At 65.0% G+C, this 54,369-nt stretch carries 59 protein-coding genes (1 of these 59 running past the window's edge); 34 read left to right on the top strand and 25 right to left on the bottom strand.

Annotation, left to right across the window (positions count from 1 at the left end; genetic code table 11):
* A protein-coding gene (locus LB572_RS22420) for a bestrophin family protein (protein WP_224669242.1) crosses the window boundary here: on the bottom strand, window positions 1-489 show its 5' portion. 417 nt of this gene lie to the left of the window's left edge; the window shows 489 of its 906 coding nt (coding positions 1-489); the start codon lies at window positions 487-489; the stop codon falls past the left edge of the window.
* Window positions 490-645: 156 nt separating this feature from the next.
* Between LB572_RS22420 and LB572_RS22415 the strand changes: the two genes are divergently transcribed.
* A complete protein-coding gene (locus tag LB572_RS22415) occupies window positions 646-1,074 on the top strand; it encodes an ACT domain-containing protein (protein WP_224669241.1) in 429 nt (142 codons plus the stop codon).
* A gap of 298 nt (window positions 1,075-1,372) precedes the next feature.
* Here the strand turns inward: LB572_RS22415 and LB572_RS22410 are convergent, their stop codons facing one another.
* Window positions 1,373-2,407 carry an aspartate-semialdehyde dehydrogenase gene (locus tag LB572_RS22410; RefSeq protein WP_140805487.1) on the bottom strand — a complete coding sequence of 345 codons (1,035 nt, stop codon included), beginning with the start codon at window positions 2,405-2,407 and terminating at the stop codon, window positions 1,373-1,375.
* Between the two features lie 605 nt (window positions 2,408-3,012).
* On the opposite strand from LB572_RS22410, the gene LB572_RS22405 reads away from it, so the two are divergent.
* Entirely contained in the window at window positions 3,013-4,869 is a 1,857-nt protein-coding gene (locus tag LB572_RS22405) for a DEAD/DEAH box helicase (RefSeq protein ID WP_224669240.1), read from the top strand.
* Between the two features lie 138 nt (window positions 4,870-5,007).
* Here the strand turns inward: LB572_RS22405 and leuB are convergent, their stop codons facing one another.
* The 5 genes from leuB to leuD all read right to left on the bottom strand — a co-directional run bounded on the left by leuB (window position 5,008) and on the right by leuD (window position 9,024).
* Complete coding sequence (leuB, locus tag LB572_RS22400; protein WP_224669239.1) at window positions 5,008-6,111, bottom strand: 3-isopropylmalate dehydrogenase; 1,104 nt, start codon at window positions 6,109-6,111, stop codon at window positions 5,008-5,010.
* A gap of 265 nt (window positions 6,112-6,376) precedes the next feature.
* Window positions 6,377-6,727 (bottom strand): VOC family protein, encoded by a 351-nt coding sequence (locus LB572_RS22395; protein WP_224669238.1) that lies wholly within the window; start codon window positions 6,725-6,727, stop codon window positions 6,377-6,379.
* 12 nt (window positions 6,728-6,739) lie between these two features.
* Window positions 6,740-7,123, bottom strand: coding sequence for a RidA family protein (locus LB572_RS22390; RefSeq protein WP_224669237.1), 384 nt, complete (start codon window positions 7,121-7,123; stop codon window positions 6,740-6,742).
* Between the two features lie 273 nt (window positions 7,124-7,396).
* The gene (locus LB572_RS22385) at window positions 7,397-8,353 is read right to left on the bottom strand and encodes a hypothetical protein (protein WP_140805479.1); all 957 of its coding nucleotides are present in this window, start codon (window positions 8,351-8,353) and stop codon (window positions 7,397-7,399) included.
* Between the two features lie 65 nt (window positions 8,354-8,418).
* A complete protein-coding gene (gene leuD, locus LB572_RS22380) occupies window positions 8,419-9,024 on the bottom strand; it encodes a 3-isopropylmalate dehydratase small subunit (RefSeq protein ID WP_140805477.1) in 606 nt (201 codons plus the stop codon).
* Window positions 9,025-9,189: 165 nt separating this feature from the next.
* On the opposite strand from leuD, the gene LB572_RS22375 reads away from it, so the two are divergent.
* The 4 genes from LB572_RS22375 to LB572_RS22360 all read left to right on the top strand — a co-directional run bounded on the left by LB572_RS22375 (window position 9,190) and on the right by LB572_RS22360 (window position 10,989).
* Entirely contained in the window at window positions 9,190-9,615 is a 426-nt protein-coding gene (locus tag LB572_RS22375) for a GNAT family N-acetyltransferase (protein WP_224669236.1), read from the top strand.
* An 83-nt stretch (window positions 9,616-9,698) separates the two neighbouring features.
* Window positions 9,699-10,013 (top strand): ArsR/SmtB family transcription factor, encoded by a 315-nt coding sequence (locus tag LB572_RS22370; protein WP_210242039.1) that lies wholly within the window; start codon window positions 9,699-9,701, stop codon window positions 10,011-10,013.
* The gene (locus tag LB572_RS22365) at window positions 10,010-10,459 is read left to right on the top strand and encodes an SRPBCC family protein (RefSeq protein WP_224669235.1); all 450 of its coding nucleotides are present in this window, start codon (window positions 10,010-10,012) and stop codon (window positions 10,457-10,459) included. The genes LB572_RS22370 and LB572_RS22365 overlap by 4 nt, the downstream gene beginning before the upstream one ends.
* Before the next feature lie 44 nt (window positions 10,460-10,503).
* Complete coding sequence (locus LB572_RS22360) at window positions 10,504-10,989, top strand: SRPBCC family protein (protein ID WP_224669234.1); 486 nt, start codon at window positions 10,504-10,506, stop codon at window positions 10,987-10,989.
* Window positions 10,990-10,991: 2 nt separating this feature from the next.
* Here the strand turns inward: LB572_RS22360 and LB572_RS22355 are convergent, their stop codons facing one another.
* From LB572_RS22355 to LB572_RS22335, 5 genes are all read right to left on the bottom strand, one after another.
* On the bottom strand, window positions 10,992-11,900 hold the full coding sequence (locus tag LB572_RS22355) for a hypothetical protein (RefSeq protein WP_224669233.1): 909 nt from the start codon (window positions 11,898-11,900) through the stop codon (window positions 10,992-10,994).
* Between the two features lie 101 nt (window positions 11,901-12,001).
* The gene (locus LB572_RS22350; RefSeq protein WP_224669232.1) at window positions 12,002-13,168 is read right to left on the bottom strand and encodes an NAD(P)/FAD-dependent oxidoreductase; all 1,167 of its coding nucleotides are present in this window, start codon (window positions 13,166-13,168) and stop codon (window positions 12,002-12,004) included.
* A gap of 68 nt (window positions 13,169-13,236) precedes the next feature.
* Complete coding sequence (locus LB572_RS22345) at window positions 13,237-14,736, bottom strand: ATP-binding protein (protein WP_412033582.1); 1,500 nt, start codon at window positions 14,734-14,736, stop codon at window positions 13,237-13,239.
* A 59-nt stretch (window positions 14,737-14,795) separates the two neighbouring features.
* Entirely contained in the window at window positions 14,796-15,494 is a 699-nt protein-coding gene (locus LB572_RS22340; RefSeq protein ID WP_224669231.1) for a response regulator transcription factor, read from the bottom strand.
* A gap of 4 nt (window positions 15,495-15,498) precedes the next feature.
* Window positions 15,499-17,046 carry a DUF4173 domain-containing protein gene (locus LB572_RS22335; protein WP_224669230.1) on the bottom strand — a complete coding sequence of 516 codons (1,548 nt, stop codon included), beginning with the start codon at window positions 17,044-17,046 and terminating at the stop codon, window positions 15,499-15,501.
* 356 nt (window positions 17,047-17,402) lie between these two features.
* On the opposite strand from LB572_RS22335, the gene LB572_RS22330 reads away from it, so the two are divergent.
* Together LB572_RS22330 and LB572_RS22325 are read left to right on the top strand one after the other, a co-directional pair.
* Window positions 17,403-18,281 carry an HpcH/HpaI aldolase/citrate lyase family protein gene (locus LB572_RS22330; protein ID WP_224669229.1) on the top strand — a complete coding sequence of 293 codons (879 nt, stop codon included), beginning with the start codon at window positions 17,403-17,405 and terminating at the stop codon, window positions 18,279-18,281.
* Between the two features lie 63 nt (window positions 18,282-18,344).
* A complete protein-coding gene (locus tag LB572_RS22325) occupies window positions 18,345-18,551 on the top strand; it encodes a DUF1737 domain-containing protein (RefSeq protein WP_224669228.1) in 207 nt (68 codons plus the stop codon).
* Window positions 18,552-18,589: 38 nt separating this feature from the next.
* Here the strand turns inward: LB572_RS22325 and LB572_RS22320 are convergent, their stop codons facing one another.
* The 9 genes from LB572_RS22320 to LB572_RS22280 form a co-directional block, all read right to left on the bottom strand.
* Window positions 18,590-19,132 carry an NADPH-dependent FMN reductase gene (locus tag LB572_RS22320; protein WP_224669227.1) on the bottom strand — a complete coding sequence of 181 codons (543 nt, stop codon included), beginning with the start codon at window positions 19,130-19,132 and terminating at the stop codon, window positions 18,590-18,592.
* A 38-nt stretch (window positions 19,133-19,170) separates the two neighbouring features.
* Complete coding sequence (locus tag LB572_RS22315; RefSeq protein ID WP_140805454.1) at window positions 19,171-19,791, bottom strand: pyridoxamine 5'-phosphate oxidase family protein; 621 nt, start codon at window positions 19,789-19,791, stop codon at window positions 19,171-19,173.
* A 90-nt stretch (window positions 19,792-19,881) separates the two neighbouring features.
* Complete coding sequence (locus LB572_RS22310) at window positions 19,882-20,538, bottom strand: septation protein A (protein WP_224669226.1); 657 nt, start codon at window positions 20,536-20,538, stop codon at window positions 19,882-19,884.
* Between the two features lie 63 nt (window positions 20,539-20,601).
* A complete protein-coding gene (ftsY, locus tag LB572_RS22305) occupies window positions 20,602-22,308 on the bottom strand; it encodes a signal recognition particle-docking protein FtsY (RefSeq protein ID WP_224669225.1) in 1,707 nt (568 codons plus the stop codon).
* Between the two features lie 13 nt (window positions 22,309-22,321).
* The gene (gene mtaB, locus LB572_RS22300; RefSeq protein WP_224669224.1) at window positions 22,322-23,650 is read right to left on the bottom strand and encodes a tRNA (N(6)-L-threonylcarbamoyladenosine(37)-C(2))-methylthiotransferase MtaB; all 1,329 of its coding nucleotides are present in this window, start codon (window positions 23,648-23,650) and stop codon (window positions 22,322-22,324) included.
* The gene (gene dapF, locus LB572_RS22295) at window positions 23,650-24,534 is read right to left on the bottom strand and encodes a diaminopimelate epimerase (protein ID WP_224669223.1); all 885 of its coding nucleotides are present in this window, start codon (window positions 24,532-24,534) and stop codon (window positions 23,650-23,652) included. The genes mtaB and dapF overlap by 1 nt, the downstream gene beginning before the upstream one ends.
* Before the next feature lie 72 nt (window positions 24,535-24,606).
* Window positions 24,607-24,768 (bottom strand): DUF1328 family protein, encoded by a 162-nt coding sequence (locus tag LB572_RS22290; protein ID WP_224669222.1) that lies wholly within the window; start codon window positions 24,766-24,768, stop codon window positions 24,607-24,609.
* A 94-nt stretch (window positions 24,769-24,862) separates the two neighbouring features.
* Window positions 24,863-25,432, bottom strand: a complete 570-nt coding sequence (locus LB572_RS22285) for a hypothetical protein (RefSeq protein ID WP_140808140.1) — start codon at window positions 25,430-25,432, stop codon at window positions 24,863-24,865.
* Between the two features lie 70 nt (window positions 25,433-25,502).
* Window positions 25,503-26,516 (bottom strand): MBL fold metallo-hydrolase, encoded by a 1,014-nt coding sequence (locus tag LB572_RS22280; protein ID WP_224669221.1) that lies wholly within the window; start codon window positions 26,514-26,516, stop codon window positions 25,503-25,505.
* A 126-nt stretch (window positions 26,517-26,642) separates the two neighbouring features.
* On the opposite strand from LB572_RS22280, the gene LB572_RS22275 reads away from it, so the two are divergent.
* The 3 genes from LB572_RS22275 (at window position 26,643) to zapE (ending at window position 29,256) form a co-directional block, all read left to right on the top strand.
* Entirely contained in the window at window positions 26,643-27,080 is a 438-nt protein-coding gene (locus tag LB572_RS22275; RefSeq protein WP_224669220.1) for a VOC family protein, read from the top strand.
* A gap of 208 nt (window positions 27,081-27,288) precedes the next feature.
* The gene (locus LB572_RS22270; RefSeq protein ID WP_224669219.1) at window positions 27,289-27,870 is read left to right on the top strand and encodes a protease inhibitor Inh/omp19 family protein; all 582 of its coding nucleotides are present in this window, start codon (window positions 27,289-27,291) and stop codon (window positions 27,868-27,870) included.
* Window positions 27,871-28,056: 186 nt separating this feature from the next.
* Entirely contained in the window at window positions 28,057-29,256 is a 1,200-nt protein-coding gene (zapE, locus tag LB572_RS22265) for a cell division protein ZapE (RefSeq protein WP_224669218.1), read from the top strand.
* A 93-nt stretch (window positions 29,257-29,349) separates the two neighbouring features.
* Here zapE and LB572_RS22260 read toward each other — a convergent pair whose 3' ends face one another.
* The gene (locus tag LB572_RS22260) at window positions 29,350-29,784 is read right to left on the bottom strand and encodes a GNAT family N-acetyltransferase (protein ID WP_224669217.1); all 435 of its coding nucleotides are present in this window, start codon (window positions 29,782-29,784) and stop codon (window positions 29,350-29,352) included.
* A gap of 211 nt (window positions 29,785-29,995) precedes the next feature.
* On the opposite strand from LB572_RS22260, the gene mdh reads away from it, so the two are divergent.
* The 13 genes from mdh to lpdA all read left to right on the top strand — a co-directional run bounded on the left by mdh (window position 29,996) and on the right by lpdA (window position 42,613).
* Window positions 29,996-30,964 (top strand): malate dehydrogenase, encoded by a 969-nt coding sequence (gene mdh, locus LB572_RS22255; RefSeq protein WP_224669216.1) that lies wholly within the window; start codon window positions 29,996-29,998, stop codon window positions 30,962-30,964.
* Between the two features lie 17 nt (window positions 30,965-30,981).
* Window positions 30,982-32,175: an ADP-forming succinate--CoA ligase subunit beta gene (gene sucC / locus LB572_RS22250; protein ID WP_224669215.1), complete on the top strand. Its 1,194-nt coding sequence runs from the start codon at window positions 30,982-30,984 to the stop codon at window positions 32,173-32,175.
* Between the two features lie 4 nt (window positions 32,176-32,179).
* A complete protein-coding gene (locus tag LB572_RS22245; RefSeq protein ID WP_224669214.1) occupies window positions 32,180-32,551 on the top strand; it encodes a cupin domain-containing protein in 372 nt (123 codons plus the stop codon).
* 56 nt (window positions 32,552-32,607) lie between these two features.
* On the top strand, window positions 32,608-32,838 hold the full coding sequence (locus tag LB572_RS22240; RefSeq protein ID WP_140808126.1) for a hypothetical protein: 231 nt from the start codon (window positions 32,608-32,610) through the stop codon (window positions 32,836-32,838).
* Entirely contained in the window at window positions 32,828-33,247 is a 420-nt protein-coding gene (locus tag LB572_RS22235) for a PIN domain-containing protein (RefSeq protein ID WP_140808124.1), read from the top strand. The genes LB572_RS22240 and LB572_RS22235 overlap by 11 nt, the downstream gene beginning before the upstream one ends.
* A 3-nt stretch (window positions 33,248-33,250) precedes the next feature.
* Window positions 33,251-33,748: a DUF1579 family protein gene (locus tag LB572_RS22230; RefSeq protein ID WP_224669213.1), complete on the top strand. Its 498-nt coding sequence runs from the start codon at window positions 33,251-33,253 to the stop codon at window positions 33,746-33,748.
* Between the two features lie 12 nt (window positions 33,749-33,760).
* Window positions 33,761-34,663, top strand: a complete 903-nt coding sequence (sucD, locus tag LB572_RS22225) for a succinate--CoA ligase subunit alpha (RefSeq protein WP_224669212.1) — start codon at window positions 33,761-33,763, stop codon at window positions 34,661-34,663.
* A gap of 141 nt (window positions 34,664-34,804) precedes the next feature.
* The gene (locus tag LB572_RS22220) at window positions 34,805-37,792 is read left to right on the top strand and encodes a 2-oxoglutarate dehydrogenase E1 component (RefSeq protein WP_140808118.1); all 2,988 of its coding nucleotides are present in this window, start codon (window positions 34,805-34,807) and stop codon (window positions 37,790-37,792) included.
* A 61-nt stretch (window positions 37,793-37,853) separates the two neighbouring features.
* The gene (odhB, locus tag LB572_RS22215) at window positions 37,854-39,134 is read left to right on the top strand and encodes a 2-oxoglutarate dehydrogenase complex dihydrolipoyllysine-residue succinyltransferase (protein WP_140808116.1); all 1,281 of its coding nucleotides are present in this window, start codon (window positions 37,854-37,856) and stop codon (window positions 39,132-39,134) included.
* A gap of 61 nt (window positions 39,135-39,195) precedes the next feature.
* Window positions 39,196-39,924, top strand: a complete 729-nt coding sequence (locus LB572_RS22210) for a DUF4241 domain-containing protein (protein WP_140808147.1) — start codon at window positions 39,196-39,198, stop codon at window positions 39,922-39,924.
* Complete coding sequence (locus tag LB572_RS22205) at window positions 39,924-40,430, top strand: hypothetical protein (RefSeq protein ID WP_224669211.1); 507 nt, start codon at window positions 39,924-39,926, stop codon at window positions 40,428-40,430. The genes LB572_RS22210 and LB572_RS22205 overlap by 1 nt, the downstream gene beginning before the upstream one ends.
* Window positions 40,427-41,182, top strand: a complete 756-nt coding sequence (locus tag LB572_RS22200) for an SDR family oxidoreductase (RefSeq protein WP_224669210.1) — start codon at window positions 40,427-40,429, stop codon at window positions 41,180-41,182. The genes LB572_RS22205 and LB572_RS22200 overlap by 4 nt, the downstream gene beginning before the upstream one ends.
* A gap of 24 nt (window positions 41,183-41,206) precedes the next feature.
* Window positions 41,207-42,613: a dihydrolipoyl dehydrogenase gene (gene lpdA / locus LB572_RS22195; RefSeq protein WP_224669209.1), complete on the top strand. Its 1,407-nt coding sequence runs from the start codon at window positions 41,207-41,209 to the stop codon at window positions 42,611-42,613.
* Between the two features lie 676 nt (window positions 42,614-43,289).
* Here lpdA and LB572_RS22190 read toward each other — a convergent pair.
* Window positions 43,290-44,354, bottom strand: a complete 1,065-nt coding sequence (locus LB572_RS22190) for a TraB/GumN family protein (protein WP_224669208.1) — start codon at window positions 44,352-44,354, stop codon at window positions 43,290-43,292.
* Window positions 44,355-44,521: 167 nt separating this feature from the next.
* A complete protein-coding gene (locus LB572_RS22185; protein ID WP_224669207.1) occupies window positions 44,522-45,460 on the bottom strand; it encodes a tyrosine recombinase XerC in 939 nt (312 codons plus the stop codon).
* 98 nt (window positions 45,461-45,558) lie between these two features.
* Between LB572_RS22185 and rimM the strand changes: the two genes are divergently transcribed.
* Window positions 45,559-46,158, top strand: a complete 600-nt coding sequence (gene rimM, locus LB572_RS22180; RefSeq protein ID WP_224669206.1) for a ribosome maturation factor RimM — start codon at window positions 45,559-45,561, stop codon at window positions 46,156-46,158.
* Window positions 46,155-46,856, top strand: a complete 702-nt coding sequence (gene trmD, locus LB572_RS22175; protein ID WP_224669205.1) for a tRNA (guanosine(37)-N1)-methyltransferase TrmD — start codon at window positions 46,155-46,157, stop codon at window positions 46,854-46,856. Before rimM ends, trmD begins: the two co-directional genes overlap by 4 nt.
* Here the strand turns inward: trmD and LB572_RS22170 are convergent.
* Window positions 46,838-47,590, bottom strand: a complete 753-nt coding sequence (locus tag LB572_RS22170) for a sulfite exporter TauE/SafE family protein (RefSeq protein WP_224669204.1) — start codon at window positions 47,588-47,590, stop codon at window positions 46,838-46,840. The genes trmD and LB572_RS22170 overlap by 19 nt on opposite strands.
* A 345-nt stretch (window positions 47,591-47,935) precedes the next feature.
* Here LB572_RS22170 and rplS point away from each other — a divergent pair, with 345 nt between their 5' ends.
* The 8 genes from rplS to leuC all read left to right on the top strand — a co-directional run bounded on the left by rplS (window position 47,936) and on the right by leuC (window position 54,336).
* Window positions 47,936-48,457 (top strand): 50S ribosomal protein L19, encoded by a 522-nt coding sequence (gene rplS / locus LB572_RS22165; protein WP_140810401.1) that lies wholly within the window; start codon window positions 47,936-47,938, stop codon window positions 48,455-48,457.
* Window positions 48,458-48,614: 157 nt separating this feature from the next.
* Window positions 48,615-49,034, top strand: a complete 420-nt coding sequence (locus tag LB572_RS22160) for an organic hydroperoxide resistance protein (RefSeq protein ID WP_224669203.1) — start codon at window positions 48,615-48,617, stop codon at window positions 49,032-49,034.
* Window positions 49,031-49,531 carry a MarR family winged helix-turn-helix transcriptional regulator gene (locus LB572_RS22155; RefSeq protein WP_412033581.1) on the top strand — a complete coding sequence of 167 codons (501 nt, stop codon included), beginning with the start codon at window positions 49,031-49,033 and terminating at the stop codon, window positions 49,529-49,531. Before LB572_RS22160 ends, LB572_RS22155 begins: the two co-directional genes overlap by 4 nt.
* A gap of 274 nt (window positions 49,532-49,805) precedes the next feature.
* Window positions 49,806-50,603, top strand: coding sequence for a transporter substrate-binding domain-containing protein (locus LB572_RS22150; RefSeq protein WP_224669201.1), 798 nt, complete (start codon window positions 49,806-49,808; stop codon window positions 50,601-50,603).
* A 342-nt stretch (window positions 50,604-50,945) separates the two neighbouring features.
* Window positions 50,946-51,758 (top strand): amino acid ABC transporter permease, encoded by an 813-nt coding sequence (locus tag LB572_RS22145; RefSeq protein ID WP_224669200.1) that lies wholly within the window; start codon window positions 50,946-50,948, stop codon window positions 51,756-51,758.
* 120 nt (window positions 51,759-51,878) lie between these two features.
* Window positions 51,879-52,529 (top strand): class I SAM-dependent DNA methyltransferase, encoded by a 651-nt coding sequence (locus LB572_RS22140; RefSeq protein WP_224669199.1) that lies wholly within the window; start codon window positions 51,879-51,881, stop codon window positions 52,527-52,529.
* Between the two features lie 58 nt (window positions 52,530-52,587).
* A complete protein-coding gene (locus LB572_RS22135) occupies window positions 52,588-52,860 on the top strand; it encodes a hypothetical protein (protein WP_224669272.1) in 273 nt (90 codons plus the stop codon).
* Between the two features lie 66 nt (window positions 52,861-52,926).
* Complete coding sequence (gene leuC / locus LB572_RS22130) at window positions 52,927-54,336, top strand: 3-isopropylmalate dehydratase large subunit (RefSeq protein ID WP_224669198.1); 1,410 nt, start codon at window positions 52,927-52,929, stop codon at window positions 54,334-54,336.
* Window positions 54,337-54,369: the final 33 nt, after the last annotated feature.

Raw genomic sequence — 54,369 nt, 5'->3', positions numbered from 1 at the left:
GCCCATGCGGCGGACCATGTCGTCGGCCGGGTTGGTGCGCGCGGTGGCCTTGTCGACCTCGTCGCCGATGAAGGCGCGGGCGTCCTCTTTGCCGTCGATCCGGCGCAATTGCCCGCGCAGCAGATGGCAGAAGGCAAGCGCCTCCATCAACAGCGCGCGCTGCTCGGCGCGGTCACCGATCAGGCTGGTGGTGGCGCGCGCCAGGTTGCGGACCTCGAAGACCAGCGCGCCCCAGAGCTTGCGCGCCTCCCACCAGCGGTCATAGGCGGCGTTGTTGCGGAACGACAGATAAATCGACAGCGTCACGCCGACGAGCCCGAAGGGCGCGATGCTGAAGGCGCTGAGATCGAGCTGAAAGTGCCGCGCCAGGAGCAGGATGATCACCGAATAGATGGCAAAGCCAAAAATCTGCGGCAGGATGCGCGGCACCACCGAGCCGCGCATGATGAAGAACAGCTGCAGGAATGTCGGGCGCGGGCGGACGATCATCGGGCGAACCTTTGCTAACCGTTATGTCTCTACGGCGATAACGGACCTGCGGCTCGGCCGCCAGCGACATCGTCATGTCGTCCAGGCGCCGGACCGTTGACGTTTCGAGTGGGACTGTCGAGAACGTCGCACAGCGCCAGACGAAGGGGAGCAGACATGACCGGCGAAACGGACCTGCAAAAGCTGCTCGCATCGATGACGCCGCAACTGCTTGCCGGCACCTACGTCTTCGCCACGCTGGCCCCGGATGCGCCGACGCCGGCGGGGCTCGATCCCGTCATGCAGTTTCGCGAGCATGAAGGCCTGACGCTGATCGTGACGGAGGACGAGGCGAAGGCCGCCGGCCTCGCCGGCACGTTCCGCTGCCGGATGATCACGCTCGACGTCCATTCCTCGCTCGAAGCCGTCGGCTTCCTCGCCGCCATCACCGCGAAGCTGGCGGCGGCCGGCATGGGCGTCAACCCGGTTTCGGCCTTCTATCATGACCATCTGTTCGTGCCGGCGGAGCGGGCGGAGGAGGCGCTTGCGATCTTGCGGAAGCTGGCGGCGGAGAGCGGCGGCTTGGCTCAGCGCCCGAGCGCGTAAGATAGGCTCGACCTGAAGGGCAGGAGCGGTCTTCCCCTTCTCCCCTTGTGGGAGAAGGTGTCGCCGAAGGCGACGGATGAGGCGACGGATGAGGGGTGCTCCAGGGAAAACCAGCGCCTCACTCCGCTGGAACACCCCTCATCCGTCTCGGCGCTGCGCGCCGATCCACCTTCTCCCACAAGGGGAGAAGGCAAAGGCGCCCCGGCCAAAGGCCGAGCCCGCGACCGCGGGCCGCCGGTCGTCCGGCGCGCCCGCGCAGGGCCCGCCGCGGCAGCGGCGATACGGCCCGTGAGCGAGATTAAGCCGCCTTCTTCTTCGGCTGGATCAGGCCGCGCTCGACCAGGAGCTCGGCGATCTGCACGGCGTTCAGCGCCGCGCCCTTGCGCAAATTGTCGGAGACGACCCACATCGACAGGCCGTTGTCGATGGTCGAGTCCTCGCGGATGCGCGAGATGAAGGTGGCGTCCTCGCCGGCCGATTCCAGCGGCGTGATGTAGCCGCCATCCTCGCGCTTATCGAGCACCTGGCAGCCCGGCGCCTCGCGCAGGATGTCGCGCGCCTCGTCGGCGGTGATCGGCTTCTCGAACTCGATGTTGACCGCTTCCGAATGGCCGATGAACACCGGCACGCGCACGCAGGTCGCCGTCAGCTTGATCTTGGGATCGAGCATCTTCTTGGTTTCGGCGACCATCTTCCACTCTTCCTTGGTGGAGCCGTCGTCGAGGAAGACGTCGATATGCGGAATGACGTTGAAGGCGATGCGCTTGGTGAACTTCTTGACCTCGACGCCGTCGGCGACGAACACGGCGCGGGTCTGGGTAAAGAGCTCATCCATGCCTTCCTTGCCGGCGCCGGACACCGACTGGTAGGTGGCGACGACGACGCGCTTGATGGTGGCGACGTCATGCAGCGGCTTCAGCGCCACGACGAGCTGCGCGGTCGAGCAGTTCGGGTTGGCGATGATGTTCTTGCGGGTAAACAGCGAGATCGCGTCCGGATTCACTTCCGGCACGATCAGCGGCACGTCCTGGTCGTAGCGGAAGGCCGACGAATTATCGATGACCACGCAGCCCTGCTTGCCGATCTTGGGCGACCATTCCTTGGAGACATTGCCGCCGGCCGACATGACGCAGATGTCGGTGTCGGAGAAATCATACTGGTCGAGCGACTTGACCTTCAGCGTCTTGTCGCCGAACGACACTTCGGTGCCCTGGCTGCGCCGCGAGGCCAGCGCCACCACTTCGCTTACCGGAAAGCCGCGCTCTTCCAGTATGTTGAGCATTTCGCGGCCCACATTGCCCGTGGCGCCGACTACCGCAACCTTGAAACTCATCTGATATCTCCTGTCCCTCTCCGCTTGGTTGTTGGAGAAAACCCGCTGGCCTCATGCGGGTTTCGTCCCCCGGGCCGGACCCGGGAGAGGGTGGTTAGGCCAAGGGAATCACACCGTTTTGGTGGTGGTTTTCTTGGCCGTAGTTTTGCTGGAACCCAGAATCTTGCTGGAACGGACGGACGCGCCGAAGCGCCCGGCCCAATGGTTCGCATTGAGGCTGGGGGCATCGAATGCAAGGAGAGCCATCAAAAGGCCGCGCATCGAACAACGATCCCGTTCGACGCGGGCTTTTACGCGGTTTGGGAAAAGAGTCAATTGGCGCCGCTTTCCCTTCTCCCCTTGCGGGAGAAGGTGGCCGCGAAGCGGCCGGATGAGGAGTGCTCCAGGGAAAGCCGGCCTCTCACTCCGCTGGAACACCCCTCATCCGTCTCGGCGCTGGCGCGCCGATCCACCTCCTCCACAAGGGGAGAAGGGAAAGGCGGTGCCGCCTGCACTGTACAATGGCGGCCGCAAGAAGTACGAACGCGCAAATAGGCTTTGGCTTGGCGCAGTGCCGGCCTTGTGCTCCACGACGAGCACAGAACTCCGAATTCCGAAAGAACAAGATGTCCAGTTTCGAAACCATCGTGCCTGCGCTCGCAGAGGCGCTGCGAAATCGCGGCTATGTCGAGCTGACGCCGGTGCAGAAAGCGGTGCTGGAGCCTGAGCTCGGCGAAGCCGACGCGCTGGTTTCGGCGCAGACCGGCTCCGGCAAGACCGTCGCCTTCGGCCTTGCCGTGGCGCCGACGCTTCTGGGCGGCGCTGAGCGTTTCGCCGCCGCCGGCGCGCCGCTGGGGCTGGTGGTGGCGCCGACGCGCGAGCTGGCGCTGCAGGTGCGGCGCGAGCTCGAATGGCTCTACGAGCTGACCGGCGCGCAGATCGCCTCCTGCGTCGGTGGCATGGACATGCGCACCGAGCGGCGGGCGCTGGAACGCGGCGCCCATATCGTCGTCGGCACGCCCGGCCGGCTGCGCGACCACATCACGCGGCAATCGCTCGACATGTCGGCGATCAGGGCCGTGGTGCTGGACGAGGCCGACGAGATGCTCGATCTCGGTTTTCGCGAAGATCTCGAATTCATCCTCGACGCAGCACCCGCCGAGCGCCGCACGCTGATGTTCTCGGCCACCGTGCCACGCGCCATCGCCACGCTCGCGCAGGGCTATCAGCGCGATGCGGTGCGCATCTCGGCAACCGGCGAGGAAAAGCAGCATCTCGACATCGAATACCGGGCGCTGAACGTCGCCCAGGCGGACCGCGAGAACGCCATCATCAACGTGCTGCGCTACTATGAAGCGAAGAATGCCCTGGTGTTCTGCAACACGCGGGCGGCCGTCAATCACCTGACGGCGCGCTTCAACAACCGCAATTTCTCCGTGGTCGCGCTGTCCGGCGAGCTCAGCCAGAACGAGCGCAGCCATGCGCTGCAGGCGATGCGCGACGGCCGCGCCCGGGTCTGCATCGCCACGGACGTCGCGGCGCGCGGCATCGACCTGCCCAATCTCGATCTCGTCGTTCATGCCGATCTGCCGACCAATCCGGAGACGCTGCTGCATCGCAGTGGGCGCACGGGCCGCGCCGGACGAAAAGGCGTCAGCGCGCTGATCGTGCCGAACAATGCCCGCAGGCGCACCGAACGGCTCCTGCAGAACGCCAAGCTGACCGCGACCTGGGCAAGCCCGCCCTCGGCCGACGACGTGCTGCGCCGCGACGACGAGCGCATCCTTGCCGACCCGGCCTTCGACGAGCCGGTGCGCGAGGAAGAACGCGGCTTCATCGATGTGCTGCTGGAAAAGCATGGGGCCGAGCAGGTGGCCGCGGCCTTCGTGCGGCTCTGCCGCTCCAGCCGCTCGGCGCCGGAAGACCTGCTCGAGGTCGCGCCTTTCGCACCGTCGCGCGAAAAGTTCGCACGCAGCGACGAGGCCCCCAGCCGCCGCGACGATTTCGGCGACAGCGTCTGGTTCTCGCTGTCGGTGGGACGGCGGCAGAATGCCGAGCCGCGCTGGCTGATCCCGATGCTGTGCCGCACCGCGGGCATGTCCAAGCGCGAGATCGGCGCCATCAAGATGCAGCCGGAGGAAACCTTCGTGCAGATCGCCGCCGACTGGGCCGACCGGTTCGTCGCCGCGATCGGCCCCGACCGCAAGCTGCAGGGAAACATCGCGGTCAGGCGCATCGACGGCACGCCGGACCTGTCGCGCGCCGGCTACCAGGCGGCGAAACCGGAGAAGAAGCCGCATCGCGGCAAGGGCGCTTTCGACCCGAGCACTCCCAGATTCGAGAAGCGGGCGCCGGGCGAGCGTCCGCCTGCCGGGGCGCCGGACTCAACACCCTGGGCGAAAAAACCCGGCAAGGCGAAATTCGACAAGCCAAAGTTCGACAAGCCGCCAAAACACAAGACGCAGAAGAAGCGGCCAGCGTAGGATCGCGACGGAAGTTGTAAGCCGACCCGCGGTGAGGGCCGGGTAAATCGCCGACTTCGGAGATTGGCCGAGGCGTCCGAAGGCGCGGGGTGCGCAATTGCCACCGAGTCGAGACCGGCTACCTCGACGGTGCCGGGATCACCCCAGGAACTTGGCGATGATGGCGTCGCCCATTTCGGTGGTGCCGACTTCCTTCATGCCCGCGGAAAAAATGTCCTTGGTGCGCAGGCCGTCGTCGAGCACGGCGGCGATCGCCGCCTCGAGCTTGTCGGCTTCCGCCACCATGCCGAAGGAATAGCGCAGGCACATGGCGAAGGACGCGATCATGGCGATCGGGTTGGCGATGCCCTTGCCGGCGATGTCAGGCGCCGAGCCGTGCACCGGCTCGTAGAGCGCCTTGCGCTTCTTGGTCTTGGCATCCGGCGCGCCGAGCGAGGCCGACGGCAGCATGCCGATCGAGCCGGTGAGCATGGCGGCGATGTCGGAGAGCATGTCGCCGAACAGATTGTCGGTGACGATGACGTCGAACTGCTTCGGCCAGCGCACCAGCTGCATGCCGCCGGCGTCGGCCAGCATGTGGTCGAGCTTGACGTCGGCGTAGCGCGCCTTGTGCGTCTGGCTGACGACCTCGTTCCACAGCACGCCCGACTTCATGACGTTGCGCTTTTCCATCGAGGTGACCTGGTTGCGGCGCGTGCGCGCCAGCTCGAAGGCGACGCCCGAGATGCGCTCGATCTCGAACGTGTCGTAGACCTGGGTGTCGATGCCGCGCTTCTGGCCGTTGCCGAGATCGATGATCTGCTTCGGCTCGCCGAAATAGACGCCGCCGGTGAGCTCGCGCACGATCAAAATGTCGAGGCCCTCGACCACTTCCTGCTTGAGCGAGGAGGAGGCGGCCAGCGCCGGGTAGCAGATCGCGGGCCGTAGATTGGCGAACAGCTCCATGTCCTTGCGCAGGCGCAAAAGCCCAGCCTCGGGGCGCACCTCGTAAGGCACGGCATCCCATTTCGGCCCGCCGACGGCGCCGAACAGCACGGCATCCGAGGCAACAGCCTTCGCCATGTCGGCGTCGGAGATCGCCGCGCCATGCGCGTCATAGGCGCAGCCGCCGACAAGGCCTTCGTCGGTGGCGAAGCTGCTGCCGAGCTTGTCGTTCATGGCCTTGATCAGCTTCTTCACCTCGGCCATGGCCTCGGGGCCGATGCCGTCGCCGGCGAGCAGGAAGAGATTTTTCGAAGCCATGGAGAACCGTCCCGGGAGAGAAATTGAACCGGCGCCTTGCTAAACGCCAAGTGGGCCGTGCGCAAGGGGACGAGCGCCGAGATCCTTCACACCCCCCCTCTGGCCTGCCGGCCGTCTCCCCCGCAAGGGGGAGATTGGCAGCTTCCGCGCCGGCTCCTCCCCTGCAGCGTCGGCGATTGGCGAAAGCGACCGCGATATCTGATCTCCCTCGCAAGGGGGAGATGGCCGGCAGGCCAGAGGGGGTGCTGTCCCGCCAGCGTCTCGCCTACCGATGCGCCAGGATATTCACCAGCCTGCCGAAAGGATCGCGCACGTAGAAGCGCCGCACGCCCCAGGGCTCGTCGGCCGGGCCGTATTCGATGGCGAAGCCGGCGGTCTTCATACCAGCGAGCGTCGCGTCGACATCGTCGACCTCGATCGAAAGGTCCGGCACCGGGGTGTCCGATCCGCCCTCGGCCATGAAGCTCACCTGCACCCGCATGCTTTCATCGGAGCCGTAGGTGGCGATCCAGCCTTGATCCATGAGGATGTCGAGGCCAAGCACGTCCTGATAGAAGCGCTTCGCCGCCGCGATATCCCTGGTGGCGATGTTGGCTACGATACGCCGAACCGTCATCGCTGCGGCCCCCTATGCGGTGCGCCGCAGCGCGGTCACCTCGATCTCGATCTTCATCTCCGGCTTGTTGAGCTGGCACACGATCATCGTCGCCGCCGGGCGGATGTCGCCGAACGCCTCGCCGAGGATCGAGAAGACCACGTCAACATAGGCCTGGTCGGTGATGTAGTAGTGCGCCCGCACCACATCGGCCATGTCGAAGCCGCCGTCGGCGAGCGCCTTGGCGATGGTGGCGAGGCAATTGCGCGTCTGCGCCTCGACCGTTTCGGGGATGGTCATGGTGGCATAGTCGTAGCCGGTCGTGCCGGAGACGAAGCACCAGTCGCCCTGCACCACCGCGCGCGAATAGCCGGCGGTCTTCTCGAAGGGCGAGCCTGTGGAGATGAGCTTGCGCATGCGGGCCTCGCATTGGTTGTTTCGACCATTCTGAACCACGCGGACAATCCAGTCGTGAGCCAGACACCGCGACGCTGGCGGGACAGCGCCCCCCTCTGCCCTACCGGGCATCTCCCCCACGAGGGGGGGATCAGACGTCGCGTCGGCTTTCGCCAATCATCAGCGTCGTAGAATGAGCGGAGAGCCGAAACAGCCAATCTCCCCCCATGTGGGGGAGATGTCCGGCAGGACAGAGGGGGCGCGAAGGAACGCGGCCGAGCAACAGAGGCTCGGCTAATTCCCCGACCCTTGCGCGTCGTCATAGGCCTTCTTGATATCGGCCGGCCAGTCCTTCAGCGGCGGCCAGGCCTGCGGCTGGTCATTGTCGCCGCGGCGGGCGAAATAGACTTTCTGCTTGGCCGGGTCGATGGCCATGAAGCCGTCATTGCCGCCGCAGTCATGCGGCACGCAGCCGGTGGCGTAGAAGGCGCCCGATGCGATCTTTTCGGTGTCGCCGCCGCTCACCAGCAGGCTGGTCGCCATGTCGGGCATGTCGTCGCCGAGCAGCGCCTTGGCCGCCTTGTAGACCGCTTCGTTATGGAAGGCGTCGACGATGTAGCCGTATTTCGACGCATCGACGTCCTTCCAGTCGGTGCCGGGTTCGGGCGTGTAGGTCAGATCACCTGATGTCGTCAGCCCGTCGGTCGGCGACCACTGGAGCGCCGGCTTGGTTTCTCCCGGCAGCAGATAGGGCACGAAATAGATGGCGTCGTCGGAGACCGAAGCCGGTGGCGCGCCGCATTCGTCCTGCTCGACCGTCGTGGTCTGGATCGCGCCGTCCTTCGGCTTCCAGACGATGACCTTAGCCGGCCCGCATTGATTGCCGCCGTCGCCGACATCGACCAACGCGACGTTGACGTCGCCGATCTTGACGATCTTGTCGAAAGAGACGTCGTAATTGCTGGCGAGTTGCTTGCCATCATAGGACAGCACCTTCTCGCCGTCCTGCTCCGGCTGCGTGATGGTGAGCTGGCCGCCTTCGAAGGGGATGGGCGCCTGCTTGTCGTCATCCGACGCGGCCTGGTCGCCGGCCGATCCCTGGTCGGTCGCGCCTTGATCTGTCGCCGGCTGGTCGGACGCCGCGGGCGCCGGCTGCTTGGCCGGCGCGGTGGTCTGCGCATTGGCGCCGACCGTGGCGAGAAGGATTATTGCCGCCGAAACGCCGGCGGCGGCCAGAAGTGAGCGTGCCATGACTGTCCCTCCATTCAGCCGCGACGAACCCGGCCTGCGATGGCCGGGTTATGCTTTCGGGCCGCTCAGGCCCAGGGGCGCTGCTCGGCGTTCTTCTTCTCGAAGGACGCGATGGCGCCGGCCTTTTCCATGGTCAGCCCGATGTCGTCCAGACCGTTGAGCAGGCAGTGGCGCTTGAAGTCGTCGAGGTCGAAATTGACCACGCCGCCATCCGGCCCGCGGATCTCCTTGGCCTCCAGGTCGATCGACAGCGTCGCGTTGGAGCCGCGCGAGGCGTCGTCCATCAGCTTGTCGAGGTCTTCCGGGCTGACCGTGATCGGCAGGATGCCGTTCTTGAAGCAGTTGTTGTAGAAGATGTCGGCGAACGAGGTCGAGATCACGCAGCGTATGCCGAAATCGAGCAGCGCCCAGGGCGCATGCTCGCGGCTCGAGCCGCAGCCGAAATTGTCGCCGGCGACCAGGATCTGCGCCTTGCGGTAGGCAGGCTTGTTGAGCACGAAATCCGGGTTCTCCGAACCGTCCTCATTGTAGCGCATCTCGGCGAACAGGCCGGTGCCGAGCCCGGTGCGCTTGATCGTCTTGAGATAATCCTTCGGGATGATCATGTCGGTGTCGACATTGACGATCGGCATGGGCGCGGCGACGCCGGTGAGCTTGTTGAATTTATCCATGGTGCTTGCCCGTCTTCTTCTTGGCTTGCGGGGGAATTTGCGGGACGGTTTACACAAAGCCGGCGGCAAATGAAAGGCAACTGTTCGTGCACTGCCCTTGGGCCAAAGGCGGGCATGCCTCGAAAACGGCTTCGAAATCCTGGCCGGCCGGTGCAGTCTGCGGCCATGGCCGATTCTTCCAAAGTGCTTTACGCAAGCGAACCCTCGCTCGATGTCGCCGAGTTCCGCCGCGTGCTGGTCGAATCCGGCCTCGGCAAGGTAAGGCCGGTCGACGACGAGGCCCGGCTGCAAACCATGCTGGACAACGCCAATCTCGTGCTGACCGCGCGGCTCCACCGGCCGGACAGGCAACTGGTCGGCGTCGCGCGCGGCATGACCGACTTCTCCTGGGTCTGCTACATTTCCGACCTCGCCGTCTCCAAGACCGCGCAAGGGCTCGGCGTCGGCAAGGGCCTGATGGACGAGGCGCAGCGCGTGCTTGGACCCTCGGTCGCCGTCAGCCTGATCTCGATGCCCGACGCCGTCGGTTTTTATGAGCGCATCGGCATGATGCGCATGAGCGACGCCTTCTGGTTCTCCCGCAAAAGCTGAGAGGTCATTCACCGGCAAGTGATTGCCTGTCCCGCCGCACCGCTTGACATGCAACAAAATGGTTGCATATTAGAGCCATGAGCATGGATGCTGTCTTTCGCGCCTTGGCCGACCCGACCCGCCGGCAATTGCTGGACAGTCTGCATGCCCGGAACGGGCAGACGCTGAACGCGCTCTGCGAGCATATGGATATGACGCGCCAGGCGGTGACCAAGCATTTGGCGATCCTCGAGGAGGCCAACCTCGTCACCACCATGCGCCGGGGCCGCGAGAAGGAGCACTACCTCAACCCCGTTCCGATCAACGAGATCGCCGAGCGCTGGATCGGCAAGTTCGAGCGGGGACGGCTTGCTGCCCTCAGCGACCTGAAGCAACGTCTTGAAAGGGAAGAGCCGTGAGAGAGAACAGCTTTGTCTATGTCACCTATATCCGCACGACGCCTGAAAAGCTCTGGGAAGCGCTGACCGATCCGGAATTCAACCGGCAGTTCTTCCTCTGCTCCTATCAGGAGAGCGACTGGAAGGTCGGCTCGAGCTGGAAGCTGGTCTTCCCCGATGGGCGTGTCGCCGATTCGGGCGAGATTCTCGAGATCGACCCGCCGCGGCGCCTGGTCATCAAATGGCGCAACGAATGGATGCCCGAGGTCAAGGAGGACGGCTACACGCGTTGCACCTTCACTATCGAGCAGGACGGCGAATTGATGAAGCTCGCCGTCATCCACGAGGCGGACGGCCCGCACCGGCTGATCCCCAACGTCGCCAAGGGCTGGCCGCTGGTGCTGGCGAGCCTCAAGAGCCTGCTCGAAACCGGCAAGGGTTTCGAGCGCCCGCCGTCAAAGGGGTAAATATTCGTTTCGGATGCGAGACAACCCTTGGTGGAGATGAACTGGTGCTTCACTTGTCCTTGCCGCAAGCCATGGCGAATGCTGACACGGTCATGGCCTCGGCCGACCTCCCTGCTACGCCGGACGAGGTTGTCGCGGCGCTGGTCACCGGGGAGGTCGAACGCTGGTGGGGCTCCGCCGACACTTACCGGATGACAGGCTGGAACGCCGATCTTCGCATCGGTGGAAGCTGGAGCGTCACGGTGCGGGCCGCCGATGGCAGACGCCTGCCCGCTGGCGGAGAGTTTCTCGAGATCGAGATGCCGCGCCGGATCGTGCAGACGCGGCGCTACGACTGGGACCATCCGGCGCTCGGCCGCCACGAAACGATCGTGGCTTACCTGCTGGAGCCGATCGGCGATTGCACGCGGCTCACCATCTGCCACGGCGGATTCGCGGGTTTCCCGGACGCCGCGGCCGAACATGCCGAAGGCTGGGCGCGGGTGCTTGGATGGCTGCAGGGGTATTTGGGCGCGCGCAGCCCGATTTGAGGTCAGATGGAAATCAGGCGATCCTGGATCCCGCCCAGATAGGTTTTCCAGATATGGTCCGACAACTGGCGACGGTAGTCCGCATTTGTCGCGCGCGAGCGGTAAGACGCGCCGCCGACATGAAAAAGGACCTCGTCATATACCTCGTAGTCAGCGGTTTTCCCCCCGACGCTTACCGCGACGTGATTTAATCGGGCCATCTCGAATTCCCCGACGGGGTGCTTCGAATACAATACTGGCCAGTTGCCGCCTCCGGTGTCCATTCCAATGTCGAGCCGATTTCTGAAATCGAGCTTCGCATGCTCGACAGCAGCGAAATTGTAGAAGCACAGGCCGGCCCAGTAGTACCAGCAAGACTCGTCCTTGGCTTCCTTGTACAGATAGCTGGACCTGGCATGCCGCGGCATCCCGTAACCGATCTTTCGTCCGACGCGCTGCGCGATATCGATCGGTCCGACCGGGAAGCAATCGTGATCGATGAACCCGAACATGTCAGGTTTGAGGTGCTTGACGATGTTGTGGAAGATCCAGGTCTGGGAGACGCCATGTGATCTGGAAGGGTTCGTTTCGAAATTCCTGGGGAGCCTGAAGTACGCGACCCCGCGCTGCGCGCAGATTGCCTCGATCGAAGCCCGCGCATCCTGCTTCGGTGAATTGTCGATCACCACGAGCCTTGTGCCGGTCGGGAATGCCTGCCAGGCTTTGGTGAGCACGTCTACGATCCAAGGCGTGTTGAACGCGATGGTGAAGCAATAATTCCGCTCGGGTTTTCCGCTCAGATCCCTGGCGAACGCACGGCCTTTAGGCGCGGCGCTTCCCAAAAACTGACGATAGAGGATCTCGTGGCGAAGGCCCAAAAGCAATTGGACCCCGCTTGTGCGCCGAAAATTTTCGACAGCCTTTCTAAGCAATGTTTTCCCCGAGCGCCGATAGGCTCAGAGTAATATGACGCGGCCAGCAAGAAGCAACGGCTTTTGTCGGTTGGATCGCATATCGCCGACCAGTTTCCCGCTCAAATCACATTCAGTTCCCTGAACGCCCTTCCTGCCGCCACTCTCTCATATCCAAACGCCGTGCAGTCGATGGTCCGGTACCCGCCATGCATGATGAGCTCGGCGATCGACTTGCCGACCGCCGGCGCCTGCTGCAGGCCGTGGCCGGAGAAACCGTTGGCGAACAGGAAGTTCCCGACTTCCGGATGCGGTCCGATGACCCCGTTCTGGTCGAGCGTGTTGTAGTCGTAATGCCCGACCCAGGCGCGCGTCGGCTTGATCGCCTCGAAGGCCGGGATGCGGGTGGCCAAAGTCGGCCAGACCACCTCTTCGAACAGCGGCCAGTTGACGTCGAAATCCTTCGGATCGGGCGCGACATCGCCTTCTTCGGGCTCGGCGCCGCCGGTCAGGTAGACCGAGCCCTCCGGCCGCACATAGATGCCCGACGGATCGACCAGGAGCGGCATGTCGGCATATTTCTCGCGCGCCTCGAAGACGAAGACGTTGCGCTTGCGTGGCTCGACCGGCAGCGCCAGCCCGGCAAAAGCCGCCACCTTGCCGGCGTTCGGGCCGGCGGCGTTGACGACGATGCCGGCTTCCAGCGTCTCGCCATTGTCGAGCGAAACACCGGTAACGCGATTGCCGTCGCGCGAAATGCCGGTGGCGGAAGCCGCGATGAAATCGATCCTCTTGTCGCGCAAGGCCTTGCGGAACAGCGTCAGCAGCGCGTGCGCGTCGAACCAGCCCTCGCCGCTGCGGCCAAAGGCGCCTGCGGAAATATCTTCGACCGACAGCCATGGGAAGCGGCGCGCCAGCTGCCCGGCGTCCTCCAGCGCGATATCGGCGCCCTCGGCAACCTGCGTCTCGTGATTGGCCTTGAGGATCGGCAGGCCGGCCTCGCCGGCGAGGATAAGGTAGCCGCCCTCGCGGAAACCGATATCGGCGTCGGCGCCGAACGTCTCCTTCAGCCGGCGGAACAATTTTAGGGTGAACTGCGACAGGCGGATGTTTTCAGGAATGGAAAATTGCTGGCGGATCGAGGCCAGGGACAGGGTCGTCGCCGCGTGGGAAAACTGCGGATCGCGTTCGATCAGCGCGATCGAGCCGGTAAAGCCTTCCTCGCGCAAATAGTAGGCGACCGAGGATCCGACGATGGCTCCGCCGATGATGACGATGTCGTAGCGCATTTTTTCTCCGATCAAGAGCGATCCGGTGGAAGTGCCTGCCCGGAATGGCGTAGAAAACCATCGCGCGTTCACGCAACCGGCAAATCGATCTCGAAGCGCGTGCCGCGTTCGGAGTCAACCAGCCTGATCGTGCCATCATGCGCTTTCAGGAGGGCCAGCACGATGCCGAGCCCCATGCCGGTGCCGCCGGACTCGCGCCGCGTGGTGAAGAACGGCTCGAATATCCTGGCGCGGTTGGCGGCCGAGATCCCATCGCCATCGTCGCCGATCCGGACCGATGCGCGCTCACCATCGGCTGAGGCATGGATCGCCACCTGCCGGGCGCCGTGCCGCGCCGAATTGTCGATGAGGTTGGCGAGCACGATGCCGAGATTCTCAGCCGAGATGCCGAACCTGATATCGCCGCCGCCCTCAAGCCGCGCTTCCAGCCTGGTGTCGATCGGCAATGATGCCAACGCCGCATGAAGCGTCGCGCTTTCGCCACTCGGTTCCAGGTTTTCGGCGCGCGCCAGGTCGAGCAGCCGGCGCACCAGGAGATTGAGCCGCCCGGCATCGGTGACGATGTTGTTGGAGAAACGCTTGCGCTCGGCCTCGTCCATCGCGCCGCCGGAATCCCTGAGCAGCTCGGCCGCGCCCTGGATCGCCGTCAGCGGCGATTTCAGCTCATGCGAGACATGGGTGGCGAAGGTCTGGATAGAGTCGGAACGCGCCTGCAGCTTGGTCGCCATGTCGAGGAAAGCCGTCGACAGCGCCGCCATCTCGCGCGTGCCGTGATGGTCGAGCGGCCTGATCGCGTCGCGGTCGCCGGCGGCGATGCGCTTCGTCCGGTCGATCAGCGCATAGATCGGCCGGCTGACGGTGCGGATGAACACCAGCGCGATCAAGAGCGTGCCGCCGAGGATGGCGATGCCCGCCAACGTCACCTTGCCGCGCTCGCCATAGAGGTGCTTGACGATGTTGTTCGGCGTTCGCGACAGATAGACCACGCCGGCGACCCGGCCGTCGAGCTCGACCGGCATGGCGACGAAGACGCGCACCTTGGTGCCACGGCTCACCGAATAGAGCGGCGGCGTCGGCTGGTCGGGGATGCGCAGCCTGAGCGCGCTGGCATAGGCGCCGGAAAGCGCGGTCCGCACCTCCCCGATCTCGCCGAGCGACTGGCCGACCTCGTCGCCGCCGGCAATCACCACGCCGCGCGGATCGAGCAGCCGGAAGCCGGCGAGCGTCGTTTTCTGCGTCTCGTCGAGAACGCCGTCGAGCCGCGCGCCGATTGCGGCGAAGGCGGGATCGGGCGCGGCGGGGAGAGCCGCCGGTCGCGACGGCATGACATCGTCGGAGGCAAGGTCGAGGCGCGGCTCGATCGGATCGTACGGGTAATTGTTGTCCCTCGTCGGATCGGCCGATATCGGTGAACCCAGTTTTTCCTGGGGGATACCGGCGTCGCGCACCTGTTGGGCATAGACGGCGGCGACCACCGCGCCTTGCGCGATGAGCTCGCCCTCGGTCTGGCGGATCAGCTGGTTCTCATAGAGCCGGAAGAAGAACAGCCCGACCAGCGGGAGGGCCATGACGACGATCAGGATGGCGATGACGACGGTGGCGAGCCGCGGCCGCCACCTTTCCTTGCTCAACCACCGCATCGGCCGAGCCGAAAGCCGACGCCATGCACCGTCGCGATCGCATCCGCGCAGCCGACCGCCGCCAGCTTGGCCCGCACATTGCGGATATGGCTGTCGACCGTGCGTTCCGAGACATGGATGTTCGAGGCATAGGCATTGGCCATCACCGCGTCGCGGCCAAGCACGTGCTGCGGCCGGGCGAGGAAGCCTTTCAGGATCGCGAACTCGATCGCCGTCAAGGTGAGCGGCCTGCCGTCGAAGCTCGCTTCATGGCTTACCGGCACAAGCATGAGCTTGCCATGCGCGAATTCACGGTCGTCGGCTTCTTCTTCGACGACGGCCGGCCGCGCGCGGCGCAGGATGACATTGACGCGGGCGACCAGCTCGCGCGGGCTGAACGGCTTGGTCACATAGTCGTCGCCACCCATCTCCAGCCCGAGCACCCGGTCGATCTCCTCGTCGCGCGCGGACAGGAACAGCACCGGCACGTCGGATTTTTGCCTCAGCCTGCGGCAGACTTCCAGCCCGTCCATCTCCGGCATGCCGATGTCGAGCACGATGAGGTCGGGCGCGCCGCGCTCGACCGCCTGGAGTGCTGCGGCGCCGTCGGCGACGGCGGCCGTCTTCATGCCGGCCTTTTCCAACGCGAAGCAGATGATCTCGCGGATATGCGGGTCGTCGTCGGCGACGAGGATGTGGTGCGGCATGGAATCAGCGGCCCGGCGCGTAGGGTTCGGTGACGGCAGGATTAGCAAGCGGGCCGTGCTTGTCGAGAGCGCGCAGCAGCCGCCAGTCGCGAAAGCTCCAGGCGCGCCAGTCTTTCTGCTCCGTGCGGTAGTGGAATTCGGCCATCGCGTCGGGCCCGTCGCCGACCGCGCGATCGGGGAATGTTTTCTTCTGATGCTCGAAATAGCGCCCGAGAGCCGGCAAGGCGTTCGGACCGAGCGAGCGAGTATGCCAGATGTCGAGGGGGACGCCCTTTCCGGTCATTTCCAGGGAATGGTCGACATTGAAGTTGGCGATCATGGCTGCGAAGTTGACGAAGCAGCAGGCATAAAGCGTCGCCGATAATGTCACAAGATTGGCGGAGAGCAGCCATTCGCTGGATTTTTGCAGCGCGATGCGGGCGATGATGAGCGCCAGACCCACCGCCACCAGCCCCATCCAGATGAAGGCGGCGATGCGCAGATAGGTGAGCGCATAGATGCCGATATAGAGATCGAGCCGCAGCATCGAGGAGATCACCAGGGCGATGTTCTGCGCCACCCAGAGATAGACCAGCCCGCGGATCAGCGGATCCCGCGACGTCTCGCCGCCCGAGCGCAGCGCCACCAGCACGAAGCCGGCGGCAAGCAGCGCGGTGGCGACCAGCGGATAGGCGCCGCGATGCGCATAGGCCGCGTAAGTCATCCCGTCGGGTAGCGCGACGCCGGCCCAGAGATAGGCGGCGTCGAGCGCGGTCTGCACGGCAAACAGCGCGTTGAAGACGATCAGCGCGCGCAAGATGGCAGGCTTGCCGAAGAGGATATCCTCGGCGGATGTCCTGGCCGGTCTGGCCACAGGTGCGGCGGGCAGGACGCGCCTGATGCGCGAGACGAAGCGTGGCAGGCGCGGGCGCAGGAACGCCCAGACGCCGGCCAGCACGATCAGCCAGAAGACCAGCCGCGCGATCTCGATTTTCTCGATGAGCGCGTAGAGGTCGATCAGCGACAGCCAGTGCTCGATGATCGGATTGGCGGCGCCGAACAGCGCCAGGAAGACGACGCCCAGCGTCAAGGGCATGATCCAGACGACAATGGCCGTAAGCTGAAGCCGCCGCTGCCCGAGCTCGCGCGCCGCCTTGCGCCAGCGGAAGAAGTCGCGCGCGAAGCGGAAGGGCGCAGCAAGCAGGAACAGGCCGAGCTGGCGGGCTATTCGTTCCTTGCGCAGCCGTCCGGTCAGCGTCAGCGCGAAGATCGCAAGTGCCGCGATAGCGACCAGGACCGAAAGCGGACTGACATTTTCGACCAGCGGCAGCAGCGCCGCGAACAGCGCAGCTGGTTTGAGCCACACCCGGACGTCGTTCAGTGCGGTCGGATGCATGGCGACGACAGCCGCGGCAAGCACGATGGCGAAGATGAAGACGGTGATCCCGGCCGGCTGGCCATAGAAAAGAAAATCGGCCAGCGCCACCAGAGCGACCGCGGCGCCGACGCGGCGGCAGTAGCTCGGGACAGGCGATGTCTTCATCGCCGGAACCGTCATGGTCATCGTCGTCATCGCTGGGCCTTCCTGGCTGCTGCCGTGCCGCCGCATGCCGGCCGTGCTCCGAAGGGAAGCACTGTCGCCGTGACGCGCCGTCTTTGCGGCTCGACGAGCCACCAGCCTTCGTTGCGGAGCCGGCGCGGCAGCGACCATCGGAATGTGTGAGGCGTTTGCATGGCGGCTTTGTCGCCGGCCGGTGCGGAAAGCGCGCGGCGGATTGGAGGAGGTTTTCCGCAACGATTTGCAGATTTGGTGCAGGGAAGCCCGGCGCCGGCGTCCTCTTCCCTGCCGAGCACCTCCCCCTTGCGGCCTCTGAGGGGGAGATCAATCCGCGCCTTGCCTCGTCCGCCATCACCCTGCATAGATCGGCCATGACCGTCGAACCCCACCGCCCGCGCCGCTCGGTGCTTTACATTCCCGCCTCGAACGACAAGGCGCTCGCCAAGATCGGCTCGCTCACCTGCGACGCCGTCATCATCGACCTCGAGGACGCCATCCTGCCCGCCGACAAGAAGGCGGCGCGCGACAAGGTCGCCGGCATTCTCGCCGGGCGCGAGAAACGCCGCGAGATGGTGGTGCGCATCAACCCGCTGACCAGCGAATGGGGCGCCGACGATCTCCTGGCCGTGGCCAAGGCCGAGCCCGACGGCATTCTCCTGCCCAAGATCGGCACGCCGCGCGACATCCTCGAGGCCGGCGACCTGCTCGACGACAATTTCGCGCCGGACAGCGTGGAACTATGGGCGATGGTCGAGACGCCCAAGGCGCTGCTCAACATCGGCGCGATCGCCGAACTTGGCCGCGATCCGGCGTCGCGCCTCGCTTGTTTCGTTGCCGGAACGAATGATCTGGTGAAGGCGACCGGCATTCTGGCGACGCCCGACCGACGGTATCTGATGCCCTGGCTGATGCAGTTGGTGCTCGCGGCGCGGGCCGGCGGCCTCGACATCATCGACGGCGTCGCCAATGATTTTCGCGACCTCGATGCTTTTGCCGGCGAATGCACGGAAGCCGCCGCCATGGGTTTCGACGGCAAGTCGCTGATCCATCCCGCCCAGATCGAGCCGGCGAACCGCGCCTTTTCGCCGTCGCCCGAGAGGCTGGCCGCGGCCCGCGCGATCAGGGATGCGTTCGCGCGGCCCGAAAATGCCGGCAAGGGCGTGATTGCGATGGATGGCCGCATGGTCGAGCGGCTGCATCTGGCCGAAGCCGAGAAACTTCTGGCGAAGGCCGCGGTCATCGGCGCATGATGCGGCGGGCTCGAAACGATTTTTCAGGACCGGCTTTCCGCCCGGTCGCGACAGGATAGGCCAATGAAACTCTACCGCTTCCTCACCGGGCCGGACGACGCCACCTTCTGCCACAAGGTGACGGCAGCGCTGAACAAGGGCTGGCACCTGTTCGGCTCGCCGACCTATGCCTATGACAAGAAGACCAAGTCGATGCGCTGCGGCCAGGCCGTGGTGAAGGATGTCGAAGGCCAGGAATATATAGCTGATACCAAGCTGAGCGACTGGTAGGTTCCACTCGTCATCCTGGGGCGTAGCGACGCGCGGACCTAGGATGACGAGGCTGCCTGCGAGCGCATAAACTCCACGAAACCCCGCACCGCGTCGCGCATCGCCGGGCGGTTCGCAGTCAGGATCGCCTCCATCTCAGGCGGCTTCTTGCCCAGCAGCGCGATCTCCAGCGCCCTATCCTCATACATCGCGAACGACATCGTCCGCATGATCTCGGCAAGCGCCGCGCGCGCATAGAGCGAGCGGGACGAGGCATGCACCAGCATCGCCGGCTTGCCGACGGCGGCGTCGCGCGAGACCAGCCAGTCGAGCGCGTTCTTCATGCCGCCGGGCACGCCATGCGCATATTCCGGGCAGGAGACGATGACGCCGTCGGCGCGGGTCACCGCCTCGATCAGCCGAGCCGCTTGCGGCGGCGTGCGCTCGCCCTCGTCGTCGGGGTTGAAGATCGGCAAACGGCCGAGGCCGTCATAGACCTGGACGCGGCAGTCCGCAGGCACGTTGGCGGCCAAAGCGGCAAGCAGGGCCGAATTGGTCGAGGCGGCGCGCAGGCTGCCCGATATGGCGATGATGTCGATCAAGGGAGAGCCGGACGAAAGAGTTGAGTCGTCCGCGAAGCCTACCACATGGTCTGGCGGTAATCGTCGTCCAGCTCGCGGTCGATGTCGCCGGCGCTTTCGCTAAGCGCCAGCTGGTCGCGGATGATCTGGCCGAGCGTCGGCAGGGTCGCGCGGTCGTACCAGGTCTCCGGTTTCCACAGATCGGAGCGCATGAAGGCCTTGGCGCAATGCATGTAGGCGGCCTTGACCGTCACCACGATCACGCTCTGCGGCTCCCTGCCGTCGACGGCCAGGCGTTCGCGCAAGGTCGGGTCGACGGTGATGCGGGCATCGCCATTGACACGCAGCGTCTCGTTCATGCCGGGGATGAGGAAGAGCAGCCCGATCGACGGGTTGCGGATGATGTTTTCCAGCGTGTCCAACCGGTTGTTGCCGGGGCGGTCGGGAATGGCGATGGTGGCGTTGTCGAGGATGGCGGTGAAGCCGGGCCTGTCGCCCTTGGGTGTCACGTCGGCATTGCCGGCGCCGTCGGAGGAGCCGATCAGCACGAACGGGCTCTTGCCGATGAAGGAACGGCAATGGCCGTCGAGGCTTTTCAGTTCCTTGCGGATCGAGCCGTCGGTCGGCCGGGGCGTCTTGTAGATCGTCCTCAGCTCGTCATGCGTGGTGACGAATTCCATACTGCCCCCCTCTTGCTCCGGCGCAATTCCGGACGGACGTTGCGGCGAAGTCGCCGAACCCAACCGGCAGCCACTTTTCCTGGAATTGCCTTAATTCCCGGCCTTCTCTTCCTTGGCTTTATCCTCCAGCGAGTGGCGCATGATCAACGGCATCTGGCTGAAGGTGAACAGCAAGGTGATCGGGATCGTGCCCCAGACCTTGAAATATAGCCAGGTCGCTTCCGAGAAGTTGCGCCACATGACTTCGTTGAGCACGGCCAGGAAGAGGAAGAACAGCCCCCAGCGGAAGGTCAGCTTGCGCCAGCCTTCGGCGTCGAGCTGGAAGGCGGAATCGAAGACGTAGCCGAGCAGCGACCGGCCGAACAGCAGCCCGCCGAGCAGGGTTACGCCGAACAGCGAATTGATGATCGTCGGCTTCATGAAGGCGAAGGTCTTGTCCTGCAGGTAAAGCGCGAGCGCGCCGAAGACGAAGACGACGATGGCCGACACCAGCGGCATCAGCGGCAGGCTACGCGTCAGCAGCCAGGAGGCGCTGAGCGACAGCGCGGTGGCGACCATGAAGAAGGCGGTGGCGATCAGGATCGGCTCGCCGAGATGGGTGAGCACCGGGAATTTCTCGGCCAGCCACTCGCCGCGGATGGTGGTGAAGAAGAACACCAGGCCGGGACCGAGCTCGAGCAGGAATTTCAAGCGGGGATTGATCGGCTTGCGGCGTGGATCGGACGGGTCGCGCTCGATGATGTTCATAAAAACCCTTCTTGCGCATGATCTGGCCGAAAAGCAGGCGGCCTCCCAAGATCATGCCTTTGTTCAGGCGACGCCTGCGATCGCTCTCGCGAATTCGCTGGCGGAAAACGGTTCGAGGTCGTCGACCTGTTCGCCGACGCCGATGAAATAGACCGGCAGCCGGTGCTTGGCGGCGATCGCCACCAGAATACCGCCGCGCGCCGTGCCGTCCAGCTTGGTCATCACCAGGCCGTTGACGCCGGCGACGTTGCGGAAGATCTCGACCTGGTTCAGCGCGTTCTGGCCGGTGGTGGCGTCGACCGTCTGCAGCACCGTGTGCGGCGCCTCCGGATCGAGCTTGCCGAGCACACGCACGATCTTCTCCAGCTCGGCCATCAGCTCGGTCTTGTTCTGCAGGCGGCCGGCGGTGTCGATGATCAAAACGTCCGAGCCTGCCTCCTTGGCCTTCTCGAACGCGTCATAGGCGAGGCCCGCCGCATCGGCGCCGAGTTTCGAGGCGACGACCGGCGAATTCGTGCGCTCGCCCCAGATCTTCAGCTGCTCGATCGCGGCGGCGCGGAACGTGTCGCCGGCGGCCAGCATCACCTTGAGGCCGCCGTCGGTGAGTTTTGCCGCCAGTTTGCCGATGGTCGTGGTCTTGCCGGTGCCGTTGACGCCGACGACCAGGATGACATGCGGCTTGTGGCTGAGGTCGAGCTCGAGCGGCCTGGCGACCGGCGTCAGCACTTTCTCCACCTCCGCGGCCATCACGGCGCGGACTTCCGCATCGGAGACGTCGCGGCCGTAGCGGCTGGAAGCGAGCGAGTCGGTGACGCGCAGCGCCGTCTCCACGCCGAGATCGGCGCGGATCAGCACGTCCTCCAGGTCCTGCAGCGTCTCGTCGTCCAATTTGCGCTTGGTGAAGACGCCGGCAATGTTGCCGGAGAGCTCGCGCGAGGAGCGGGCGAGCCCGTCGCGCATGCGCTGGAACCAGGAGCGCCGCGGCGCCGGCTCCGGCGCCCTTACCGGCTCGGCCTTCTGCTCGACCTTTTTTGAAACCGTCACCTTGCCGGCGGCAGGGGTGGGGCTTGGCGGCGGCGGCACGGCCTCCGGCTCCGGTGCGATCTCGGCAAGGATCGGCTGCGGCTCGACCGGCGCTGGCTGTCGGATGGGAGGCGCGATTTCCGCGTCAGCTTCGGCGGATGGTTCTATAGAAGGCGTCGCCGCTGGCGGCACCTCGATCGGCGCAGGTGTCTCGGCGGGAACCTCGCTCGGCGGCGTCGGTACTTCTGCCGGTGCCGGCTCGGGCTGCGGTTCAGGGCGCGAAGGCTCGATGTCCGGTTGCGCCGGCGCGGGTGGGGGCACTTCCTGCGGAGCAGGTTCGGGCTCGGGTGAAGGCTCAGGTTGTGCCGGTGGCACTTCCTCCGGCGGCTCGGGTGTCTGAGGCGCCGGTTGCGGCTCTTCTTCCGGTTCAGGCTGCGGCAGCGGTTCAGGATCGGGGGGAACGATCGGCTCCGGCGCCGGCGGAATGGTCGGAACGGGCTCGGGCTTCGGCGCTTCGGGCGGCAGGGCGGGGGCAGGCTCAACAGCCGGCTCGCTCGCCGGCGTGGCCTCCGCCACCGGCTCCTGCTCGCGCGCCAGCGTTTCCGCCGACTCAGCCTGCCCGGCCTCGGGCTTCAGAGCCTCCAGCGCATCCCATTTGATCGGCGGCAGCGGGGCCGTCTCGTCGACGCGCTCCTCGACGACCTCTTTCTTGCCGAACGAAAATATCTTCTTGAAGAAACCAGCCATGCGTCTCGCAGTCTCAGGCGGCTTGCGCGGCAGAGGGCGCCGCCGCGATCAGTCGGGCGCCGTCATGGCCGGTGATCACGGCGTCGACGATCTCGCCGGGCGCGCCGGTGGCGATCGCGGCTAGCGTGAAACCTTCCGTGCGGCCGAGCCCGTCGCGCTCGATCAGGATCGACTGCCTTGTTCCGGCAAGCGACGACAAATGACGACGATAGGCGGCCTCGCCGGCGGCGCGCAATCTCGCGGCGCGCGCCTTCACCACCTCGCGGCGGACCTGCGGCATGCGCGCGGCGGGCGTGCCTTCGCGTGGCGAGAACGGGAAGATGTGGAGATGCGTCAGGCCGCATTCCTCGACGATCTTTTCCGAATTCTCGAACATCGCCTCGGTCTCGGTCGGGAAGCCGGCGATGATGTCGGCGCCGAAGACGATGCCGGGGCGCAGCTTGCGCACGTCCTCGCAGAAGCGGATCGACTGGTCGCGCAGGTGCCTTCGCTTCATGCGCTTCAGGATCATGTCGTCGCCAGATTGCAGCGACAGGTGCAGATGCGGCATCAGCTTCGGCTCGGTGGCGATGGCGTCGAGCAGGTCGTCGTCGGCCTCGATAGAATCGATGGAGGAGAGCCTGAGCCGCTTCACGTCGGGCACCTGGCGCAGGATCGTCTTCACCAGCTTGCCAAGCTTGGGGCTGCCCGGCAGGTCGGCGCCGAAGCTGGTCATGTCGACGCCGGTCAGCACGATCTCGGCGTAGCCGTTGCCCGCCAGCCGCTTGACCTGCTCGACCACGCCGCCCATCGGCACGGAGCGCGAGTTGCCGCGTCCGTAAGGGATGATGCAGAAGGTGCAGCGGTGGTCGCAGCCATTCTGCACCTGGACGAAGGCGCGCGCCCGGCCTTCGATGGCGTCGACCATGTGGCCTGCCGTCTCGCGCACCGAAAAGATGTCGTTGACGCGCGCCTTCTCGGTGTCGTTGACGCCGAAATCGGGCAGCGCGCGGTAGGAGTTGGCCTTGAGCTTCTCCTCATTGCCGAGCACGAGGTCGACCTCGTCCATGGCGGCGAAATTCTGCGGCTCGGTCTGCGCCGCGCAGCCGGTGACGATGATGCGGGCGGAAGGGTTCTCGCGGCGCGCCTTGCGGATCGCCTGCTTGGCCTGGCGCACCGCTTCGGCGGTGACGGCGCAGGTGTTGAAGATGACGGCGCCGCCGTGCAGCGCGCCCAGCCCGGCGCTCTCGGCCTCGCGGCGCATCACTTCCGATTCATAGGTGTTGAGGCGGCAGCCGAAGGTGACGACGTCGATGCCTTTGCCGATTGGAGCTTGGGCCGCGCCTTTTTCAAGGGCGGACATCAGGCGGCGCTTTCGGTGTCGCGGGCCCAGGCGCCAGTCGAGGGGTCGAAGCTGCCGGAAAACTCCCATTCGGCCGCGCCCGTCAGGATGACATGGTCGTCGTCGCGCCATTCGACATGCAGCGAGCCGCCGCCGGGCGTCATCAGCGAAACGCTGCGGCCGGTGCGCTTGGTGCGGGCGGCCGCGACCACGGCGGCGCAGGCGGCCGAGCCGCAGGCCTTGGTGAGGCCGGCGCCGCGCTCCCAGGTGCGGATGATCATGGTTTCAGGCGAGGTCACCTGGGCGATGGTGATGTTGGCGCGCTCGGGGAAGATCGGGTGGTTCTCGAGCAGCGGGCCGAAGCGGTCGAGCTCGTAGGACCAGACATCGTTGTCGACCCAGAAGATCGCGTGCGGATTGCCCATCGACACCGCCGAGGGCGAATGCAGCACCGGCGCGTCGATCGGGCCGATCTGCAGTTCGATCATGCGGGTATCGCGGAATTCCTCCGCCAGCGGGATTTCCTGCCAGCCGAAGCGCGGCTTGCCCATGTCGACCGAGATCAGGCCGTCGGCATGCTCCTGCGCATTCAGGATGCCGGCGCGGGTCTCGAAGGTGAAGCTCTTCTGGCCGGTCTCGGCGGCTAGAGCCTGGACAACGCAGCGGGTGCCGTTGCCGCAGGCCTGCGCGCTGGTGCCGTCGGAATTCAGGATGTCGATATAATAGGCGGTGCCCGGTGTGCGCGCATCATGGATCGCCATGACCTGGTCGAACTTGGTCGCCGCGTCGGCGTTGAGGGCGATCGCCGCCTCCGCCGTCACCTTGTCGGCACGACCGCGCATATCGGCAACGATGATCTCGTTGCCGATGCCGTTCATCTTGGCGAAGGGGGCGGTGCCTGCCATCTAACCGGTCATTCCAGTTCCATTTGGCCGCTATATGGCGGAAACGGCCCGGAATTACCAGTCCGGCGCGTCTTATGTGATGGCGAATACGCCGAGCACGATCAGCAGGAAGACGATCAGCACGATGCCGATGAGGACGCGCGCGCCGGTGGCGGCCGCGCCCGCCAGCGCCGGCATGCCAAGCAGGCTCGCGGCGGCGGCGACAATCAAAAGGATGATGATCCACTTGATCATGGAAAAACCTCGCAAATCGACAGTGTTTGCAGCGACTTAGGAACGCGGCCGCAGCCCTGTGGTTCCGTCGGTGCGAGGCTGATCCCGAAACGACCTACCCGGCGATCTCGAAGTCGGTCGTGAAAGGCGCCGTCTTTTGCGAGTTCTCGTCATGCATGAGGAAATCCGCGCGGTACTTGCCGGGCGGCAGCCCGTTCACGGAGACGTTCAGCTTGAAGAACATTTCGCGGTTGTGCGAGCGTGAGGCGAGCTGGACGCGGCCGAGCTTCTCGAAGCTACCCAGCTTCTCGCCGGACTGGGTGAGCACGGTGAGGTCGACATAAAGCGCGATCTGGTTGTTGCCCAACCCGTCCGAACCGTAGTCATAGCCGACCGGCTCCATATAGAGCACGATCTCTTCGCCCGGCTTGTAGATATGGTTCGGGCGCTCGCTGTAGACGCCGAATCCGCTGGCCGAGCTGATCTGCTTCACGTTCAGAACGGCAAGCGGCATTGCTTTCCACAGCGCTTCCTCCGCATCGCGGAATTTGGCGAGCGCGCCCGTCGCATCGTTCGACTGGAGGGCCTTCTCCGCCTCGGCGGCCTTGTCGGCGATCTCGCCCGCGGATGCGGCCGTGGCCGTCGTCAAGGTGAGCGCAGCCAGGGCGATCGCAAAAAGCTTCATCGTGGTTTCTCCCGGAGATTGCTTCGGTATCGTGGTTGAAAAAGCCGCCCGCAAACCCGACAAGGCATTGCTACACGATGATGTCGGGCACGTCCCATACTTCTCCCGGTCTCAGCGCGCGGAAACGCTCCGGCGGCAGGCCTTGCGCCTGCAGCGCCTCGGCCAGCTTTTGCGCCGGCTCCTCGACCGGTTCGTCGGTGAGATGGAATGTGCCCCAATGGCAGCCGGCGGCGTGAGCCGCATTGCACAGCTTCATGCCCTGAACGGCTTCCTCCGGGTTCTGGTGCTGCGGCGCCATGAACCAGCGTGGTTCATAGGCGCCGATCGGCAGGATGGCGAGGCGGAAGCCGCCATGCTTTTCAGCCATCAGCCGGTAGTTGATGCCGTCATGGAAGCCGGTGTCGCCGGCGAAATAGACGTTGCCGGGGGCCGTCTCGATGACGAAGCCCGCCCACAGCGCCATGCGGCGGTCGCGTCCGCCGCGCGCCGACCAGTGATGCGCGGGCTCGACATGGATGGCGGCCGCGCCGACGCCGAGCCTGTCGCCCCAATCATGCATGGCGAGCCGCATGCCGGGCGCCGCACGGCCGATGATGGCGTCGTTGCCGAGCGGCGCGACGACCAGCGGGTCGTGTCTCTCCTTCAGCCGCTTCAGCGTGGCGAGGTCGAGATGGTCGTAGTGATTGTGGCTGACCAGAACCAGATCGATCGGCGGCAGGTCGGCAAAGGCAATGCCTGGGGCATTGACCCTTCTCGGACCGGCGAAGGTGAAAGGCGAGGCACGCTCCGACCAGACCGGATCGGTGAGGATGTTCAGCCCGGCGGTCTGGATGAGCAGCGAGGCATGGCCGACCATGGTGAGTCGAAGCGTGCTGCCGTCTACCCGGTCTTCCGGTTTTGCCGGCGGATGGGGACTCGGAAAGGCGGCCGGCCATTTCGCCCGCCCGCCGCTGAACTGCCATCGGAGGAGATCGCTGAAGCGCCCGGGCGGCTTGCCGCCGGGATTGAAGAACAAGGCGCCATCGAAATGATCGCTGGGCGGGCCGCTGTAATAACGATTGGCGGTTCTTTTTGTCGCAGCCATTCTCTCTCCCGCCGGCTCGGTCCTTCCTGAGATAAGGAAGCGCCTGCCTGGCGCAAGCATTTTGCTGGCGAATGCCAACGGGCGAAGCCCGCTTCCTCTAGGATCGTTGGAAGGGGGACGACCGCCATGGCGTTGAAGCGAACCAAGACACCGTGGATGAAGGCCGAGGATTTCGGCCGTTCGCTGCCGCTTGGGGTCGGCGTCAACCTTCTGGTCACCGACATGGCGGCGATGGAGGCCTTCTGCCGCGACGTGCTCGGCGCGCGGATCATCTACGCCGACGAGGACTTCGCCGCGATCGAGCTGCTGGGCACGATCTTCATGCTGCATGCCGACCATTCCTATCTCGACAATCCGATGACGGGCGTCACCGCAGGCGCCGAGACGCGCGGGGCCGGGATCGAGCTGCGCCTTTACGGCGCCGATCCCGATGCGACCGAGAAAAAGGCGGCGGCGCTCGGCCACATCGTGCTGGCCGGCTCGATCGACAAGCCGCATGGCCTGCGCGAATGCTACATCGTCGGCCCCGACGGCTATGTATTCGTGCCGAGTACCCGGATTTAACATCGGTATTTCAGCAGCTTGAGCGGCCGCCTCCAGCGTCGCTCCAGCGCCGTCCGCCTGCTGCGATAATTTTGCAACAGCTGGCTCGAAAACCCTATTTTAACCATATCGGGTTGAAATTCTGCCACCTTCGCCATCTTGGTGGAGCAGAGATTACGCGGATGGCTCCCCCCGGCCGGATCCGACGGAGGTTTTGATGGATTTTTCGATGACCCGCCCCTTTTCGCGGCCTCACCTCTTTTCGAAGAGTGGCCTCTTTTCGAAGAGTGGCCTCGTGGCCGTATCGCTGGCCGTGCTGGTTGCGAGCGGCTGCTCGACCTCCCGCTTCTCGTCGATGGACGATCAGCAGCCCGCGCCGTTGACGCCGGCGCCCTCGGGCACGGTGACGCAGAATCAGCTGCCGCCGCCGGCAGCTCCCGGCGCCAATGATCCGTCGCAATTCCCGACCGCGCCGAAGAACACCCAGGTCGCCTCGCTGCCGCCGGACGGCGCGCCGCCCGCCGGCGCCACCGACCTCACCGCGGCCAGCGTCGCCGGCGTGTGGAACGTCAATGTCTCCGGGCAGAGCTGCAAGGTGGCGACGCCGCAGACCAAGTTCGGCGCCGGCTACCGCGCCGGTCCGCTGCACTGCCCGGCGCCGATCGACGGCATCAAGTCGTGGAACGTCGCTGGCAAGCAGCTGACGCTCTACGACGAAAACGGCGGCACGCTGGCCAGGCTCTATTCGTCGGGCGGCGAAAAGTTCGACGGCCAGACTTCCAGCGGGCAGCCGATCTCGCTTACAAGGTAGGGTATGCTGATATTCAGGTGAGGCCGGCCTGCGAATGCCGGCTTCCTGCGCTTCGAGTGCTCACGTACTTCAAGTACGCTCCGCTCCGGTTCTCGGAACCCACCCTTCTCGGCTTGGCCTGACCTGAATCTCAACATACCCTGGCGCCCCCTCAGAGCATTCTGCTCAAAGTAAATGACGTGAACCATGCATCTGCGCGACGGTATCCAGACCCATGCGACCGTCAGGCAGCGTTACGATCATCTCGTCCAGAGCGGCGCGGTCGAGCGCGATCCGGCGCAGGAGCGCATCGTCGCCGCCCTCGACCGGCTGACCGAAGAGATCTCGGCAAAAAGGCTGGCGCACAAATCGAGCGCGCTGGGCTGGCTGTTCGCGGCCAAGCGGCAGCCGCGCGAGCCGGTCAAGGGCCTCTACATCCATGGCGGCGTCGGTCGCGGCAAGACCATGCTGATGGACATTTTCTTCGAGCTGCTGCCGGTCCGGCGCAAGCGCCGCGTGCATTTCAACGACTTCATGGCCGATGTGCAGGATCGCATCCAAAGACACCGGCAGGCGCGCAAGGAAGGCACGGTCAAGGAAGACGACCCGATCCCGCCGGTGGCCCGGGCGCTCGCCGATGAAGCCTGGGTGCTGTGCTTCGACGAATTCTCCGTCACCGACATCGCCGACGCGATGATCCTGTCGCGGCTGTTCTCAGCGCTGTTCGCCAATGGCGTGGTGCTGGTCGCCACCTCCAACGTGGCGCCGGAGAACCTTTATCGCGACGGGCTGAACCGCCAGCTCTTCCTGCCGTTCATCTCGTTGCTCGAGCGCAATGCCCATGTGATGACGCTGGATGCCGAGAAGGACTACCGGCAGGAAAAGCTCAACCGCCAGCCGGTCTATGTCACGCCGGACGACGCCGCGGCCGAGCGCGCGCTGAACGACGCCTGGCAAGCGATAACCCAGGGCCAGCCGGCCGCCGAGGTGACGCTGACGCTGAAAGGCCGCCAGCTCGTCGTGCCGCGCGCCGTAGGCGATGCCGCGCGCTTTTCCTTTGCCGACCTTTGCGAAAAGCCGCTCGGCGCGCGCGACTATCTGGCGATCGCCGGCCGTTTCTCGACCGTGTTCATCGACCATGTGCCCGTGCTTGGCGAAGGCAAGCGCAACGAGGCCAAGCGCTTCATCCTGTTGATCGACACGCTCTACGACCACCATATGCGGCTGGTGATGAGCGCCGCGGCGCCGCCCGAACGGCTCTACACCGCCAGGCGCGGCACGGAAGTGTTCGAGTTCGAGCGCACCGCATCGCGGCTGGTCGAGATGCAGAGCCGCGACTGGCTGGACGATTGGGCGGCGCGGCGCGAGGAAGCGCAGCCCGCGGAGGCAAGGCAGGCGCAGGGGTAGAAGGGGACCTGTCCTGACCTTCGTCATTCCAGGTCTGCGCGCGTCGCTTCGCTCCCTGCTCCGCCCTGGAATGACGAAGCGGGGTGGCCTCGGCTAATCTCGAAGCCGGTACACATACATCACGAAATCCTCCGCCTTCCCATGTGGCTCCTTCCGGGCTTCGTAGAGCGCCCGTGCCGGTCCGTTGTCCGGCTCCGTCCCCACCCAGGCCTCCTCGCAGCCCTCCGCGCGGCCGATCTCGAACATGGCGTCGAGCATTTTGCGGGCGATGCCTTGCCGCTGGAAGGGCGGCGCGACGCCGATCTCGTCGATATAGAGCTCGCTCACCTTGTCCGGGTGGCGGTGCACGACGGCGGCGCATTGGCCGACCACGGTTTGGTCAACTATAGCCACGATCATGAAATGGCCGGGCGCGGCGAGATAGGCGGCGAGGCGGTCGGGCCGCACCGGCTCGTCGAACACATCGTCGGCCACGCGCATCACAAGGGCGTCATCGCCGGGATGAAGCCTTCTGATTTCGACGCTCATTGTGTAAATTCTCCTCAGTCGGCTCACAAACTTTGACGTTTACGTAATTCCCGATTCATCTAACCGATTGAAAACGTTAGGCCGAAAATAATCGTTTGAATTTCTCCCGGGCCGGAGTTATTCGGTGCGGCTAAATCTCGCGGTTTCCCGCATCCTTTCGGCCTCCCGGCCCCGTCACGACCTCGTCACAGACAAAGGAAAACATCCTCACATGGCACGCAACAAGATAGCGCTCATCGGCTCGGGCATGATCGGCGGCACGCTCGCCCATATGATCGGCCTCAAGGATCTCGGCGACGTGGTGCTGTTCGATATCGCCGAGGGTATTCCGCAGGGCAAGGGCCTCGACATCGCGCAGTCTTCCCCCGTCGACGGGTTCGACTCCAGGCTGACCGGCGTCAACGACTATGCCGGCATCGAGGGCGCGGATGTGTGCATCGTCACCGCCGGCGTGCCGCGCAAGCCGGGCATGAGCCGCGACGACCTTCTCGGCATCAACCTCAAGGTGATGGAACAGGTCGGCGCCGGCCTGAAGAAGTACGCGCCGAAGGCTTTCGTCATCTGCATCACCAACCCGCTCGACGCCATGGTCTGGGCGCTGCAGAAGTTCTCCGGCCTGGCGACCAGCCATGTCGTCGGCATGGCCGGCGTGCTGGACTCGTCGCGTTTCCGCTACTTCCTGGCCGAAGAGTTCAAGGTTTCGGTCGAGGACGTCACCGCCTTCGTGCTCGGCGGCCATGGCGACTCGATGGTTCCGATGATCCGCTATTCGACGGTCGCCGGCATTCCGCTGCCCGACCTCGTCAAGATGGGCTGGACCTCGAAGGAGAAGCTCGACCAGATCGTGCAGCGCACGCGCGATGGCGGCGCCGAGATCGTCGGCCTGCTCAAGACCGGCTCGGCCTATTACGCGCCGGCGGCCTCGGCGATTTCAATGGCCGAAGCCTATCTCAAGGACAAGAAGCGCGTGCTGCCTTGCGCCGCGCACCTCTCCGGCCAGTATGGCGTCAAGGGCACCTATGTCGGCGTCCCGGTGGTGATCGGCGCCGGCGGCGTCGAGCGCGTCATCGAGATCGATCTCTCCAAGGCCGAGCAGAAGATGTTCGATTCCTCGGTGGCGGCCGTTCAGGGCCTGACCGAGGCCTGCACCAAGATCGCCCCTCATCTCGCCGGCAAGTAATCGCGGAGACCAAGCGCATGAACATCCATGAGTATCAGGCCAAGGCGCTGCTGAAGACGTTCGGCGCGCCGGTCGCAAGCGGCGTTCCGGTGTTCAAGGCAAGCGAGGCGGCAGCCGCGGCACAAGCGCTGCCCGGCCCGCTCTATGTCGTGAAGAGCCAGATCCATGCCGGCGGCCGCGGCAAGGGCAAGTTCAAGGAACTCGGCCCCGACGCCAAGGGCGGTGTGCGGCTGGCGAAGTCGGCGGCCGAAGTGGTCGCCAACACCAACGAGATGCTCGGCCACACGCTGGTGACCAAGCAGACGGGCCCCGCCGGCAAGCAGGTCAACCGCCTTTATATCGAGGACGGCGCCGACATTGAGCGCGAGCTCTATCTGTCGATCCTTGTCGACCGCTCGGTCGGCCGCATCGCTTTCGTCGTCTCGACCGAGGGCGGCATGGACATCGAGACGGTCGCGCATGACACGCCGGAAAAGATCGTCACCGTCGCCATCGATCCGGAAAAGGGCGTGTCGGCGGATGACGTGAAGGCGCTCAACGCCGCGTTGAAGCTCGACGGCGATGCCGCCAAGGACGGCGGCACGCTGTTCCCGATCCTCTACAAGGCTTTCGTCGAGAAGGACATGAGCCTGCTCGAGGTCAATCCGCTGATCGTCATGAAGGACGGCCATCTGCGCGTGCTCGACGCGAAAGTGTCGTTCGACAACAACGCGCTGTTCCGCCACCCGGACGTGATGGAACTGCGCGACACCACCGAAGAGGACGAGAAGGAGATCGAGGCGTCGAAATACGACCTCGCCTATGTCGCGCTCGACGGCAATATCGGCTGCATGGTCAACGGCGCGGGGCTGGCCATGGCGACGATGGACATCATCAAGCTCTACGGTGCTGAGCCGGCTAACTTCCTCGACGTCGGCGGCGGCGCCTCCAAGGAAAAGGTCACGGCGGCGTTCAAGATCATCACCAAGGATCCGGCGGTCGAAGGCATCCTGATCAACATCTTCGGCGGCATCATGAAATGCGACGTCATCGCCGAGGGCGTGATCGCCGCGGTCAAGGAAGTGGGGCTGAAGGTGCCGCTGGTGGTGCGCCTGGAAGGCACCAATGCCGAGCTCGGCAAGAAGATCATCAACGACAGCGGTTTGAATGTCGTCTCGGCCGACGATCTGGACGACGCGGCAAAGAAGATCGTCAAGGCGGTGAAGGGCTAAGCGGATGCCTCCGCGCAAGATAAACCTGGTCGAGGCGGCGGATCGGACGATCACCAAGGTCTTCGATCCGCATATCGCCGGCGACGTCAATAATGCCCAAGCCAAGGTCGCCAAGTTCGGCGAGGTTTTCGACTGGCATGCGCATGACAATGAGGACGAGGCTTTCCTCGTGCTGCGCGGCAGGATCGTCATCGATTTCCGCGACGGGCCGGTCGAGCTCGGCGAGGGCGATTTCATCGTCGTGCCGCGCGGCGTCGAGCATCGGCCGCGCTCGCTGACGAAGGAGCCGGTGGTGCTGATGTTCGAGCCGGCGACGACCTTGAACACCGGCAACGCCAAAAGCGATCACACCGTCACCGATCTGAAGCGGCTGTAACTTGCGATGGTCACACAGTTACACATATACTGTGTGAACTTTGCAGGAGAAGAGACATGAAGAATATCACCCTGGCCGTCGAGGAAGCGATTCTGGAGCAGGTCAAGCTCACGGCCGCCGAACAGCGGACGACGGTCAACGGTATGGTGCGTGAGTTTTTTGCCGAGGTGGCAGCGAGGCGCCAGGCAAAGGACGAGGCGCGGCAGGCGCTTCTGCGGCTTGCGCGCGAGGCGGCGGGAGATATGGGCAGCAAGACTTGGAACCGGGAAGCTCTCTATGATCGCTGAGTGTTTCCTCGACACAAACGTCCTCGTTTATGCGGCCATCGGGCACAAATCCGAACGCGCCAAGTATGAACGTGCCGTGGAGTTGATTGCCAAGGAAGACTACTCGACCTCTGCGCAGGTGCTGCAGGAGTTTTACGTGAACGTGACCAAACGAGCCGATGTCGTGCTGGCGCCGACCAAGGCGGCCGAATGGGTCGCCGCGATCTCCATGAAGCCTTGCCAGGATTTGGACAGCGCGGTCGTCATGCGCGGCATCGAGAACGCACAGCGGTATCGGATTTCCTACTGGGACGGCGCAATCATCGCCGCCGCCGAGCGGCTTGGCGTCAAAAAGCTGTACACCGAAGATCTCAGCCACGGGCAGACCTATGGTTCGGTGATCGCCATCAACCCTTTCCGCATGCATTGAGCCATGAACGCGTCGCCCTTTTCCTCCCTCTCGGACGGTCATCAGCGCCTGCAGGCGCTGGTCGGCGCGTGGCGCGGCGAGGAGCAAGTCTCGGAGACGCAATGGGCCGATGCCGGCACGGCGACTTCGGAAGTTCAGGCTGAGGCGCAGTTCGGCGGGCTGTTCGTGGCGCAGCGCTATCGCCAGCGCCGCGACGGCACGGTCTCGTTCGGTGCGCACAATGTGTTCGGCTTCGACCAGCAGAACAAAGTCGTCACCATGCATCAGTTCGACTCGATGGGGTTCGTGCCGATGTCACCGGCCACCGGCACCTGGAACGGCAGCGAGCTTACGCTCGAACGATCGTCGCCGCGCGGCGCCGCTCGCGTGACCTATGGTTTTGACGGCACTGATACCTACCGCATGAAACTTCACTTCAAGCCTGCCGGCAGCGATGGCTGGCAAGACATGGTGAGCGGGCTTTACCGGCGCGTTTCGCCTTCCACGATCAACGGGTTTTAGAAAAGGGCCGCGATGTCCATTCTCATCGACAAGAATACAAAGGTGCTGGTGCAGGGTCTGACCGGCAAGACCGGCACGTTCCACACCGAGCAGGCGCTGGCCTATCACGGCACCAAGATGGTAGGCGGCATCCATCCCAAGAAGGGTGGCGAGACCTGGACCGGTTCCAAGGGCGAGACCCTGCCGATCTTCGCCACCGTGGCCGAGGGCAAGGCAAGGACCGGCGCCAACGCCTCGGTCATCTATGTGCCGCCGGCGGGCGCCGGCGAGGCCATCATCGAGGCGATCGAGGCAGAGATCCCGCTGATCGTCTGCATCACCGAGGGCATCCCGGTGATGGACATGGTCAAGGTCAAGGCGCGGCTCGACCGCTCGACCTCGCGGCTGATCGGTCCGAACTGCCCGGGCGTGCTGACGCCCGACGAATGCAAGATCGGCATCATGCCCGGCAACATCTTCCGCAAGGGCTCGGTCGGCGTTGTTTCCCGCTCGGGAACACTTACCTATGAGGCAGTCTTCCAGACCACCAATGTCGGCCTCGGCCAGACCACGGCTGTGGGCATCGGCGGCGATCCGGTCAAGGGCACCGAGTTCATCGATGTGCTCGAGATGTTCCTCGCCGACGACGAGACCAAGTCGATCATCATGATCGGCGAGATCGGCGGCTCGGCCGAGGAAGACGCCGCGCAGTTCCTCAAGGACGAAGCCAAGCGCGGCCGCAAGAAACCGATGGCGGGCTTCATCGCCGGGCGCACCGCGCCGGCCGGCCGCACCATGGGCCATGCGGGCGCGGTGATCTCCGGCGGCAAGGGCGGCGCGGAAGACAAGATCGCGGCTATGGAATCGGCCGGCATCAAGGTCTCGCCGTCGCCGGCGCGGCTGGGCACGACGCTGGTCGAAGCGATCAAGGGTTAAGGCAGTAGTGAGTAGGCAGTAGTCAGTAGTGAAAAAGGGACGAACGGGTGAGTAGCAGCTGAGCGGGATTTATCTTTCTACTCACTACTGACCACTCACTACTCCCTAAAAAGGAGACGGAGCCAGGCTCCGCAGACGAAAATGGCAAGACAAGATCAGGCCAACGACCAATTCTCGCTCACCTCATTTCTCTATGGCGGCAATGCCGACTATATCGACGCGCTCTATGCCGCCTATGAGGACAATCCGGCCTCGGTCGATCCGGAGTGGCAGGATTTCTTCGCGGCGCTGAAGGACGATGCGGGCGATGTCCGCAAGAACGCCAAGGGCGCCTCCTGGGCGAAGCCTTCCTGGCCGCTGCAGGCCAATGGCGAACTGGTCTCGGCGCTCGACGGCAATTGGGGCCTGGTCGAAAAGGCGATCGAAAAGAAGGTGAAGGAGAAGGCGGTCGTCAACGGAGCCGTGCTTTCCGACGCCGACGTGCACCAGGCGACACGCGATTCCGTGCGCGCCATCATGATGATCCGCGCCTATCGCATGCGCGGCCATCTGCACGCCAACCTCGATCCGCTCGGCATCGCCAAGCCGCTCGAGGACTACAACGAGCTGTCGCCGGAAAATTACGGCTTCACCGAAGCCGATTACGACCGGCCGATCTTCCTCGACAATGTGCTGGGTCTGGAATTCGGCACCGTACGGCAGATGCTGGACATCCTGACCCGCACCTATTGCTCGACGCTCGGCGTCGAGTTCATGCACATCTCCGATCCCGAAGAGAAGGCCTGGATCCAGGCGCGCATCGAAGGCGCCGACAAGGAGATCACCTTCACCGCCACGGGCAAGAAGGCGATACTGTCGAAGCTGATCGAGGCCGAGGGCTTCGAGCAGTTTATCGACGTCAAGTACAAGGGCACCAAGCGCTTCGGCCTCGACGGCAGTGAATCGCTGATCCCGGCGCTGGAGCAGATCGTCAAGCGCGGCGGCCAGCTCGGCCTCAAGGAAATCGTGCTCGGCATGGCGCATCGCGGCCGCCTCAACGTGCTTTCCCAGGTGATGGCGAAGCCGCACCGCGCTATCTTCCACGAATTCAAGGGCGGCTCGGCCGCTCCCGACGAGGTCGAGGGATCAGGCGACGTGAAGTATCACCTCGGCGCTTCGTCGGACCGCGAGTTCGACGGCAACAAGGTGCATCTGTCGCTGACGGCCAACCCCTCGCACCTGGAAATCGTCGACCCCGTCGTGATGGGCAAGGCGCGCGCCAAGCAGGACCAGCTCGCCGGCCGCGAACGCGGCGAGGTCGTGCCGCTGTCGGAGCGCGCCAAGGTGATGCCGCTGTTGCTGCATGGCGACGCCGCCTTTGCCGGCCAGGGCGTCATCGCGGAGATCCTCGGCCTGTCGGGCCTGCGCGGCCACCGCGTCGCCGGCACGCTGCACGTCATCATCAACAACCAGATCGGCTTCACCACCAATCCGCGTTTCTCGCGCTCCTCGCCCTATCCGTCGGATGTGGCCAAGATGATCGAAGCGCCGATCTTCCACGTCAACGGCGACGATCCGGAAGCGGTGGTGCATGCCGCCAAGGTCGCGACCGAGTTCCGCATGAAGTTCCACAAGCCGGTGGTGGTGGACATGTTCTGCTACCGCCGCTTCGGCCACAATGAGGGCGACGAGCCCGCTTTCACCCAGCCGATCATGTACCGCAACATCCGCACCCATAAGACGGTGGTGCAGGTCTATGCCGACCGGCTGATCGCCGAAGGCCACGTCACCCAGGCCGAGGTCGACAAGATGCGGGCCGACTGGCGCGCGCATCTGGAAGCCGAATGGGAAGTCGGCCAGCACTACAAGCCGAACAAGGCCGACTGGCTGGACGGCGCATGGTCGGGCCTGCGCTCCGCCGACAACCAGGACGAACAGCGGCGCGGCAAGACCGCCGTGCCGGTGCGGACGCTGAAGGAGATCGGCAAGAAGCTGGCCGAGGTGCCTAAGGATTTTGAGGCGCACAAGACGATCCTGCGTTTCCTCGAAAACCGGCGCCAGGCGATCGAGTCGGGCGAAGGCATCGACTGGTCGACGGCCGAGGCGCTGGCCTTCGGCGCCATCCTGCTCGACGGCAATCCGATCCGGCTTTCCGGCCAGGATTCGGAACGCGGCACCTTCTCGCAGCGCCATTCGGTGCTTTACGACCAGCGCGACGAGAACCGCTACATCCCGCTCAACAATCTGTCGGCCGCGCAGGCCGGCTACGAGGTCATCAACTCGATGCTGTCGGAAGAGGCGGTGCTCGGCTTCGAATATGGCTACAGCCTGGCCGAGCCCAAGGCGCTGACGCTTTGGGAGGCGCAGTTCGGCGACTTCGCCAATGGCGCGCAAGTGGTGTTCGACCAGTTCATCTCGTCGGGCGAGCGCAAGTGGCTCAGAATGTCGGGTCTCGTCTGCCTCTTGCCGCATGGCTATGAGGGCCAGGGGCCGGAGCATTCGTCGGCTAGACTAGAGCGCTTCCTGCAGCTTTGCGCGGAAGACAACATGCAGGTCGCCAACGTCACCACGCCGGCCAACTACTTCCATATCCTGCGCCGGCAGCTGAAGCGCGACTTCCGCAAGCCGCTGATCCTGATGACGCCGAAGTCGCTGCTGCGCCATAAGCGCGCGGTGTCGACGCTGCCGGAGATGTCGGGCGAAAGCTCGTTCCACCGCCTGCTGTGGGACGATGCGCAGCTGCTCCCCAACCAGCCGATCAAGCTGGTGAAGGACTCCAAGATCCGCCGCGTCGTGCTGTGCTCGGGCAAGGTCTATTACGACCTCTACGAGGAGCGCGAGAAGCGCGGCATCAACGACATATACCTGCTGCGCGTCGAACAGCTCTATCCGTTCCCGGCCAAGGCGCTGATCACCGAACTGTCGCGCTTCCGCAATGCCGAGATGGTGTGGTGCCAGGAGGAGCCCAAGAACATGGGCGCCTGGTCGTTCATCGATCCGTATCTCGAATGGGTGCTGGCGCATATCGACGCCAAGCATCAGCGGGTGCGCTACACCGGCCGGCCGGCCTCGGCCTCGCCGGCGACAGGGTTGATGTCGAAGCATCTCAGCCAGCTGGCGGCGCTGCTCGACGACGCTCTCGGCGAATAGGGCGCTTGGTGAATAAGCAGACCTGACGAAACAGACCTCAAGAAGACAACGGACAGGCACAATGGCTACCGAAATCCGCGTCCCCACTCTCGGCGAATCCGTCACCGAGGCGACCGTCGGCAAGTGGTTCAAGAAGGTCGGCGACGCGATCGCCGCCGACGAACCCCTGGTCGAGCTCGAAACCGACAAGGTTACGGTGGAAGTGCCTGCCGCGGGCGCCGGAACGCTGGCCGAGATCGCCGTCAAGGAAGGCGAGACGGTCAATGTCGGGGCGCTGCTCGGCTCGATTTCGGCGGGCGGCGCGGCCGCCGCTCCGGCCACCAAGCCGCAGGCGGTGGCGCAGGCCTCCAGCCCGGACGCCGCGTCCACCGTCAAGCAGGCCGCGGCCGAGACCGCCAAGGTCGCCGGCGACGGTGGCGCCATCGAGCCGCGCACCATGCCGCCTGCGCCGGCGGCGGCCAAGCTGATCGCCGAAAACAATCTCGCCGTCGACCAGCTGTCCGGTTCGGGCAAGCGCGGCCAAGTGCTCAAGGGCGACGTGCTCGACGCCATCGCCAGGGGCGCGCCGTCGCAGCCGGCCGAGACGCCGAAGGCGGCTCCGGCCCCGGTCGTCGCCCGCGCGCCGTCCTCGGCCGACGATGCGCCGCGCGAGGAGCGCGTGCGCATGACCAAGCTGCGCCAGACCATCGCGCGCCGCCTGAAGGAGGCGCAGTCGAACGCCGCCATGCTGACCACCTTCAACGAGGTGGATATGAGCGCGGTGATGGCGCTCAGGTCCAAATACAAGGACGTGTTCGAGAAGAAGCATGGCGTGAAGCTCGGCTTCATGGGCTTCTTCACCAAGGCGGTGACGCATGCGCTGAAGGAGATCCCGGCGGTCAATGCCGAGATCGACGGCACCGACATCATCTACAAGAACTTTGCCCATGTCGGCGTCGCCGTCGGCACGGACAAGGGCCTGGTGGTGCCGGTGGTGCGCGACGCCGACCAGATGTCCATCGCCGAGATCGAGAAGGAGATCGGCCGGCTGGGCCTCGCCGCGCGCGACGGCAAGCTGTCGGTGGCGGATATGCAAGGCGGCACGTTCACGATTTCCAACGGCGGCGTGTACGGGTCGCTGATGTCGACGCCGATCCTCAACGCGCCGCAGTCGGGCATCCTCGGCATGCACAAGATCCAGGACCGGCCGGTGGTGGTCGGCGGCCAGATCGTCATCCGCCCGATGATGTATCTGGCGCTCTCCTACGACCACCGCATCGTCGACGGCAAGGAAGCGGTGACCTTCCTGGTGCGCGTCAAGGAAAGCCTGGAGGACCCCGAGCGGCTGGTGCTCGATCTGTGATCGGAGCTGCGTCGCCGTGAGTGGCTGGCAGGAACGGTTCGGGTTCAAGCTCGGCCGCGGCATGCGGCGGAGTTTCCGGCGCGGCCTCGTCCTGCTTGGCCTCTCCGCCGTCCCGTCGCTGGCAATCGCCGCCGACTGGGACCCGGCGACGGCGAGCAGCAATTTCGGCATCTTTGCGCTCAGCGAGGCGCAATTGGCGGAGCGCAAGATCGCCGTCACGCCGATCGGCGAGCTCGAACTGCCGACGGGCGAGATCATCGCCTGCGACCCCCTGATCACGACCGACGACTGGCCGGCGCTGGCCCGCAAGGTCAAGCCTGGGCATTATCCGGCCGCGTTGTTCGAGGCGCAGGGCCGCGTCGCCGCGGCGTTCCTCCGCTTCCGTTCCGGCGTGCCGGTGCGCTGGGAGCTTGCCCTTCTGCCAGGACAGGACGTTTCGACGCTGAACGGCGACGAAATCTTCGGCTATCCCGTCGATGCCGGCCTCGGCTCGTTCATGGACAAGGCGGCGCTGGCCCTGATGACGGCAGCGCAGGACAAGCTCAAGCCCGACCAGAACTATTATGACGATGTGCTGGCGGCCGAATTCGCGCCGAACCAGGACAGGTTCGTCATGCACCGTCCGGAGGCAGGCAACCCGGTCAATATCGCGATGTTCTGGAGCGGCTGGGGCGATGGCTTCTATCCGTCCTTCTGGGGGCTGGACGCGGCGGGTGAGCCGGTGGTCCTGATGACCGATTTCGGTGTGCTCGAAAACGCCGACGGCCGCGAAAGCGACCAGGCCAAGTGATGACGAATTTCGCCTTGCCCACGATTGGATTTGTGACCGGGTCGCTGGCTCTCACAGCCGCGACCGCCCAGGCCGCCTGCCCGATCCAGCTTGCCGTCTACGGCGAGGCGAAAAGCGGCGCCGAGATCGACTTCACGCCGGCCGGCAGCTCGGCGACGATCACCAACTCTTTTCGCATGCTCCTCGACAACAATGTCGTGCTCGACGGCATCGCCATGTGGACCGAGGGCTCCGCCGCGCGGCCGCATGGCTCGCTGATGTACAAATGCCCGACCGGCGACGTCACCGGCGAGGAGCTTGCCGCCTGCACGGTGTGGGAAGGCGTCATCTACAGCGCCGATGAGAAGGGCAGCGTCGGCCTCTTGCCGGCCGAAGGCGCCGATGCGCCGAAGAGCCTGATCTTGCCCGATCTCGGGCCGTCGCTCGAAATGTCGGCCGCCTATGGCCCCGCCGGCTTCTCGAAAGTGCCATGGGATATCTTCGTGCTGAAAGGCTGCCAGGAATGAGCGCGAACAGGAAGACGCTGCTGGTCACCGGCGGCAGCCGCGGCATCGGTGCCGCCATCTGCCGTCAGGCGAACCGGGCCGGCTACCGGGTAGCGGTCAACTATGTCTCCAACCAGGCAGCTGCCGAGGCCCTGGTCGCCGAGCTCAAGGCCGGCGGCGGCGATGCCGTCGCGGTGAAGGGCGATGTCGGTAGCGAGGCCGATGTCCTTGCGATGTTCGAAGCGGTCGACCGCGCCTTCGGCCGGATCGATGCCTTCGTCAACAATGCCGGCATCGTCGACGTCAAGGCGCGGGTCGACGAGATGAGCGTGGCGCGGCTGGAACGCATGATGCGCATCAATGTCGTCGGCTCCTTCCTTTGCGCACGCGAGGCGGTGAAGCGCATGTCGACGCGGCATGGCGGCAGAGGCGGCGCTATCGTCAACCTGTCCTCGGCTTCCGCCAGGCTCGGCTCGCCCGGCGAATTTGTCGACTATGCCGCTTCCAAGGGTGCGATCGACAGCATGACCATCGGGCTGGCGCGCGAGGTGGTTCTCGAAGGCATCCGCGTCAACGCGGTCAGCCCCGGGATCACCGAAACCGAGATCCATGCCTCGGGCGGCCAGCCCGACCGGGTGGCTCGGATGCAGGACGCGCTGCCGATGAAACGCGCGGGCACGGCGGATGAAGTCGCGAGCGCGGTTCTCTATCTTCTGTCGGATGCGGCCTCCTATATAACAGGCTCGATCCTGAATGTGAGCGGCGGCCGTTGAAGGCCAGACCAGAAGGACACCATCATGGCTTATGACGTCGTAATCATCGGATCGGGACCGGGCGGCTATGTCTGCGCCATCAAGGCGGCGCAGCTCGGCTTGAAGACGGCGGTGGTCGAGAAGAACGCCACTTTCGGCGGCACTTGCCTCAACATCGGCTGCATCCCCTCGAAGGCGCTGCTCTATGCCTCCGAGATGTTCGCCGAAGCGGGCCATGCCTTCGATACGCTCGGCGTCGAGATACCGGCGCCGAAGCTCAATCTGAAGAAGATGATGGCGCATAAGGACACGACCGTCGCCTCCAACGTCAACGGCGTCGCGTTCCTGTTCAAGAAGAACAAGATCGACAGCTTCCGCGGCACGGGCAAGGTGGTCGGGGCCGGCAAGGTCTCCGTGACCGGCGAGGACGGCAAGGTCGAGGAGATCGAGACCAGGAACATCGTCATCGCCACCGGCTCGGACGTAGCCGGCATTCCGGGCGTCAAGGTCGATTTCGACGAGAAGGTCATCGTGTCCTCCACCGGCGCGCTGTCGCTGGCCAAGGTGCCCGCCAACCTCGTGGTGGTCGGCGGCGGCGTCATCGGGCTGGAGCTCGGCTCGGTCTGGGCGAGGCTCGGCGCCAAGGTCACGGTCGTCGAGTTCCTCGACAATATCCTCGGCGGCATGGATGGCGAGGTGTCGAAACAGTTCCAGCGGCTGCTGTCGAAGCAGGGGTTCGAGTTCAAGCTCGGCGCCAAGGTCACCGGCGTCGCCAAGGCCAAGAAGGGCGCGACGGTCACGTTCGAGCCGGTCAAGGGCGGCGCCGCCGAGACCATCGAGGCGGACGTCGTGCTGGTCGCCACCGGCCGCCGGCCCTATGCCGACAGCCTCGGCCTGAAGGAAGCCGGCGTCGAATTGGACGAGCGCGGCCGGGTCAAGACGGACGGGCATCTGAGGACCAATGTGCCGGGCATCTATGCCATCGGTGACGTGATCGCCGGGCCGATGCTGGCGCATAAGGCCGAGGACGAGGGCGTGGCGGTTGCCGAGACGATCGCCGGCCAGGCCGGCCATGTGAATTATGACGTCATCCCGAGCGTCGTCTATACCAGCCCGGAGATCGCCTCGGTCGGCAAGACGGAAGAGGAACTGAAGAAGGCCGGCATCGACTACAAGGTCGGCAAGTTCCCGTTCAGCGCCAATGGCCGGGCGCGGGCCATGCTGCATACCGACGGTTTCGTGAAGATCCTGGCCGACAAGGCCAGCGACCGCGTGCTCGGCGTCCACATCGTCGGCTTCGGCGCCGGCGAGATGATCCACGAAGCGGCGGTGCTGATGGAATTCGGTGGCTCGTCCGAAGACCTGGCGCGGACCTGCCATGCGCATCCGACGATGTCGGAGGCGGTGAAGGAAGCGGCTCTAGCCACGTTCTTCAAGTCGATTCATATTTAGAGGCCTTTTATAAACCCACTCCGGCGGCCATCTGGCGCGGCTTTCTGCGCTTCCGGTGCTCACGTACTTTAAGTACGCTCCGCTCCGGTTCTCGAAAACCACGCCAGCTGACTCACCGGAGCGGCTTTCTGAAAAGGCCTCTGCAAGGTCGAGCCTGAAAACAAAACGGCCCGCCTTTCGGCGGGCCGTTCGTTCTTAGGCCGTAGCCTGATTACTGAGCCGGCGCAGGTGCCGGAGCTGGCGCAGGCGCAGGTGCCGGAGCAGGGGCTGGCGCGGGTGCAGGAGCCGGGGCTGGCGCCGGAGCGGGCGCAGGGGCTGGTGCCGGCTCTGGAGCCGGAGCAGGCGTTGCAGGCGCGGGAGCCGGGGTGCTGGCGGCCGGCGGCTCAGCCGGGGCCGGGGCGTGCTCGCCGCCGCTTCTGCCAAAGACATAATACGCAACAATGGCCAGGATAATGACAACTAGGGCGATCAGCCACCCGCTGCCGCCGCCACCCGAAGAGGGAGGCGTGCTCGAAGGGGTGAAGGGGTCGTTAGGGTTCGCCATGAAACGTGTCCTCCTTGGATGAAAGCATCAAAATAACAGCCATCAACGCGCGGATCCCGCAATGGGTTTCACACGAACGGACCGAAAGCGCTGGAAAAACGGCGTTTTCGGGCCCGCCAATCGCCAGGCGACTCAGTTGACGACGGTAACAGTATACCCTGCCTTGCGAAAATCCTCGACCAGTCCTTCCGGACCGGGCAAATGCATGGCGCCGACGGCCATGAAAACGTTGCCCTTGGCCAATATAGGCCCGGCATGCGCCGCCATCACCTTGTTGCGGCTGGTGATCATCGTCTCCTCGAAGGCGGCATAGCCGGCCTTGTCGTCCGAGGAGTCCGGCAGCACTGCCTTGAACAGCGGCCAGAACATGCCGACCTCGCCACGCTGGTAGAGCACGATCATCGTCTCGTTGACGTCGTTCACCTTGTCGCCGAGCTTCATCGTCTCGACCAGGCTCTTCATGTGGAATTCGAGCGGCAGCGAGGCCATGGCGCGCAACTGATCGAGGGCGGTCTCGAGCCCTTCGACATCCTTGCCCGAGGCCTTTGCCTCCGAAGCGAGCTTGACGTCCAGCACGGGTTCGCCGGCGCTCTGGCGCGCCACCTCGCAGGCCGGCAACGCCATCATCGCCGACAGGATCCACGGCTTCATCTTGGCGACCGTCGCCGGCGGAATGCCGCGCGCGTCGAGCCCCTTGTCCAGCGCCGCCGCATCGTCCGGCGACAGCAACGACGACAGCGTGGTGTTGTCGGTGAACATCATCAGGCCGGGTTCGCTGGCCATGGCGGCCATCATCTTGGCCTTGTCCATCGCATCGGTGGTTTCGATGACAACCGTGCCGGCGCCGTCATAAGCTTTTTGCGCGGCGGCCGGCAGCGTGGTGACGCGCGTATCGGTCATGTGCATGGTGCCGAACAGGTAGGACGGCTTTTCGCCCGCCTTCTCCAGCTTCCACAGCAGCCCCTTGCCGTTGGGAACGGCCGCCGCTTCCGTCTCGACCTTCTTGAAGGCGGCGGGATTGTTCTTTTCCAGCGCGCTCAAAAGATCGGAGCCGGCGCAATTGGGCGTCTCGGCGTGCGCCCGGCCGGCAAGCAGCAGAACGACGATGAAAGACAGGAAAAACAGCAGGTTGAGCGCCGCAAGCAGCTTCAACGAGACCAGGGCCGCGCGGTCGGCGATGGCGATGACGCGTTTCATGGGAAGCGTCTTATCGGGTAAAAGCGGCAAAACGGTTAATCGGCAGGGAGAAATTGTTCGCGGTGCGGTGTCGGATGGGGTGCTTGGTGGTTAGCGGAAACATCCATCAGGTCGTCATCCACGGGCGGAGCAAGGAGCGCAGCGACGCAGCGCAGACCGGAGGTTCCTCACGCCCTTGGATGCGCCTTCTCGTAGATATCGAGCAGCCTGGCGGTGTCGACGGCGGTATAGATCTGGGTGGTCGACAGGCTGGCGTGGCCGAGCAGTTCCTGGATGGTGCGAAGGTCGCCGCCGCGGCCGAGCAGATGGGTGGCGAAGGAATGCCGCAGCGCGTGCGGCGTCGCCGTGTCCGGCAGGTTCAGCGCCGAACGCAGCTTTGCCATTTCGCGCTGGACGATCGCCGGATTGAGCGGGCCGCCACGGGCTCCGCGGAACAGCAGGCCGTCGGGATCGATATGGAAAGGGCAGAGCCGGCGGTATTCGACAACCGCCTTGCGGGCCACCGGCAGCACCGGCACCAGCCGCGTCTTGCCGCCCTTTCCGGTGACGCGCAGCACGGTGTCGGCTTCCGTGGCGAGGTCGCCGCCGGTCAGGCCGAGCGCCTCGGAGATGCGCAGGCCGGAGCCGTAGAGCAGCGTCAGCACGGCGGCATTGCGCGCCGCGATCCAAGGTTCCTCGGCGAGTTGGCCCTCCACCGCCACGACCTGCCTGGCGTCGCTCGCCGTCAGCGGCTTGGGCAGGGATTTCGGCTGGCGCGGGGCGCGCAGAGCGACGGCACCGGCGGCATTGACCAAGCCGCGTTTTTCGAGAAAGCGCAGCAGCGAGCGGATGCCGGCAAGGCCGCGCCCCAGCGTGCGGGCGCTGGCGCCTTCATTGCGGCGTTTGGCGAGAAAGCCGCGCAAATCCGCCGGGCGCAGGTCGGCGATGTCGGAAATGCCGGGCGGGCCGCCGCAATGTCCGGTCAAGAAATGCAGGAACTGGCGGGTGTCGCGCTCATAGGCCTCGACCGTCTCGGGCGAGAGCCGGCGCTCATGCGCCAGCGTCTTCAGCCAGGTTTCGCGCGCCGCCTGGAGGTCGGCTTTTGCCGGGATGAGGAATTCCTGCATGGCTGCAGTTTCAGGCATGCGGGTTAGGAAGCGGTGAAGAGGCCGTCATTGAAATGATGGCTTGAGGGGATTAGAGCAGGGCAAAGGAAGCACCGCCGATGTCGAAGCTCGAAAACCCCGTACAGATGGCCGTCATCGGCGCCGCCCACGGCATCAAGGGCGAATTGCGGGTGAAGACCTTCACCGGCGACCCGCTGGCGCTGGCCGATTATGGCCCGCTTTATGCCAAGGATGGCCGCGCCTTCCAGATCAACGACATCAGGCCGGCGGGCACCGTGGTGGTCGTGCGATTCAAGGGGGTCGGTGACCGCAACGCCGCCGAGGCTTTGGCGGGCACGGAGCTGTTCGTCGACCGCTCGGTGCTGCCCGACGACGGCGAGGAGGACGAGTTCTATCACGCCGACCTCATCGGCCTCGACGTCCAGGACGATACAGGGGTCATCGGCAAGGTCGTCGCCGTGCATAATTTCGGCGGCGGCGACATACTCGACGTCACCCTTGCCGGCCGCAAGGGCGTACTGATCCCGTTCACGCAGGCCGCGGTGCCGCATGTCTCGATCGCCGACGGTTTTGTCGAGGTCAATCCGACGGCGGCCGGCCTTGTCGAGGACGAGGAAGATGGGGAGGCGCCGGGCCGTTCCGGCTTCGACCCGAAGGGCAGGCCGCGCGGACCGACGGACGCCGGGGGCAACCGTTGAGCTTTGCCGCCTCGGTGCTGACGCTCTATCCAGAGATGTTTCCGGGCGCGCTCGGCCTGTCGCTTGCCGGCCGCGCGCTGGAGGCGGGCACATGGTCGCTGGAAGCGATCCAGATCCGCGACTTCGCCACCGACAAGCACCGCACCGTCGACGACACGCCGGCCGGCGGCGGCGCCGGCATGGTGATGCGCGCCGACGTACTGGCCAGGGCGATCGACCATGCTTCGCCGCCGGACGATCCACGCCCGCGCCTGCTGATGAGTCCGCGCGGCAAACCGCTGACGCAGGCGCGCGTGCGCGAGCTGGCCGCCGGACCGGGCGCGGTCATCCTGTGCGGGCGCTTCGAAGGCGTCGACCAGCGGCTGATCGAAGCACGGGGGCTCGAGGAAGTCTCAATCGGCGATTTCATCCTGTCGGGCGGCGAGCCGGCCGCGCTCGTGCTGCTCGACGCCGTGGTGCGGCTGTTGCCCGGCGTCATGGGCAATGCCGTCTCGGGCGAGGAGGAGAGTTTCGAGAACGGCCTGCTCGAGCACCCGCACTATACGCGGCCGCAGGAGTTCGAGGGCAGGCCGATCCCCGACGTGCTGATCTCCGGCAATCATAAAAAGATCGCCGAGTGGCGGCGCGCCGAGGCCGAGAAGCTGACGAGGGAGCGGCGGCCGGACCTGTTGGCGGCGGATCAGCCCTTGGTGAAATAGTAAAAGGCGAGGAACAGGCCGACGGCGACGACGAAGCCGCGCACCACGCCCTGCGGCACGCGCTTGGCGATCCAGACACCGGCATAGCCGCCGAGCGCGCCGCCGGGGATCATGACGATCGCCTGCGGCCAGGCGACGACGCCGCCCGAAACGAAGACCAGGATGGCGATGGCCGCGATGACCACGGCCAGCATGTTCTTCAATGCATTGAGCTTGTGATAGTCGCCGACCTGGGTCAGGCCGAGCGTGGCCAGCATCATCACGCCCATGCCAGCGCCGAAGAAACCGCCATAGACCGATGTCAGGAACTGTGCCAGCGTGCCGGCAAGCGTGCCGACCGAGGCCTGATGCTCCGGCCCGGCTATCGGCTTGAGCCACGGACCGGCGGCGAACAGCGCGGTCGCGGCGATCAGCAGCCACGGCACCAGCGCGCGGAAGGACGGGTTGGAAAGCGCAAGCAGGATGAGCGAGCCGGCCAGCGCGCCGAAGGCGGAGATGACGCAAAGCAGCAGCGCCTGGCGCCAGAAATGCCTTATGTCGTCACGGTAGGCGAGCGTCGAGGTGATGTAGCCGGGAAACTGCGTCACCGAGGAGGTGGCGTTGGCGACGATCGGCGGCACGCCGACCAGCGTCATGGCGCCGAAGGTGACGAAGGTGCCGCCGCCGGCGACGGCATTGACCGCGCCGGAGACAAAACCTGAGAGAAACAGCAAGACGGCATCGAAAAAAGTCATTTTTTCCGCTTAGAAAGCTTGCGAGGCGCGCGCAACCCGGCACGGCGGCAATGTCATGGGGCCATCAGCCGCAAAAATATGCCTCAAAGGCCCCTTTTTGATGCATGTCGTCGCGCCAGAACCGCGCACAGTTCCGGGCGACATGCATTTGGGCGTGACAAAGCGGCAAAATGGCTGTATGTGCCCGCCCGAACCGGAAGAACGATCTTCTGGACCCGTCAACAAGTGCGGTGTAGTCGCCCCTGCCCAATGTTTCGACAAAGGGCATAGCCGAGCGGTCATTGGAACTGCAAGGCGAGTTGAGGACGCTCTGACTGTCGGAAGAACAAGAAGTGGATATTTGAGATGGATCTCATCCGTCAGCTCGAGGCCGAACAGGCAGCCAAGATCGAAGCCAAGCGCAAGCTGCCTGAATTCCAGCCGGGCGACACCGTGCGCGTTCAGGTGCGCGTCACCGAAGGCACCCGCACCCGCGTCCAGGCCTATGAGGGCGTCGTCATCGCCCGCGCCGGCTCGGGCTTCCAGGAGAATTTCACCGTTCGCAAGATTTCCTACGGCGAAGGCGTCGAGCGCGTTTTCCCGGTCTACTCGCCGATGGTCGAGGGCGTCGAGATCGTGCGCCGCGGCAAGGTGCGCCGCGCCAAGCTCTATTACCTGCGCGACCGTCGCGGCAAGTCGGCCCGTATTTCGGAAAACACCGGCGTGCGCGCCCGCAAGCTGAACGACGAAGAGCGTGATGCGCTGGCCGCCGAGCGCGCCCGCATCGAGGCCGAGAAGGTCGCCGCCGCCCAAGCGCTGGCCGCCGAGACGGCCGCCAAGGAAGCCGCCGAGAAGAAGGCCGCCGCCGAGGCTGCTTCGGCCGAATAAGATTTGGCAAGACAGGTTTCTGAAAAGGCGGCTTCGGCCGCCTTTTTTGTTTTCACTGAGCTGTGATCGCGAGCCTCGGGAAAGCCGATCCGCCGGGATTGACAGCCAATTATCTTGCACACTAATTAATCGTGTACAAATTAAATGGAGACAAAAGATGTCGGCACTTTACAGCACCCAGGCTCACGTCAGCGGCGGCCGCAGCGGTCACGGCGAGACCAGCGACGGCCTGCTCAAGGTCGATTTGGCGATGCCGAAGGAACTTGGCGGCAAGGGCGGCGCCACCAATCCCGAGCAGCTCTTCGCCGTCGGCTACGCGGCCTGCTTCGAGAGCGCGGTGCGTTTCGTCGCCCGCCAGCAGAAGCTGCCGCTTGAGGACGCTTCGGTCACGTCCACGGTGAGCCTCTACCCGAACGACCAGGGCGGCTTCATGCTCGGCGTTTCGCTGGCGGCCGAGATCAAGGGGCTTGATCAGGCGGGCGCCGAGGCGCTTGTATCGGAAGCGCACAAGATCTGCCCCTATTCCAACGCCGTCCGGGGCAATATCGACGTGGCGCTCTCGGCAAAGGCTGCATGACGACGAAGACCGAAACAATGACCAGGCAAGCCCCGGCGCAGGACGCCGGGGCTTTTCCCGTGCCGCGTCTCGACCAGCAGCTTTGCTTCGCGCTCTATTCGGCAAGCGGGCTGATGACCAAGCTCTACCGGCCGCTGCTCGATCCGCTCGGCCTCACCTATCCGCAATATCTGGCGATGCTGGCGCTGTGGCAGCATTCGCCGAGCACGATCGGCGAGCTCGGCGCGGCACTTGGTCTCGATTCGGCTACGCTGACGCCGCTGATCAAGCGCATGGAAGCCGGCGGCCTCGTCACGCGCCGGCGCGACAGCGCCGACGAGCGCCGGGTGCTGGTCGAGCCGACAGCCAAGGGTGAGGCGCTGCGGGCCAGGATGAAGGACGTGCAGGAAGGGCTCAGCTGCGCCATGCCGCTGGAACGGGCCGAGCTCAAGGCCCTGCACGGCACGCTGACCCGCCTGGTCGCCGGATTGCGCGAAGCCACGGTCGATCAGGACTGACCGCCGCAAAGCCCGCCCTCGAAACCATCCGCGAAGAGCATCGGATTGCATGTTGGCCGGCCTGCGCTAGCGCGAACCGGCTTGCAAGGCGCATGCGGCAGGATAGAGCATTTCACCGTCTAACGAAAACGGTGAAACGCTCTATCTCTTTGTTTTTACGCAATTCCGGACGGAAAACCGCTTCACACTTTTCCTGGAATTGCTCTAAAGTCGGCACCGGATTTTTTCCCAGCCGCGAGATTGCAGCGCGGCCGATCATTTTCGGAGATTTGTCATGACCAAGTCGAAACTGCTGCTGGCCGCGATGCTGGCCTGCCTTCTTACGCCTGTCGCCGCGCTCGCCGACAATCTGCCCGATCTCGGCGGCAAGAAGGTCGTGGTGGTGACGGAAAACGCCTATCCGCCGCTGCAGTTCATCGACAAGAAGACCGGCAAGCAGATCGGCTGGGAATATGACGCGATGGACGAGATCGCCAAGCGGCTGAACTTCAAGGTCGAGTACCAGAACACTTCCTGGGACGCGATGATCCAGGCGGTTTCCGACAACCAGTACAACATCGGCATGACCGGCATCACCATCAAGGACGACCGCAAGGAGAAGGTCGACTTCTCCGACCCCTATATGCGCTCGGAGCAGTTCATGCTGGTGCGCGGCGAGGAAAGCCGCTTCACCGACGCCAAGACCTTCGGCGCCTTCAAGGACGGCCTGATCGGCGCCCAGCCCGGCACAACGCCGTTCTACACCGCCGTCTACAGCGTGCTCGACGGCAACGAGCAGAACCCGCGCATCAAACTGTTCGAAACCTTCGGAGCGACCGTGCAGGCGCTGAAAACGGGCGACGTCGACGTCGTGCTCACCGACGGCACCGCCGGCCAGGGCTATGTCGATGCTTCCGAAGGCAAGCTGAAGCTGATCGGCGGACCGCTCGGCACCGAGGACTTCGGCTTCATCTTCCCGAAGGGCTCGGACCTGGTGAAGCCGGTCAACGCCGCGATCGCCGCGCTGAAGGCCGACGGCACCTTCGACAAGCTCAACAAAAAGTGGTTCCTCGATTACAAGATGGGGCAGTAGGCTCGTCTTGGTGCGCGCAGTGGGTTTGCAGGAAATCGCGCTGACGTTGCGCCAAGCCCCCCCTCTCTGCCCTGCCGGCCCCAGCCCTTCGCTGTCGCTCCGGGCGTTCGTCGTTCGAAAAGCCAAGCCATTGGCTTTTCGTCCGCTACGCGGACCTCTCCTCACCCCTCTCAAGGGGGGAGATTGGCAGCTCCACCGACGGTGCTCCTCATTCAACGTTGGAGATTGGCGAAAGCCCGCGCGAAGTTCCATCTCCCCCCTTGAGGGGGAGATGGCCGGCAGGCCAGAGAGGGGGGCCTGGGTGCCGCCCTTTCGGGACTTCCTGTCAGGCGAAACCGCCTAATGGCCGTGGCATCATCCTCCACCAAACCCGAATTCCCCTGGTGGCTGGCCGCCGCTCTCGCCCTCGCTTTGGCCGCCGCCCTGGCTATCGCTTCCAGCGACCTCTACGCGCAAGTCTTCGCCACCGTCGCCAAGGGTATCGGCATCACCATCTTCGTCACCGCGGTCGCCTTCGCCCTGGCCTCCGCGCTGGGGCTCGGCATCGCGCTGATGGCGCTGTCGGGGTCGCGGTGGCTGCGGCAGATCGCGCGCTTCTATGTCGAGATCATTCGCGGCGTGCCGATCCTGGTGCTGTTGTTCTGGATCGCCTTTGCCGGCGCGCCGGCCTTCGTCGCCGCCTGGAACGCGCTGACCGCGCCGCTGCAGAGCGCCGGCCTGATGGGCGAACTCCTGGTGCGCGACGTGTCGCTGCTGTGGCGCGCCATCATGGCTCTAACCATCGGCTACTCGGCCTTCATCTCGGAAGTGTTCCGCGCCGGCATCCAGTCGGTCGAGAAAGGCCAGATCGAAGCCGCCAAGGCGCTCGGGCTCAGCCGAGCGCAGCGCTTCCGGCTGATCGTGTTTCCGCAGGCGATCCGCATGATCCTGCCGCCGCTCGGCAACGACTTCGTCGCCATGGTCAAGGATTCGTCGCTGGTCTCCGTGCTCGGCGTCGCCGATATCACCCAGATCGGCAAGGTCTACGCCGCCGGCTCGTTCCGCTTCTTCGAGACCTATTCGATCGTCGCCTATATCTATCTCATCCTGACCGTCGGCCTGTCGCTGGCGCTGCGGGCGCTGGAACAGCGGCTGCGCCGCCAGCATCAGGAATAGCCAGCACGCCAAGGTCCGCGCTATCTCTTTGTTATGACGCAATTCCGGACGGAAAACCGGTTCCCCCTTTTCCTGGAATTGCTCTACCTTGGTCACATGCATCCGGCGGAGGAGACGCCCATGAATTTCGACAAGGCCAATGCGGCGCTGGATTCCGTCTATACGGCCGATACGCCGGAAGGACTCGCCAAGGCCTATGCCGACTGGGCCGCGACCTATGACAGCGAGACTGCCTCGCTCGGCTATCTCCTGCCTTTCCTCATCACCGCCTGGGTGGCGCGGCATGTGCCGGCGGGCGAAGGGCCGCTGCTCGATGCCGGCTGCGGCACCGGCCTGTCGGGGCCGTCGCTGAAGGCGCTGGGCTATGGCGACATCGCCGGACTCGACCTCTCCGACGACATGCTGAAGATCGCCGGCAGTCGCCAGGCCGGCGGCAAGCCGGCCTATGGCGAGCTGAAGAAGGCGATGCTCGGCGGTCCGTTGCCCTGGCCCGACCGGCATTTCCGCGCCTTCTTCTCGACCGGCGTCTTCACCATCGGCCATGCGCCTGCTTCGGGCCTGCACGAGCTGGTGCGCATCACGCGAAAAGGCGGCCACGCCATCTTCACCGTGCGCGACCAGGTTTTCGAGGGCGGCGGGTTTCAAGCGGTGTTCGACGAGTTGGAGCGGGCAGGGAAATGGCGCCTGGCCGAGCAGAGCCCATGGTTCCGCTGCTACGCGATCGGCGACCCGGAAGCGCTGGTGAAGACGTTTGTGTTCGAGGTGGCGTAAGCGCGACTTCCCCTTCCCCCTTGTGGGAGAAGGTGGCCGCGTAGCAGCCGGATGAGGGGTGTTCCAGGGAAAGCAGGCGTCTCACTCCGCTGGAATACCCCTCATCCGTCTCGGCGCTACCGCGCCGATCCACCTTCTCCCACAACGGGAGAAGGGGAAGTCGCCGCAATTGCCGAAAAGCCAAAACATTGCTATCTACCCCGCCATGGAAAAGCTTTTCAGCGATCCGGCCTACAAGGGCTTCGTGCTGCAGGACAGAAAGCGCCTGCCGTCACGGTTCTCCGCGCGGGTTTGTGGCGCGCTCACCAGCCGACTTAGCCAGGCCGACTGATCGAAGTCGCTTGCCGGCCGAAAGCCGCCTGCTTTTCCCATTTCTCATATCGACGGATTTACGCACATGAGCGCACCGCGCACCCTCTACGACAAGATCTTCGACGACCACACGGTCGACCGCCAGGACGACGGCACCTGCCTGCTCTATATCGACCGCCACCTCGTGCATGAGGTCACCAGCCCGCAGGCTTTCGAGGGCCTGCGCATGTCGAACCGCAAGGTCCGCCATCCGGAAAAGACGCTGGCCGTGGTCGACCACAACGTGTCGACCTCGCCCGAGCGCAAGTTCGGCATCAAGAACGAGGAAAGCCGCATCCAGGTCGAGGCGCTGGCCAGGAACGCCAAGGATTTCGGCATCGAATATTATTCCGAGAACGACATCCGCCAGGGCATCGTGCACATCATCGGGCCGGAACAGGGTTTCACCCTGCCGGGCATGACCATCGTCTGCGGCGACAGCCACACCTCCACGCACGGCGCTTTCGGCGCGCTGGCGCATGGCATCGGCACGTCGGAGGTCGAGCATGTGCTCGCGACGCAGACGCTGATCCAGCGCAAGGCCCGGAATATGCTGGTGCGCGTCGACGGCCAGCTGCCGGAAGGCGTCACCGCCAAGGACATCATCCTTGCCATCATCGGCGAGATCGGCACCGCCGGCGGCACCGGCTATGTCATCGAATATGCCGGCGAAGCGATCCGCTCGCTGTCGATGGAAGGCCGCATGACGATCTGCAACATGTCGATCGAGGGCGGTGCCCGCGCCGGCCTGATCGCGCCGGACGAGACGACCTTCGCCTATGTCAAGGACAAGCCGCGCGCGCCGAAGGGCGCTGCCTGGGATGCCGCGCTCGAGTACTGGAAGACGCTGCAGACCGACGAGGGCGCGCATTTCGACAAGGTGATCGTGCTCGACGCGGCGAAACTGCCGCCGATCGTCTCCTGGGGCTCCTCGCCGGAGGACGTCGTCTCGGTGCAGGGCATCGTGCCCAATCCCGAAGAGATCGCGGACGAGAACAAGCGCACGTCCAAGATCCGCGCGCTCGACTATATGGGCCTGACGCCTGGAACCAGGATCACCGACATTGAGCTTGACCGCGTCTTCATCGGCTCCTGCACCAATGGCCGCATCGAGGACCTGCGCGCCGCCGCCAAGGTGGTCGAGGGCAAGAAGGTCAATCCGCGCGTCAACGCCATGATCGTGCCGGGTTCCGGCCTGGTCAAGGAACAGGCCGAGGCCGAGGGTCTGGACAAGATCTTCGTCGCCGCCGGCTTCGACTGGCGCGAACCGGGCTGCTCGATGTGCCTGGCCATGAACGACGACCGGCTGAAGCCGCACGAGCGCTGCGCCTCGACCTCGAACCGTAATTTCGAGGGCCGGCAAGGCTTCAAGGGCCGCACCCATCTGGTGTCGCCGGCCATGGCGGCGGCGGCCGCGATCGCCGGCCACTTCGTCGACATCCGCGACTGGAAGTAGGCGCCCGGCTTGGAGCGCAGGAAGTGTCGGAAT

Source organism: Mesorhizobium sp. BH1-1-5, from assembly GCF_020165615.1.
GTDB lineage: Bacteria > Pseudomonadota > Alphaproteobacteria > Rhizobiales > Rhizobiaceae > Mesorhizobium.
The sequence above is the reverse complement of the archived record's forward strand: the minus strand, read 5'-3'. Positions and strand labels throughout refer to the sequence as shown.

Excerpts from the sequence above, each read along its gene's own strand:
- LB572_RS22370 (WP_210242039.1), top strand. The coding sequence starts at position 9,699 with ATGGATGCTGTCTTTCGCGCCTTGGCCGACCCGACCCGCCGGCAATTG.
- LB572_RS22140 (WP_224669199.1), top strand. The coding sequence starts at position 51,879 with ATGAATTTCGACAAGGCCAATGCGGCGCTGGATTCCGTCTATACGGCC.
- mdh (WP_224669216.1), top strand. The coding sequence starts at position 29,996 with ATGGCACGCAACAAGATAGCGCTCATCGGCTCGGGCATGATCGGCGGC.
- LB572_RS22150 (WP_224669201.1), top strand. The coding sequence starts at position 49,806 with ATGACCAAGTCGAAACTGCTGCTGGCCGCGATGCTGGCCTGCCTTCTT.
- dapF (WP_224669223.1), bottom strand. The coding sequence starts at position 24,534 with ATGGCAGGCACCGCCCCCTTCGCCAAGATGAACGGCATCGGCAACGAG.
- LB572_RS22415 (WP_224669241.1), top strand. The coding sequence starts at position 646 with ATGACCGGCGAAACGGACCTGCAAAAGCTGCTCGCATCGATGACGCCG.
- LB572_RS22330 (WP_224669229.1), top strand. The coding sequence starts at position 17,403 with ATGACCGTCGAACCCCACCGCCCGCGCCGCTCGGTGCTTTACATTCCC.
- ftsY (WP_224669225.1), bottom strand. The coding sequence starts at position 22,308 with ATGGCTGGTTTCTTCAAGAAGATATTTTCGTTCGGCAAGAAAGAGGTC.
- LB572_RS22375 (WP_224669236.1), top strand. The coding sequence starts at position 9,190 with ATGGCCGATTCTTCCAAAGTGCTTTACGCAAGCGAACCCTCGCTCGAT.
- LB572_RS22155 (WP_412033581.1), top strand. The coding sequence starts at position 49,031 with ATGACGACGAAGACCGAAACAATGACCAGGCAAGCCCCGGCGCAGGAC.
- LB572_RS22290 (WP_224669222.1), bottom strand. The coding sequence starts at position 24,768 with ATGATCAAGTGGATCATCATCCTTTTGATTGTCGCCGCCGCCGCGAGC.
- LB572_RS22230 (WP_224669213.1), top strand. The coding sequence starts at position 33,251 with ATGAACGCGTCGCCCTTTTCCTCCCTCTCGGACGGTCATCAGCGCCTG.
- LB572_RS22410 (WP_140805487.1), bottom strand. The coding sequence starts at position 2,407 with ATGAGTTTCAAGGTTGCGGTAGTCGGCGCCACGGGCAATGTGGGCCGC.
- LB572_RS22210 (WP_140808147.1), top strand. The coding sequence starts at position 39,196 with ATGCGGCGGAGTTTCCGGCGCGGCCTCGTCCTGCTTGGCCTCTCCGCC.
- LB572_RS22390 (WP_224669237.1), bottom strand. The coding sequence starts at position 7,123 with ATGCGCAAGCTCATCTCCACAGGCTCGCCCTTCGAGAAGACCGCCGGC.
- LB572_RS22220 (WP_140808118.1), top strand. The coding sequence starts at position 34,805 with ATGGCAAGACAAGATCAGGCCAACGACCAATTCTCGCTCACCTCATTT.
- LB572_RS22335 (WP_224669230.1), bottom strand. The coding sequence starts at position 17,046 with ATGACGACGATGACCATGACGGTTCCGGCGATGAAGACATCGCCTGTC.
- LB572_RS22160 (WP_224669203.1), top strand. The coding sequence starts at position 48,615 with ATGTCGGCACTTTACAGCACCCAGGCTCACGTCAGCGGCGGCCGCAGC.
- LB572_RS22385 (WP_140805479.1), bottom strand. The coding sequence starts at position 8,353 with ATGGCACGCTCACTTCTGGCCGCCGCCGGCGTTTCGGCGGCAATAATC.
- leuB (WP_224669239.1), bottom strand. The coding sequence starts at position 6,111 with ATGGCTTCGAAAAATCTCTTCCTGCTCGCCGGCGACGGCATCGGCCCC.
- leuD (WP_140805477.1), bottom strand. The coding sequence starts at position 9,024 with ATGGATAAATTCAACAAGCTCACCGGCGTCGCCGCGCCCATGCCGATC.
- LB572_RS22285 (WP_140808140.1), bottom strand. The coding sequence starts at position 25,432 with ATGAAGCTTTTTGCGATCGCCCTGGCTGCGCTCACCTTGACGACGGCC.
- LB572_RS22340 (WP_224669231.1), bottom strand. The coding sequence starts at position 15,494 with ATGCCGCACCACATCCTCGTCGCCGACGACGACCCGCATATCCGCGAG.
- LB572_RS22170 (WP_224669204.1), bottom strand. The coding sequence starts at position 47,590 with ATGACTTTTTTCGATGCCGTCTTGCTGTTTCTCTCAGGTTTTGTCTCC.
- sucC (WP_224669215.1), top strand. The coding sequence starts at position 30,982 with ATGAACATCCATGAGTATCAGGCCAAGGCGCTGCTGAAGACGTTCGGC.
- LB572_RS22240 (WP_140808126.1), top strand. The coding sequence starts at position 32,608 with ATGAAGAATATCACCCTGGCCGTCGAGGAAGCGATTCTGGAGCAGGTC.
- LB572_RS22200 (WP_224669210.1), top strand. The coding sequence starts at position 40,427 with ATGAGCGCGAACAGGAAGACGCTGCTGGTCACCGGCGGCAGCCGCGGC.
- LB572_RS22275 (WP_224669220.1), top strand. The coding sequence starts at position 26,643 with ATGGCGTTGAAGCGAACCAAGACACCGTGGATGAAGGCCGAGGATTTC.
- LB572_RS22280 (WP_224669221.1), bottom strand. The coding sequence starts at position 26,516 with ATGGCTGCGACAAAAAGAACCGCCAATCGTTATTACAGCGGCCCGCCC.
- odhB (WP_140808116.1), top strand. The coding sequence starts at position 37,854 with ATGGCTACCGAAATCCGCGTCCCCACTCTCGGCGAATCCGTCACCGAG.
- LB572_RS22185 (WP_224669207.1), bottom strand. The coding sequence starts at position 45,460 with ATGCAGGAATTCCTCATCCCGGCAAAAGCCGACCTCCAGGCGGCGCGC.
- rplS (WP_140810401.1), top strand. The coding sequence starts at position 47,936 with ATGGATCTCATCCGTCAGCTCGAGGCCGAACAGGCAGCCAAGATCGAA.
- LB572_RS22315 (WP_140805454.1), bottom strand. The coding sequence starts at position 19,791 with ATGGAATTCGTCACCACGCATGACGAGCTGAGGACGATCTACAAGACG.
- LB572_RS22235 (WP_140808124.1), top strand. The coding sequence starts at position 32,828 with ATGATCGCTGAGTGTTTCCTCGACACAAACGTCCTCGTTTATGCGGCC.
- LB572_RS22395 (WP_224669238.1), bottom strand. The coding sequence starts at position 6,727 with ATGACGGTTCGGCGTATCGTAGCCAACATCGCCACCAGGGATATCGCG.
- LB572_RS22245 (WP_224669214.1), top strand. The coding sequence starts at position 32,180 with ATGCCTCCGCGCAAGATAAACCTGGTCGAGGCGGCGGATCGGACGATC.
- mtaB (WP_224669224.1), bottom strand. The coding sequence starts at position 23,650 with ATGTCCGCCCTTGAAAAAGGCGCGGCCCAAGCTCCAATCGGCAAAGGC.
- zapE (WP_224669218.1), top strand. The coding sequence starts at position 28,057 with ATGCATCTGCGCGACGGTATCCAGACCCATGCGACCGTCAGGCAGCGT.
- LB572_RS22190 (WP_224669208.1), bottom strand. The coding sequence starts at position 44,354 with ATGAAACGCGTCATCGCCATCGCCGACCGCGCGGCCCTGGTCTCGTTG.
- rimM (WP_224669206.1), top strand. The coding sequence starts at position 45,559 with ATGTCGAAGCTCGAAAACCCCGTACAGATGGCCGTCATCGGCGCCGCC.
- LB572_RS22405 (WP_224669240.1), top strand. The coding sequence starts at position 3,013 with ATGTCCAGTTTCGAAACCATCGTGCCTGCGCTCGCAGAGGCGCTGCGA.
- LB572_RS22350 (WP_224669232.1), bottom strand. The coding sequence starts at position 13,168 with ATGCGCTACGACATCGTCATCATCGGCGGAGCCATCGTCGGATCCTCG.
- LB572_RS22325 (WP_224669228.1), top strand. The coding sequence starts at position 18,345 with ATGAAACTCTACCGCTTCCTCACCGGGCCGGACGACGCCACCTTCTGC.
- leuC (WP_224669198.1), top strand. The coding sequence starts at position 52,927 with ATGAGCGCACCGCGCACCCTCTACGACAAGATCTTCGACGACCACACG.
- lpdA (WP_224669209.1), top strand. The coding sequence starts at position 41,207 with ATGGCTTATGACGTCGTAATCATCGGATCGGGACCGGGCGGCTATGTC.
- LB572_RS22205 (WP_224669211.1), top strand. The coding sequence starts at position 39,924 with ATGACGAATTTCGCCTTGCCCACGATTGGATTTGTGACCGGGTCGCTG.
- LB572_RS22270 (WP_224669219.1), top strand. The coding sequence starts at position 27,289 with ATGACCCGCCCCTTTTCGCGGCCTCACCTCTTTTCGAAGAGTGGCCTC.
- LB572_RS22310 (WP_224669226.1), bottom strand. The coding sequence starts at position 20,538 with ATGAACATCATCGAGCGCGACCCGTCCGATCCACGCCGCAAGCCGATC.
- LB572_RS22145 (WP_224669200.1), top strand. The coding sequence starts at position 50,946 with ATGGCCGTGGCATCATCCTCCACCAAACCCGAATTCCCCTGGTGGCTG.
- LB572_RS22260 (WP_224669217.1), bottom strand. The coding sequence starts at position 29,784 with ATGAGCGTCGAAATCAGAAGGCTTCATCCCGGCGATGACGCCCTTGTG.
- sucD (WP_224669212.1), top strand. The coding sequence starts at position 33,761 with ATGTCCATTCTCATCGACAAGAATACAAAGGTGCTGGTGCAGGGTCTG.
- LB572_RS22345 (WP_412033582.1), bottom strand. The coding sequence starts at position 14,736 with ATGGCCCTCCCGCTGGTCGGGCTGTTCTTCTTCCGGCTCTATGAGAAC.